Origin of the sequence: Pseudomonas sp. BF-B-26, assembly GCF_019956495.1 — a bacterium.
Lineage (GTDB): Bacteria > Pseudomonadota > Gammaproteobacteria > Pseudomonadales > Pseudomonadaceae > Aquipseudomonas.
The window spans coordinates 1-48,804 of the sequence record NZ_JAHBDP010000086.1 but is presented as its reverse complement, the minus strand read 5'-3'; the positions used below and the strand labels follow the sequence as shown (position 1 = coordinate 48,804).

The 48,804-nt window shown below is 58.0% G+C and carries 53 protein-coding genes and 2 pseudogenes; 26 read left to right on the top strand and 29 right to left on the bottom strand.

The features are described from left to right. Positions 1-2: 2 nt before the first annotated feature. Positions 3-482 carry a GNAT family N-acetyltransferase gene (locus tag KGB03_RS19375; protein ID WP_223528323.1) on the bottom strand — a complete coding sequence of 160 codons (480 nt, stop codon included), beginning with the start codon at positions 480-482 and terminating at the stop codon, positions 3-5. Positions 483-893: 411 nt separating this feature from the next. Between KGB03_RS19375 and KGB03_RS19370 the strand changes: the two genes are divergently transcribed. The 4 genes from KGB03_RS19370 to KGB03_RS19355 all read left to right on the top strand — a co-directional run bounded on the left by KGB03_RS19370 (position 894) and on the right by KGB03_RS19355 (position 4,422). After that, positions 894-1,835 carry a fatty acid desaturase gene (locus KGB03_RS19370; RefSeq protein ID WP_223528320.1) on the top strand — a complete coding sequence of 314 codons (942 nt, stop codon included), beginning with the start codon at positions 894-896 and terminating at the stop codon, positions 1,833-1,835. A 105-nt stretch (positions 1,836-1,940) separates the two neighbouring features. After that, positions 1,941-2,732: a phosphate/phosphite/phosphonate ABC transporter substrate-binding protein gene (locus KGB03_RS19365; protein ID WP_223528316.1), complete on the top strand. Its 792-nt coding sequence runs from the start codon at positions 1,941-1,943 to the stop codon at positions 2,730-2,732. A 137-nt stretch (positions 2,733-2,869) separates the two neighbouring features. Next, positions 2,870-3,412 carry a sigma-70 family RNA polymerase sigma factor gene (locus KGB03_RS19360; RefSeq protein ID WP_218538801.1) on the top strand — a complete coding sequence of 181 codons (543 nt, stop codon included), beginning with the start codon at positions 2,870-2,872 and terminating at the stop codon, positions 3,410-3,412. Further along, positions 3,409-4,422, top strand: a complete 1,014-nt coding sequence (locus KGB03_RS19355; protein WP_223528313.1) for an ABC transporter substrate-binding protein — start codon at positions 3,409-3,411, stop codon at positions 4,420-4,422. Before KGB03_RS19360 ends, KGB03_RS19355 begins: the two co-directional genes overlap by 4 nt. A 142-nt stretch (positions 4,423-4,564) precedes the next feature. On the opposite strand, the gene gstA is transcribed toward KGB03_RS19355, so the two are convergent. Next, a complete protein-coding gene (gstA, locus tag KGB03_RS19350; protein WP_223528310.1) occupies positions 4,565-5,167 on the bottom strand; it encodes a glutathione transferase GstA in 603 nt (200 codons plus the stop codon). Positions 5,168-5,266: 99 nt separating this feature from the next. On the opposite strand from gstA, the gene KGB03_RS19345 reads away from it, so the two are divergent. The 3 genes and pseudogenes from KGB03_RS19345 (at position 5,267) to KGB03_RS31395 (ending at position 7,872) form a co-directional block, all read left to right on the top strand. Next, entirely contained in the window at positions 5,267-6,139 is an 873-nt protein-coding gene (locus tag KGB03_RS19345; protein WP_223528307.1) for a LysR family transcriptional regulator, read from the top strand. Between the two features lie 413 nt (positions 6,140-6,552). Continuing rightward, positions 6,553-7,329, top strand: a pseudogene (locus KGB03_RS31400) (PAS domain-containing protein); the annotation flags it as partial. Positions 7,330-7,332: 3 nt separating this feature from the next. Further along, the gene (locus KGB03_RS31395) at positions 7,333-7,872 is read left to right on the top strand and encodes a methyl-accepting chemotaxis protein (protein WP_375154739.1); all 540 of its coding nucleotides are present in this window, start codon (positions 7,333-7,335) and stop codon (positions 7,870-7,872) included. Between the two features lie 60 nt (positions 7,873-7,932). On the opposite strand, the gene KGB03_RS19335 is transcribed toward KGB03_RS31395, so the two are convergent. From KGB03_RS19335 to KGB03_RS19320, 4 genes are all read right to left on the bottom strand, one after another. Next, positions 7,933-8,430 carry a hypothetical protein gene (locus KGB03_RS19335; protein ID WP_218538796.1) on the bottom strand — a complete coding sequence of 166 codons (498 nt, stop codon included), beginning with the start codon at positions 8,428-8,430 and terminating at the stop codon, positions 7,933-7,935. 343 nt (positions 8,431-8,773) lie between these two features. Continuing rightward, the gene (locus KGB03_RS19330) at positions 8,774-9,190 is read right to left on the bottom strand and encodes a hypothetical protein (protein WP_223528301.1); all 417 of its coding nucleotides are present in this window, start codon (positions 9,188-9,190) and stop codon (positions 8,774-8,776) included. A 310-nt stretch (positions 9,191-9,500) separates the two neighbouring features. Beyond that, positions 9,501-10,133 carry a glutathione S-transferase family protein gene (locus tag KGB03_RS19325; protein ID WP_218538794.1) on the bottom strand — a complete coding sequence of 211 codons (633 nt, stop codon included), beginning with the start codon at positions 10,131-10,133 and terminating at the stop codon, positions 9,501-9,503. Positions 10,134-10,307: 174 nt separating this feature from the next. Beyond that, positions 10,308-11,339 carry a LacI family DNA-binding transcriptional regulator gene (locus KGB03_RS19320; protein ID WP_008151140.1) on the bottom strand — a complete coding sequence of 344 codons (1,032 nt, stop codon included), beginning with the start codon at positions 11,337-11,339 and terminating at the stop codon, positions 10,308-10,310. A gap of 213 nt (positions 11,340-11,552) precedes the next feature. On the opposite strand from KGB03_RS19320, the gene KGB03_RS19315 reads away from it, so the two are divergent. Further along, a complete protein-coding gene (locus KGB03_RS19315; RefSeq protein WP_192411101.1) occupies positions 11,553-12,086 on the top strand; it encodes a gluconokinase in 534 nt (177 codons plus the stop codon). Between the two features lie 82 nt (positions 12,087-12,168). Further along, the gene (locus KGB03_RS19310) at positions 12,169-13,521 is read left to right on the top strand and encodes a GntP family permease (protein ID WP_046056184.1); all 1,353 of its coding nucleotides are present in this window, start codon (positions 12,169-12,171) and stop codon (positions 13,519-13,521) included. A gap of 162 nt (positions 13,522-13,683) precedes the next feature. Here KGB03_RS19310 and alaC read toward each other — a convergent pair whose 3' ends face one another. Then, positions 13,684-14,895, bottom strand: a complete 1,212-nt coding sequence (gene alaC / locus KGB03_RS19305) for an alanine transaminase (protein WP_008151144.1) — start codon at positions 14,893-14,895, stop codon at positions 13,684-13,686. A 139-nt stretch (positions 14,896-15,034) separates the two neighbouring features. Between alaC and KGB03_RS19300 the strand changes: the two genes are divergently transcribed. The 5 genes from KGB03_RS19300 to KGB03_RS19280 all read left to right on the top strand — a co-directional run bounded on the left by KGB03_RS19300 (position 15,035) and on the right by KGB03_RS19280 (position 17,754). After that, positions 15,035-15,697: a LysE family translocator gene (locus KGB03_RS19300; protein ID WP_111451494.1), complete on the top strand. Its 663-nt coding sequence runs from the start codon at positions 15,035-15,037 to the stop codon at positions 15,695-15,697. Positions 15,698-15,764: 67 nt separating this feature from the next. Beyond that, the gene (locus KGB03_RS19295) at positions 15,765-16,250 is read left to right on the top strand and encodes a GyrI-like domain-containing protein (protein WP_223528298.1); all 486 of its coding nucleotides are present in this window, start codon (positions 15,765-15,767) and stop codon (positions 16,248-16,250) included. A gap of 314 nt (positions 16,251-16,564) precedes the next feature. After that, positions 16,565-17,074, top strand: coding sequence for a GNAT family N-acetyltransferase (locus KGB03_RS19290; protein ID WP_223528296.1), 510 nt, complete (start codon positions 16,565-16,567; stop codon positions 17,072-17,074). A gap of 79 nt (positions 17,075-17,153) precedes the next feature. Continuing rightward, on the top strand, positions 17,154-17,420 hold the full coding sequence (locus KGB03_RS19285; RefSeq protein WP_111451497.1) for a type II toxin-antitoxin system Phd/YefM family antitoxin: 267 nt from the start codon (positions 17,154-17,156) through the stop codon (positions 17,418-17,420). Further along, positions 17,413-17,754, top strand: coding sequence for a type II toxin-antitoxin system RelE/ParE family toxin (locus KGB03_RS19280; RefSeq protein ID WP_223528293.1), 342 nt, complete (start codon positions 17,413-17,415; stop codon positions 17,752-17,754). Before KGB03_RS19285 ends, KGB03_RS19280 begins: the two co-directional genes overlap by 8 nt. Before the next feature lie 96 nt (positions 17,755-17,850). On the opposite strand, the gene KGB03_RS19275 is transcribed toward KGB03_RS19280, so the two are convergent. Beyond that, positions 17,851-18,336, bottom strand: a complete 486-nt coding sequence (locus tag KGB03_RS19275) for a GNAT family N-acetyltransferase (RefSeq protein WP_223528289.1) — start codon at positions 18,334-18,336, stop codon at positions 17,851-17,853. A 141-nt stretch (positions 18,337-18,477) separates the two neighbouring features. On the opposite strand from KGB03_RS19275, the gene KGB03_RS19270 reads away from it, so the two are divergent. The 3 genes from KGB03_RS19270 (at position 18,478) to KGB03_RS19260 (ending at position 20,569) form a co-directional block, all read left to right on the top strand. After that, positions 18,478-18,903: a YybH family protein gene (locus KGB03_RS19270; RefSeq protein ID WP_008151160.1), complete on the top strand. Its 426-nt coding sequence runs from the start codon at positions 18,478-18,480 to the stop codon at positions 18,901-18,903. A gap of 80 nt (positions 18,904-18,983) precedes the next feature. After that, positions 18,984-19,334: a YciI family protein gene (locus KGB03_RS19265; RefSeq protein WP_008151161.1), complete on the top strand. Its 351-nt coding sequence runs from the start codon at positions 18,984-18,986 to the stop codon at positions 19,332-19,334. Further along, positions 19,334-20,569, top strand: coding sequence for an RNA polymerase sigma factor (locus KGB03_RS19260; RefSeq protein WP_223528286.1), 1,236 nt, complete (start codon positions 19,334-19,336; stop codon positions 20,567-20,569). The genes KGB03_RS19265 and KGB03_RS19260 overlap by 1 nt, the downstream gene beginning before the upstream one ends. A 93-nt stretch (positions 20,570-20,662) precedes the next feature. Here the strand turns inward: KGB03_RS19260 and KGB03_RS19255 are convergent, their stop codons facing one another. Beyond that, positions 20,663-21,517 carry a LysR family transcriptional regulator gene (locus KGB03_RS19255; protein ID WP_223528284.1) on the bottom strand — a complete coding sequence of 285 codons (855 nt, stop codon included), beginning with the start codon at positions 21,515-21,517 and terminating at the stop codon, positions 20,663-20,665. A gap of 90 nt (positions 21,518-21,607) precedes the next feature. Here KGB03_RS19255 and KGB03_RS19250 point away from each other — a divergent pair, with 90 nt between their 5' ends. Both KGB03_RS19250 and KGB03_RS19245 read left to right on the top strand, forming a co-directional pair. After that, positions 21,608-22,045, top strand: a complete 438-nt coding sequence (locus KGB03_RS19250; RefSeq protein WP_223528282.1) for a multidrug/biocide efflux PACE transporter — start codon at positions 21,608-21,610, stop codon at positions 22,043-22,045. An 88-nt stretch (positions 22,046-22,133) separates the two neighbouring features. Continuing rightward, positions 22,134-22,244: pseudogene (locus tag KGB03_RS19245) on the top strand (LysR family transcriptional regulator); the annotation flags it as partial. An 85-nt stretch (positions 22,245-22,329) separates the two neighbouring features. Here KGB03_RS19245 and KGB03_RS19240 read toward each other — a convergent pair. From KGB03_RS19240 to KGB03_RS19210, 7 genes are all read right to left on the bottom strand, one after another. Then, positions 22,330-23,052: a TylF/MycF/NovP-related O-methyltransferase gene (locus tag KGB03_RS19240; protein WP_007898747.1), complete on the bottom strand. Its 723-nt coding sequence runs from the start codon at positions 23,050-23,052 to the stop codon at positions 22,330-22,332. After that, positions 23,049-23,915 (bottom strand): hypothetical protein, encoded by an 867-nt coding sequence (locus tag KGB03_RS19235; RefSeq protein ID WP_218538786.1) that lies wholly within the window; start codon positions 23,913-23,915, stop codon positions 23,049-23,051. The genes KGB03_RS19240 and KGB03_RS19235 overlap by 4 nt, the downstream gene beginning before the upstream one ends. A 183-nt stretch (positions 23,916-24,098) precedes the next feature. Beyond that, positions 24,099-25,712, bottom strand: a complete 1,614-nt coding sequence (locus KGB03_RS19230) for an inorganic phosphate transporter (protein ID WP_223528280.1) — start codon at positions 25,710-25,712, stop codon at positions 24,099-24,101. Positions 25,713-25,957: 245 nt separating this feature from the next. Beyond that, positions 25,958-26,980 carry a transporter gene (locus tag KGB03_RS19225; RefSeq protein WP_223528278.1) on the bottom strand — a complete coding sequence of 341 codons (1,023 nt, stop codon included), beginning with the start codon at positions 26,978-26,980 and terminating at the stop codon, positions 25,958-25,960. Positions 26,981-27,150: 170 nt separating this feature from the next. Next, positions 27,151-28,329 (bottom strand): GAF domain-containing sensor histidine kinase, encoded by a 1,179-nt coding sequence (locus KGB03_RS19220; RefSeq protein ID WP_223528276.1) that lies wholly within the window; start codon positions 28,327-28,329, stop codon positions 27,151-27,153. A gap of 134 nt (positions 28,330-28,463) precedes the next feature. Further along, positions 28,464-28,769 (bottom strand): PepSY domain-containing protein, encoded by a 306-nt coding sequence (locus KGB03_RS19215; RefSeq protein WP_223528274.1) that lies wholly within the window; start codon positions 28,767-28,769, stop codon positions 28,464-28,466. Between the two features lie 109 nt (positions 28,770-28,878). Next, positions 28,879-30,006: a glycerophosphodiester phosphodiesterase gene (locus KGB03_RS19210; RefSeq protein ID WP_223528272.1), complete on the bottom strand. Its 1,128-nt coding sequence runs from the start codon at positions 30,004-30,006 to the stop codon at positions 28,879-28,881. A gap of 234 nt (positions 30,007-30,240) precedes the next feature. On the opposite strand from KGB03_RS19210, the gene KGB03_RS19205 reads away from it, so the two are divergent. Further along, positions 30,241-30,567, top strand: coding sequence for a DUF2025 family protein (locus KGB03_RS19205; protein WP_223528270.1), 327 nt, complete (start codon positions 30,241-30,243; stop codon positions 30,565-30,567). A 126-nt stretch (positions 30,568-30,693) separates the two neighbouring features. On the opposite strand, the gene KGB03_RS19200 is transcribed toward KGB03_RS19205, so the two are convergent. After that, positions 30,694-31,017: an antibiotic biosynthesis monooxygenase family protein gene (locus KGB03_RS19200; RefSeq protein ID WP_223528267.1), complete on the bottom strand. Its 324-nt coding sequence runs from the start codon at positions 31,015-31,017 to the stop codon at positions 30,694-30,696. Beyond that, entirely contained in the window at positions 31,014-31,721 is a 708-nt protein-coding gene (locus tag KGB03_RS19195) for a CTP synthase (RefSeq protein WP_223528264.1), read from the bottom strand. The genes KGB03_RS19200 and KGB03_RS19195 overlap by 4 nt, the downstream gene beginning before the upstream one ends. Positions 31,722-31,736: 15 nt before the next feature. Here KGB03_RS19195 and KGB03_RS19190 point away from each other — a divergent pair, with 15 nt between their 5' ends. Then, positions 31,737-32,678, top strand: coding sequence for a LysR family transcriptional regulator (locus KGB03_RS19190; protein ID WP_223528261.1), 942 nt, complete (start codon positions 31,737-31,739; stop codon positions 32,676-32,678). A gap of 7 nt (positions 32,679-32,685) precedes the next feature. On the opposite strand, the gene KGB03_RS19185 is transcribed toward KGB03_RS19190, so the two are convergent. Together KGB03_RS19185 and KGB03_RS19180 are read right to left on the bottom strand one after the other, a co-directional pair. Further along, positions 32,686-33,228, bottom strand: a complete 543-nt coding sequence (locus KGB03_RS19185; RefSeq protein WP_111451514.1) for a DUF1003 domain-containing protein — start codon at positions 33,226-33,228, stop codon at positions 32,686-32,688. A gap of 140 nt (positions 33,229-33,368) precedes the next feature. Next, positions 33,369-33,977, bottom strand: a complete 609-nt coding sequence (locus KGB03_RS19180; protein ID WP_223528259.1) for a TetR/AcrR family transcriptional regulator — start codon at positions 33,975-33,977, stop codon at positions 33,369-33,371. Between the two features lie 215 nt (positions 33,978-34,192). Between KGB03_RS19180 and KGB03_RS19175 the strand changes: the two genes are divergently transcribed. Continuing rightward, positions 34,193-35,251, top strand: a complete 1,059-nt coding sequence (locus KGB03_RS19175; RefSeq protein ID WP_223528257.1) for an MBL fold metallo-hydrolase — start codon at positions 34,193-34,195, stop codon at positions 35,249-35,251. A 48-nt stretch (positions 35,252-35,299) separates the two neighbouring features. On the opposite strand, the gene KGB03_RS19170 is transcribed toward KGB03_RS19175, so the two are convergent. Both KGB03_RS19170 and KGB03_RS19165 read right to left on the bottom strand, forming a co-directional pair. Beyond that, on the bottom strand, positions 35,300-35,617 hold the full coding sequence (locus KGB03_RS19170; RefSeq protein ID WP_223528255.1) for a helix-turn-helix transcriptional regulator: 318 nt from the start codon (positions 35,615-35,617) through the stop codon (positions 35,300-35,302). A 93-nt stretch (positions 35,618-35,710) separates the two neighbouring features. Then, positions 35,711-36,478: an AraC family transcriptional regulator gene (locus KGB03_RS19165; protein ID WP_223528252.1), complete on the bottom strand. Its 768-nt coding sequence runs from the start codon at positions 36,476-36,478 to the stop codon at positions 35,711-35,713. Positions 36,479-36,749: 271 nt separating this feature from the next. On the opposite strand from KGB03_RS19165, the gene KGB03_RS19160 reads away from it, so the two are divergent. Further along, the gene (locus KGB03_RS19160; RefSeq protein WP_223528250.1) at positions 36,750-37,568 is read left to right on the top strand and encodes a sulfite exporter TauE/SafE family protein; all 819 of its coding nucleotides are present in this window, start codon (positions 36,750-36,752) and stop codon (positions 37,566-37,568) included. A gap of 101 nt (positions 37,569-37,669) precedes the next feature. Next, complete coding sequence (locus KGB03_RS19155) at positions 37,670-38,851, top strand: hypothetical protein (protein ID WP_223528248.1); 1,182 nt, start codon at positions 37,670-37,672, stop codon at positions 38,849-38,851. A gap of 240 nt (positions 38,852-39,091) precedes the next feature. Here the strand turns inward: KGB03_RS19155 and KGB03_RS19150 are convergent, their stop codons facing one another. The 3 genes from KGB03_RS19150 to KGB03_RS19140 form a co-directional block, all read right to left on the bottom strand. After that, the gene (locus KGB03_RS19150; RefSeq protein ID WP_192411117.1) at positions 39,092-40,045 is read right to left on the bottom strand and encodes a sensor domain-containing diguanylate cyclase; all 954 of its coding nucleotides are present in this window, start codon (positions 40,043-40,045) and stop codon (positions 39,092-39,094) included. Between the two features lie 3 nt (positions 40,046-40,048). After that, positions 40,049-41,047 carry a response regulator gene (locus tag KGB03_RS19145; protein WP_223528245.1) on the bottom strand — a complete coding sequence of 333 codons (999 nt, stop codon included), beginning with the start codon at positions 41,045-41,047 and terminating at the stop codon, positions 40,049-40,051. A 129-nt stretch (positions 41,048-41,176) separates the two neighbouring features. Beyond that, complete coding sequence (locus KGB03_RS19140) at positions 41,177-42,166, bottom strand: hypothetical protein (protein WP_223528242.1); 990 nt, start codon at positions 42,164-42,166, stop codon at positions 41,177-41,179. Between the two features lie 148 nt (positions 42,167-42,314). On the opposite strand from KGB03_RS19140, the gene arsA reads away from it, so the two are divergent. Together arsA and KGB03_RS19130 are read left to right on the top strand one after the other, a co-directional pair. After that, positions 42,315-44,072 carry an arsenical pump-driving ATPase gene (gene arsA / locus KGB03_RS19135; RefSeq protein ID WP_223528239.1) on the top strand — a complete coding sequence of 586 codons (1,758 nt, stop codon included), beginning with the start codon at positions 42,315-42,317 and terminating at the stop codon, positions 44,070-44,072. Further along, positions 44,069-44,641, top strand: a complete 573-nt coding sequence (locus tag KGB03_RS19130) for an aspartate carbamoyltransferase (RefSeq protein WP_223528326.1) — start codon at positions 44,069-44,071, stop codon at positions 44,639-44,641. Before arsA ends, KGB03_RS19130 begins: the two co-directional genes overlap by 4 nt. Before the next feature lie 131 nt (positions 44,642-44,772). Here the strand turns inward: KGB03_RS19130 and KGB03_RS19125 are convergent, their stop codons facing one another. The 4 genes from KGB03_RS19125 to KGB03_RS19110 all read right to left on the bottom strand — a co-directional run bounded on the left by KGB03_RS19125 (position 44,773) and on the right by KGB03_RS19110 (position 48,629). Continuing rightward, a complete protein-coding gene (locus KGB03_RS19125) occupies positions 44,773-45,486 on the bottom strand; it encodes an HNH endonuclease (protein WP_223528236.1) in 714 nt (237 codons plus the stop codon). Positions 45,487-45,596: 110 nt separating this feature from the next. After that, on the bottom strand, positions 45,597-46,130 hold the full coding sequence (locus KGB03_RS19120) for a Bro-N domain-containing protein (protein ID WP_223528234.1): 534 nt from the start codon (positions 46,128-46,130) through the stop codon (positions 45,597-45,599). A 415-nt stretch (positions 46,131-46,545) separates the two neighbouring features. Continuing rightward, positions 46,546-47,796: a ribonucleotide-diphosphate reductase subunit beta gene (locus KGB03_RS19115; protein ID WP_008034875.1), complete on the bottom strand. Its 1,251-nt coding sequence runs from the start codon at positions 47,794-47,796 to the stop codon at positions 46,546-46,548. Between the two features lie 518 nt (positions 47,797-48,314). After that, the gene (locus KGB03_RS19110; protein WP_223528230.1) at positions 48,315-48,629 is read right to left on the bottom strand and encodes a hypothetical protein; all 315 of its coding nucleotides are present in this window, start codon (positions 48,627-48,629) and stop codon (positions 48,315-48,317) included. Positions 48,630-48,804 lie beyond the last annotated feature (175 nt).

The window sequence follows — 48,804 nt, the reverse complement described above, 5'->3', positions numbered from 1 at the left end:
TGTCAGTCAATATTGATGTCGACTGACACGCCGCCTTCGCGAGCAAGCCCGCTCCCACAAGTCGAACTCTCCAACGGTTTTAGGCCCATGGCGATCATCGGTTTGCTGCGCGCATAACGGCTCAAGCGTTCGGCCATGGAGTAGGGCAGTGGCGGGTCGAAGGTAAAACCGCGACGTTCATAAAACCCGCGCAAGTCCGGATGACAAAACAGCCACACCGGGCCTTCAAGCTCCTTGAGCGCCTCGGCGATCAACGCTGCAGCGATGCCCTGTTCACGACAGGCCGGATCGACAAACAAACCCGTCAGCCAATGCCCGTCCGCCACCGGTCGCAAACACAGTGCGCCAATGATCTCCTCGCGCCTGGCCACCCAGAGTTGAGCGTCGCGGACGGCTTTCATCGACGATTGATGAGCGCGATAAAACTTGTTCATCAAGGGCCACAAAGGCTCGGCGAGCAAGGTGTACTGGGTGTTGGGCATGATCTTCGACTGTCGGTGCGCAAAGCGGGTGATTATAAAAGAACGCGCGCGTAGCGATAGGTGTATACCTGATCTCACATCCCGTATGAGTGGAGTAAGTATCATGGCCAAAGGCATGGATTCAAAAAAAGCGGCAAAGAAAAAACCGGCAAAAACCGCCGATGAAAAGCGCGCGGACAAGAAGGCCAAGAAGGTGGATGTGTTCGGTCATTGATCCCGCATTGATTGATCGTTCCCACGCTCTGCGTGGGAATGCGGCCCGTGACGCTCCGCGTCACTGGACGCAGAGCGTCCCTAGAGGCATTCCCTCGCAGAGCGCGGGAACGATCGTCATACGATCCTTGAAATAATCTGCAAGATTTTCCTGCGTCATTGCACAGAAGGGGACTGGTCCCCGATCTGAGCAACGCCATGCCCCATTATTTCGATACCGCCCACCGTGAAGAAATCGAAACCCTGCGCCAACGCCTGACCGCTCGCACCGAGTGGCCGACCTGGTTGCTGCTGATCGGCGTGTACGTCGGCTGGTTCAGCATCGTGCTTGCCAGTGGCTGGTTGGGCCTGTGGTGGAGCACTGTGCTGTTGATTCCATTGGTGGTGCTCTGGTTGTCGGTGCAGCACGAATTGCTTCACGGTCACCCCACCCGCTGGACATCGCTGAACAAGATCCTCGGCTACGCGCCGTTCGCCGTCTGGTATCCCTACACCCTGTATCGCGACAGCCATTTGCTGCATCACTGCGACGAAGACCTGACCCTTCCGGGGCACGATCCGGAAAGCCGTTACCTGAGCGCGGAGCAATGGCAGGGCAGTTCACTGTTTGAACAGCGTCTGCACTGGCTGAACAAAACCGTGCTCGGACGCTTCGCCCTCGGTGCACCGCTGGCCTTGCTGGCGCTGGCCAGGGAAGAACTGCAACGTCTAAAAGCAGGTGAGCGACAGGCCTGGCTGATGTGGTTGAGCCACGGCACGTTGACCCTGCTGATGTTGCTGTTTATCGCCCGTTACAGCGTGCTGCCGGTGTGGCATTACCTATTGCTGATCAGCGTGCCGGCGCTATCGATTGCGATGCTTCGCTCCTACTATGAACACCGTCCCCACGCCGAGCCCGAGCAAAGGACGGTCATCAATGAAGCGGCCTGGCCGTGGCGCTGGCTGTTCCTCAACCTCAATCTGCATTTGGTGCATCACGACTTGCCCGGTCTGCCCTGGTATGACTTGCCCCGCGCCTACCGCGCGCGTCGCGAGCAATGGCTGGCGCGTAGCGGCGGGTTTCTGGTGCAGGGTTATGGGCAGTTGTGGTGGGAGAATGGAGTGAAAGCCATCGATAGCCCGCAACATCCGTTTCACTGATTTCATGATCGACCCCCCCTGTGTGCGAGCCCTGTGGCGAGGGGATAAATCCCCTCGCCACAGGGCTCGCTCCCACAGTGAAAACTTGTCACCTGGAAGATTTCGATGACTGAACACCTCGCCGAATTACTGATGTACATCGCCCCCGAACCAATCCGCGAGGCCAACGAGCGCTGGCTGACGCGCATGCTCGAGCGACTGGGTGCCACCCGCCGCAACGCCGAGGGCCTTTCGCTGATGGACCTCTGGCTGTCCCCGCACCTTCTGCTGACCCAAACCTGCGGCTACCCGCTGATGACCGCGTTGCGCGGTCGGGTCCGGGTCGTTGGTCGTCCTCGCTATGAGCTGCCGGACGCTAACGGCGGCAATCATTGCAGCCTGTTGCTGAGTCGCGCCGATGATCCACGGCGCAGCCTGCCGGCCTTTCGCGACAGTCGTGGGGTGATCAATGGCGAAGACTCCAACAGCGGCATGAACCTGCTGCGTCATCGATTGGCGCCGCTGCATCAAGAGGGGCAGTTCTTCGCCAGTGTCGGTATCAGCGGCAGCCACCGCGAAAGCCTGCGCGGGTTGCGTGAAGGGACCGCGGACCTGGCGGCCATCGACAGCGTCACCTTCGACTATCTGGCGCGGTACGCCGAAGACGAAGTGGCCGGCCTGCGGGTCATTGCGCGAAGTGCGTTCAGTCCGACCTTGCCGTATATCACCGCCGCGACCGTCACCGATGAACAGGCCGAGGCGTTGCTGCAGGTGATGAACACGACGTTGCAGGAATTGCCCGAAGTCAGGGAAATCCTCGGTCTGCAAGAGGTATTGCCGGCCAGCGAAAGCGACTATCAGATTGTGCTCGACTATCAGCAAGAGGCTGAGGCGTTGGGGTATGGGCGATTGCGGTAGGCTGAGTTCTTTTGATGTTTAATTCCATAACGGAATATAAAAATGCTTTTTAAATATTATTAATGAATAAAGCTCCTTGCTAGGATCGCGTCACCGGATCACCGGACATTCAGCGACCCCTAACCCTTGGAGCCTCTATGTCCGGCACCGACCTTTCCCATCGCAACGACGTGGGCGGAGTGTTCCGCGCGCATTACCCCTGGCTGTGCGCACGGTTGCGACGGCATCTGGGCGCCAGTTCCAGCGTCGAAGACATTGCTGCCGAAACTTTTTTACAGCTGCTCGAATCGCCTGGGCTGACCCCGATCCGCGAGCCTCGTGCCTTACTCACCACCATTGCCCAGCGGTTGATCTATCAGCTCTGGCGCCGCCGTGAGCAGGAACGCCAACACCTCGATCAGTTGCGACACCTCGATCAGCAACAAGCGATTTCGCCCGAAGAACGGCTGCAATTGACCCAGGCCTTGCATGGCCTCGACCGTACGCTGGAGCGCTTGCCGGGCAAGGTTCGCGCAACGTTCCTGTTGTCGCGAATCGACGGTCTGACCTACCCGCAAATCGCCGCCGAACTGGGCATTTCCCAGCGCTCGGTCAGCGTTTACATGACTCGCACTCAAGCCCTGTGCGCCCGGCACAGCGCCAACCAATCCTTGAATTCCCTGACCCGGAGGTCCGCATGAGATCGATCAAAACCCTGCTCGGCAGTTCGCTGCTGGCCCTGAGCCTTGTGGCAACCCACGTTCCCGCTGCGGAGAAAACCGCGCCGATCCACTTCGGCGACATCACCTGGGAAAGCGGCAGCCTGATCACCGAAATCCTGCGATTGATTATCGAGAAAGGTTACGGCTACCCGACCGATACCTTGCCGGGCAGCACCGTCAGTCTCGAAGCGGCGTTGGCCAGGAACGATATTCAAGTGATCGGCGAAGAGTGGGCCGGGCGCAGTCCGGCGTGGGTCAAAGCCGCCTCGGAAGGCAAAGTGTTTGGCCTGGGCGACACGGTCAAAGGCGCCACCGAAGGCTGGTGGGTGCCGGAATACGTGATCAAGGGCGACCCCGAACGCGGCATCAAACCCCTGGCCCCGGAGCTGAAATCCGTGGCCGACCTGGCGCGCTACAAGGACGTGTTCCGCGACCCGGAAGACCCTAGCCGTGGACGCTTCCTCAATAGCCCGACCGGCTGGACCTCGGAGATCGTCAACAGTCAGAAACTCAAGGCCTATGACCTGACCGGCAGCTTCGTCAACTTCCGCACGGGTTCTGGCGCTGCGCTGGATGCCGAGGTGGCTTCGTCGATCCGTCGAGGCAAACCGGTGCTGTTCTACTACTGGTCGCCGACGCCGCTGTTGGGCCGTTTCAAACTGGTGAAGCTCGACGAGCCGGCCTTCGACGCCGACGCCTGGAAGACCCTGGCCGACGCCAACAACCCGAATCCAAAAGGCACGCGGTCGATGCCGGCAAGCCTGGCGATCGGCGTGTCCGCGCCGTTCAAGGCGCAGTACCCGGACCTGGTGGCGTTCTTCGAAAAGGTCGACCTGCCGATCGATCTGCTGAACCACACGCTCGGCCAGATGAGCGAAAAGCGCCTGCAACCGCGTCAGGTGGCCGAAGCGTTTTTGCGTGATCAGCCGCAGATCTGGAAGGGCTGGGTGCCGGGGGAGGTGGCGACCAAGGTGAGTGGGAGTTTGTAGTTTTTTCTGATGCTTCAACGGTGTTTGTCAGATAGCTTTCGCGAGCAAGCCCGCTCCCACAGGGGATCTCTGGTGTTCACAAAATCTGTGTTCACTGGAGATCCCCTGTGGGAGCGGGCTTGCTCGCGAAGGGTCTTGCGCCTTACTCCGACTCAGCGGCCAATGCAGTCTTCACGGCTGGCCGCTGATCAACCCGCGCCTGAAACCGCACCAACGCCGGCCACTGATTCAAATCAATCCCAAACACCGACGTCCAGCGCAACACCGTAAACAAATACGCGTCGGCAACGCTGAACCCGTCAGCCATCAAATAATCCTGGCGCTCCAGCGTCTGGCTCAACACAACAAAACGCTTGAACAGTTTCTCCTTGATCAGCGCTTTCACCTCATCCGGGAACTGCGAACTGAACAGCCAGCCCAGCCCGCCATGAATCTCTGTCGAAACGAAATTCAGCCATTCCTGCAACCGTACCCGCTCGAACGTTCCGCTCACGGGTACCAGGTTCGCTTCGGGTCGCAGTTCTGCCAGGTATTGCAGGATTGCCGGGCCTTCGGTCAGCACTTGGCCATCGTCCAGTTGCAATGCCGCGACGTAACCCTTGGGGTTGATGGAGAGGAAGTCCTCGCCGTTAGCGGTTCGCTTGGTGGTGTTGTCGACGCGGATCAATTCGAACGGCAGATCGAGTTCGCGCAGCACGATATGCGGCGCCAGCGAGCAGGCGTGGGGGGCGTAATACAACTTCATCGGCAGGGCTCTGGCTGGGGATTTGCGCCAGTGTCATAGTGCGCGGCACCCTCGGTAAAATTAATCTTTCAGAAAACCACCATAAGGAAAGCTACTGCCATGATGAATCTGATGCATTGGCGAATGGTGGTGGCAGTGGCTGACACGGGCAACATTACCCGGGCTGCCGAGCGGATCGGCATGACCCAGTCCGGTGCCAGCCAGGCCTTGGCGTTGATTGAAGAAACCCTGGGCGTTCAGTTGTTCAGTCGGGAGAATCGCCAGACCTTGCCGACGGCAATCGGCTTGTCTGTGATCGAACACGCGAGAACCATGCTCGATGCCCTGGAGAACATCCGCAGCAGCGTCGATGCCACCAAAGACATCCAGCGCGGGACGATTCGCCTGGCCAGTTTCCCCATGGTGTTGGCGACTTTCCTGCCGCCGTTGTTGCGTCAGTTCAATCGGCTTTATCCCGGTATTCAGGTGGTCGCGCTGGAGGTCAGCGACGATGAAGTGGAAACGCTGCTCGGTGCCGGGCTGGTGGATGTTGGCGTGGTGTTGAACCCGGCGCCTGAGCGCAATGCCGGTCGCCTGGGACGCGATGCCTGGATGGCGGTGGTGCCTGGCGGCCATCCCTTGGCTCGCCGTTCGAATGAAGAAGGCGTCTCCCTGGCGGAGTTGGTGGAGCAACCTTTTGTACTGGCCACGGGCGGTTGTTCGACCAACGCTCGCAGCCTGGCGGAGGATGCCGGACTGCAGCTGCGCGACGTTCGGGTCGAGGTCCGTGAATGGAGCAGTGCGTTCACCCTGGTGCGGGAAAACATCGGCGTGACGCTGGTGCCGGAGATGACACTGCCGAGCCAACTTCAGGGGCTGCGCGTGGTGCCGGTCAAACCGCGTATCGATCGCGAATTTGCCTTGGTGGCCGCTGCGAACAAGCCACCCTCGGCGGCGGTGCAGGCGTTGATGGGCATGCTCGCTGAGAAATGACGCATACCGATGCTGAACCGATTTTGTCCTCAATAGTGGCCGACTAGTGGCCTTGCGTACCGGCCTCGCCTGTCTATGCTGACTCGTAACTAACTATGTCGACCGCTATGTGAAGGCCGTCATACACGTGAAAAGTGTGCGCAACCCAAGGCACCGACGCTGAACAACACGGAGCTGTCCGGTCAATGGAATGTCTTATCAGAACGTTAGGGCTGGTCCGATTCCGGGCTATCAAGAGAAGGATGTCTTGATAAGAGCGTTGCTGCATGGACTCTCCGATTAAACATCATTGATCACCTGACCCAGTCCTTCCTGTGGAGGGATGCGTGTGCCTGTTCCTTGGAATGTAGTGGTGGAGCTGTTGAAAGACCAAAGAACTTTCATCAAACAAAAGACCGCGCTGAAGGTGATCTATGTTTAACCGACATCACAAATCTGACTTGCTGGAAATCGAACGATTCAGTTGCGCGCTGGCCGAGGCTAACGCGAAGTTGGCCGCGGTCAGTCGCTCGATGGCAATGATTGAGTTCACCCCCGAAGGCATCGTGCTCGATGCCAACGACAACTTTTGCAGTGTCATGGGTTACAGCGCCGAAGAAGTGCGCGGCAAGCATCATCGGATCTTTTGCGAAGAAGCGTTCTATCGCAGCGAAGCCTACGCCAAGTTGTGGCGTGACCTGGCCCGTGGCGAGCCGGTGAGCGGGACCTTTTTACGCTTGGACAGGAACGGCAAGGAGATCTGGCTTGAAGCCAGCTATATGCCGGTGTTCGGCGCTGATCGTCAGGTTCGCAGTGTGATCAAAGTCGCCACTGATATCTCGGCCAGGGTCTACAAGGAGCACGAAGACGAGAGCATGCTCGCGGCGATCGGTCGCTCCATGGCGGTAATCGAATTCACCCCGGATGGCAAGGTCATCACGGCCAACGACAACTTCTTGAAGACGATGCATTACTCGCTCAACGAAGTGGTGGGCCAACATCACAGCCTGTTTTGTCATCGTGCCGAAGCCGAATCCCAGGCCTACAAAGCGTTTTGGGCCTCGCTCAATCGCGGCGAATATCACTCGCACCGTTTCGAGCGCAAAGACAAGCACGGTCATACGGTTTTCCTGGAAGCTTCCTACAACCCGCTGTTCGACACCAAGGGCCGGTTGTACAAAGTGGTCAAGTTCGCCAGCGACATCACCGCTCAGGTGACCACCCTGCAAACGGCCGCGGAGTCGGCCCACAGCACCTCGGTTCAAAACGATGCTTGTGCGCAGAAGGGGTCGCATGTGGTGCAGCAAACGGTGCAGACCATCCAGGACATTTCCAAAGACTTGAATGAAGCGGCGCTGAGCATTGATGCCGTGAGTAAACAGTCCGACATCATCGGCACCATCGTTCAGACCATTCGCGGCATTGCCGATCAGACCAACCTGCTGGCGCTCAACGCCGCGATCGAAGCGGCCCGGGCCGGGGAGCACGGGCGCGGGTTCGCGGTCGTCGCCGATGAAGTTCGCAGCCTGGCGGCACGAACGAGCCAGGCAACGGTGGAGATCGTTGAAGTGGTGCGCAAGAACCACGATTTGTCATTGAGTGCGGTGTCGAGCATGCAGTCCAGTTTGAGTCGAACCGGGCTTGGGGTGGAACTGGCGAACGAGGCGGGAGCGGTGATTATGGAGATTCAACAAGGGTCGCGGCATGTGGTGGATGCGATCAGTCAGTTCAATTCGACGTTGCAGATTAGCTGACTATCCGCGAAATTTGCCCCTCGGGAAGCTCACGCTTTAGAGGGGCAGTCTAAAGGCGAATCAAATAGCTGTAATTTCGAATTTCCCTTCTACAATATTCAAAGTTTCATAGGCGCCCCCGCTTGGGTTGCCAGTAACCGTGAGGCTAAATGTGCCGCTGCAATTGCCGTTGTCGACATTAATAGTCAATTCTCCCTCATCGACATTGAAACCATGTCGGGAATAAGTGAAGCGAGTATTGCTATTGGTCAGGGGGATCGGATAAGTACCATTTCCGCGCGCAGGGATGATGCTGAAATCAAAATAGCGGCCGTTATCGATGGTGTCGCCGATGTGAATGAGACTGATCGTTTTCGGAAAGAGCGAGCCGTAACTAATTTGAAAGCGCGAGCCATCAAAGGCTGGCGCCACTTCGTTACCATCCTTCGTGAATTTTGCAGTGCAGGTTCCGCGAAAATTTTGTAGTGACTGAGTTGACATCGCAGTCGCTGATTCGGATTGACTGGTTGCGTTGTCATCCAGTGAAAGTGTGGTCGTAGCGGGTTTATTTATAGACATGTCAGCCTCCATTCTCTTGTTCGTTAGTGCGAGCAAATGATTGCCGCAACACGCTCATGATTTACCCCTATCTAACGACTGTCTACTGTCACAATTGACAGGTAAGAGACGTGAGTCAGGTAAAGCCGATGAGCGGTCCTCGAGCCCAAAAAGAAAAGGGTCCCACGAGGGGACCTTTTGGGGAGGTATCGATCGTGTTAAAGCGAAACGAAAAACTTATCGACCACTCAGTTCAACTCCACCGTGCAGATAAGTTAGCGTTGGCCTGAACGGATTGCCCCTTATAATTAAAGGGGCAATTTTTATCACTTGAAACGTTCATGTTTTACAAGTGGCGCCTGACCTATTCGGTGAGTGAGAAACTGCCTTCTATCTCCGCACTTTTCTGTGGGTCATGACTGCTTACAGCGATGAATTGATACGTGCCCCTCACAAATTTTTTTTCAAGGTCCACTTCAATCAAGGTGATATTTCCCGACTGTTCTTGCCCGATCCAGGAACTATCAGGGTCTCGAGGGTTGTAAAAACCTCCGACTCTTCTACCGTTGTCGAATGGATATGAGCCAGGTTTGATTTCGCCATCATATATACCTAACTGGACTCCCCAGCCTACAGGGAAGTCATCTCGGGCGAACCCGCCAACTATGAGTTCATATTCTTTAACGCTGAAAACGATTTGCTTGGCTGGAAGGCTCAGCGGTTCGCCGCCATTTTCCCTGATTGTTGCACTGAACAGCCCGACGGCTTTTTTATTACTCATGGGTCATCTCCTTTGCCACATTACAAACAGAGCCGCGGTGAACTATCGACGCGGAGGAGACACATGATTTTCCACTCGGATAATGCTGTCTACTGACAGAAGTGACAGTCAGGCTCTTTGCGGAAGAAGAATTGGACCAGCGGTCATACTGCTGAAAACAGAAATACATCCAATTGAAAGGATGTTTTTCAGTTTTCAGGATGGTTAAAGCGAAGCAAAAAACGTGTTGATCATTTGGACTGTTGCCTTTTACGCGGCTGCTGTTTCTGCTCTCGGCCCAGTTGCCGCAGCCGAGAAAATGCGGGGCCGCTCAAGGCAGTCCATTGCAGCCATATTTGAGGAATCCCGGGCGTTGTGCCAACCGTTGGAAATACTCGTCGATGGCCGGGTAGTCGGGGCGCTCCATCGGTGTCATCAGCCAGCGGTTGATCGACAGCCCGATGACGATGTCTGCCAGCGTGAAGTGCGGTCCGGCGACATACGCTTTGGTGGCCGCGAGCTGATGCTCGATGATGCCCATTTTCTGATTCCAGCCGTGTACACCGGCGGCAATGTGATGCGGGTCCTGGAACTCCGGATCTTTGCGTACCAATGCCGTGAACGCATAGCTCCAGGAGGCATTGAGTTCAGTCGCTTGCCAATCCATCCACTGTTCAACCCGAGCGCGGGCCGCCGGTTCGTGGGGTAGCAGATCGGTGTTGTGGTGTTTGCCGGCCAGATAGCGGCAGATGGTGTTGGACTCCCACAGCACGCCGGCCTCATCGATGATCACGGGCACCAGTGCGTTGGGGTTGAGCCTGAGAAACTCCGGCGTGTGGGTTGACGCATAACCGCCGCCCCAGTCTTCACGTTCGTAGGCAATACCCAATTCCTCACAGGTCCACAGGACTTTTCTGACGTTGATGGACGAGGCTTTGCCCAGAATCTTCAGTGCATGTTCCATTGAGCTACTCCGTTAGCGATTCGACGCTTCAGGAATCTAACAGGTATTCAGCGTTTTCAAACCGGATCCGACAGCGCCGAAGTTGGCGAAGTTGGAACACTATCAAGGTTAGTTGAAAACCCACGGCATGGGCGATGCGCCGTTCTGACGCTCTGCGTGGGAGCGATCACAGCGTCAGGTACTCTCGCGCACCTTCAACTCAAACCCCATGTCCTGCACCGGTTTGGCCACGGTGTTGCCAGCCATTAACGTCAACATCTGCTCCGCCGCGCGGCGGCCGATGGCTTCTCGCGGGGTGCTGATGCTGCTCAGGCGCGGGACCATGTGGGCCGAGGCCGGCAGGTCGTTGAAGCCGAGGATCGCTACTTGTTCGGGGATCTTGATCCCGCAGCGCATGGCTTCGAGCAGTGCGCCCTGGGCCAGGTCGTCGTTACCGAAGAAGATCGCATCGACATCGGGATGAGTGGCGAGCAGTTGCAGGAACAGTTCGCCACCAAGGCCGACGGAGGAAGAGCGAGGTGTCAGCACTTCCAGGTCCGGGTCATACAAACCGGCCTTTTGCAGGGCTTTGCGGAAACCTTCGCCGCGCAGCAACGTGCGTTGATCCAGTTGCGCACCAATGTAGGCCAGACGCTTACGACCCCGTGACAGCAAATGCCCGGCCGCGGTCTCGCCAGCCGCGAGTTGCGAAAAGCCCACGCAATTGAGCCCGGCGGCGCTGTCCAGTTCCATCATGTACACGCACGGAATGTTGCTGGCCTCGATCATCCGGCGCGAACTTTCGGTGCGGTCGAAACCGGTCAGCAGCAAACCGCGAGGCTGATACGCCATGTAGTTGCGCAGCAGGTTTTCTTCTTCATCACGTGAGTAATGGAAGTTCCCGATCAGTACTTCGAAGCCCTTTGGTCGCAAAACCTGATGAATGGCTTCCAGCGTGTCGATGAACAGCAGGTTGGACAATGAAGGCACCAAAACCACGACGGAATGGCTCTGGGCCGAGGCCAGGGCGCGGGCGGCGGGGTTGACCACGTAGTTCAGGTCGAGGGCGGCTTTCTGCACCTTTTCCACCAGTTCGGTGGCCACCGTGCTGACCCCGCGCAGGGCGCGAGAGGCGGTGATCGGGCTGACACCGGCCAGGCGTGCGACTTCGTTCAAAGTGGGGCGGCCAGTGGTGCGCGTATTTTTATCGTTTTTAGGGGAGATCATCGGACGGCTTGCCAAACAAAATTCGAGGCACTAAGGTAGCGCTGTCTCGACGCAGCTGCAAATGCGTGAGCGGGGTTTGCCTGATCCCCGTTTTTTGGCGTTGGGAACGAACATGCTGCAACCCACAAAAATGACAAGAAGGCGTCGGCAACTTCTGCTTTTTCTGGTGTCATAACTGGCAAAGGTAGCGCTGTCTGCGCGCTGAGGTGTTACATGAATCATCCCATCACCGCCCTGGTCATCATGGGCGTTGCCGGTTGCGGCAAGACTTGCGTCAGCGAGGCCTTGTGCCAACTCAGCGGCGCGACCGCCATTGAAGGCGACACTTTCCACCCTGCCGCCAATATCGAAAAGATGAGCGCGGGAATCCCCCTGAACGACGAAGACCGTGCCGGCTGGCTCGACAGCCTGTGCGATGAATTGCGCCGCATCGACGCCAAGGGCGAACGCCCGGTGCTGACCTGCTCGGCCCTCAAACACATTTACCGCGAACGTCTGCGCAGTGCCTTGCCGGGCCTGGGCTTTGTGTTCCTTGAACTGACCCCTGAAGTGGCCGCCGATCGTGTCTCCCATCGGCCGGGCCATTTCATGCCTTCGACGTTGATCGACAGCCAGTTCGCCACCCTTGAATCGCCCGTTGGTGAGCCCTTGACCCTGGCTCTGGACGCGTCGAAGCACAGCGTCGAGCAATTGGCGAAGCAAGCTCATGACTGGTGGCAGGCTCATGGCCTGAAACACGCCGTATGAGTTTTGCCAGAAGAGATAGCGCTGTCCTGTTGGCTTGCGAATTACCCGCTTTAATAACAACAACAACCAGGAGACACCCCTAATGTTTGGCATGTCCCACGAGACGTTCCTGCTGCTCGATGCAGTGGTCACGGTGATCGGGCTTATCGTCCTGATCACCAAGTTCAAGCTTCATCCGTTCATTGCCCTGATCATCGCCGCCGCCTTTCTCGGGCTGACCTCCGGCATGCCGATCGGCACCATCATCAAGGCGTTCCAGGACGGCTTCGGTGGGGTGCTCGGTTTCGTCGGGATCATCCTTGCGCTGGGCACCATGCTCGGCAAAATGATGGCCGAGTCGGGCGGGGCGGATCAGATTGCCCAGACCCTGATTCGCGCGTTCGGCAAGGACAAGGTGCAGTGGGCGATGATGTTCGCGGCCTTCCTGGTCGGCATTCCGCTGTTCTTCGAAATCGGTTTCGTACTGCTGATCCCGCTGGTATTCATCGTGGCCCGGCGTACCGGCGTGTCGATCATCAAGATCGGTATCCCGCTGCTGGCCGGTCTGTCCGCCGTGCACGGTCTGGTTCCGCCGCACCCGGGTCCGTTGCTGGCCATCGGCGTGTTCGGTGCCGACATTGGTAAAACCATTCTCTACGGCCTGATCGTTGCGTTGCCGACGGCTATCATCGCCGGCCCGATCTACGGCACGTTCATTGCCAAGTACATTCCAGGTCATCCTAACCAGGAACTGGTCGATCAACTGGCGCGCGAGCCAGAGGCGGCTGAGCTGCCGAGCTTCAGCATCACCTTGATCACCGTGCTGTTGCCGGTGTTCCTGATGTTGCTCAAGACCTTTGCTGATGTGGTGCTGCCGGACGGCAATTTCTTCCGCACCTTCATGGACCTGATCGGTCACCCGATTTCGGCGCTGCTGCTGGCGTTGCTGCTGTCGCTGTACACCTTCGGCCACCGTCAGGGCATGGGCTCGAACAAGATCCTCAAGTTGCTCGACGCAAGCCTTGCGCCGACCGCCGCGATCATTCTGATCATCGGTGCCGGTGGTGGCTTCAAGCAGATGCTGGTGACCAGCGGTGTGGGTGACGTGATCGGCCACATGGCGGTGAACGCGCAGATCTCGCCGATCCTGCTGGCCTGGCTGGTAGCCGCGGTGATTCGTATCGCGACCGGTTCGGCAACCGTGGCGACCATTACCGGCGCCGGCATCGTGGTGCCGGTGGTGGGGATGATTCCGGGTGTGAACCGTGAGCTGCTGGTACTGGCGACCGGTGCCGGTTCGTTGATCCTGTCGCACGTGAATGACGCGGGTTTCTGGCTGGTGAAGCAGTACTTCAACATGACCGTGGCGGAAACCTTCAAGACCTGGACCGCGATGGAAACCATCCTGTCCGTGGTGGGTCTGGGCTTCATCTTGCTGTTGTCGTTGTTCGTATAAGTAGCACTGCAAAGCACAGGTGGTGACACAGCTCTTGTGATCACCACGAAACAAATGTGGGAGCGAGCCTGCTCGCGATGACTGACTAACATTCAACCTCTTCGTTGAATGTTAAGCCCTCATCGCGAGCAGGCTCGCTCCCACAGTGTTATGTGCAGGGCATCAAGATTTACTAATCAGCCCATCCGCCCGGAACATCCCGCGAATTCCGCGTATGGCCTGACGAATCCGGTCCTGGTTTTCGATCAGCGCGAAGCGCACATGATCATCGCCATACTCACCAAACCCTACGCCCGGCGAGACGCAAACCTTGGCCTCGGCCAGCAGTTTCTTGGCGAACTCCAGCGAGCCCAAATGCGCATACGCCTCGGGAATCTTCGCCCAGACGTACATCGACGCTTTCGGATTCTCGACCATCCAGCCCAGTTCATGCAGGCCTTTGACCAGCACGTTGCGACGCTGCCGATACTGCTCGGCGATGTCTTTGACACACTGCTGATCACCTTCCAGCGCCGCAATCGCCGCGACTTGCAGCGGGGTAAACGTGCCGTAGTCGTGATAACTCTTGATCCGCGCCAGGGCGTTGACCAGTTCGGCGTTGCCGACCATGAAACCGATGCGCCAACCCGCCATGTTGTAGCTCTTGGACAGGGTGAAAAACTCCACCGCGATGTCCTTGGCGCCTGGCACTTGCATGATCGACGGGGCTTTCCAGCCGTCGTAGACGATGTCGGCGTAAGCCAGGTCGTGCACCACCAAAACGTCGTACTGCTTGGCGAGGGCGATCACCCGCTCGAAGAAATCCAGCTCCACGCACTGGGCGGTGGGATTCGACGGGAAGCCGAGGATCATCATTTTCGGTTTCGGGATCGAGCCGCGAATGGCGCTTTCCAGTTCGGCGAAGAAGTCCACGCCCGGAATCAACGGCACCGAACGCACCTGAGCGCCGGCAATCACCGCGCCGTAGATGTGAATCGGGTAGCTCGGGTTCGGCACCAGAACGGTATCGCCCTGGTCGAGGGTGGCCAGCATCAAATGCGCCAGGCCTTCCTTGGAACCGATGGTGACGATGGCTTCGCTTTCCGGGTCGATGTCGACCTCGTAGCGATCCTTGTACCAATTGGAAATCGCCCGGCGCAGACGCGGAATACCCTTGGACGTCGAATAACCGTGGGTGTCTTCGCGCTGGGCGACGGTCACCAGTTTTTCGACGATGTGCGGCGGAGTAGGGCCATCAGGGTTGCCCATGCTGAAGTCGATGATGTCTTCGCCACGACGACGGGCGGCCATCTTCAGCTCGGCAGTGATGTTGAATACGTAAGGGGGGAGTCGATCTATGCGCGCAAAGCGGCGCGGCGAACCTGGGTTAGCCATTGTTGCCTCGGATAACGTGAGCGCCCGGAACCGTCCGAGCGACGCTGGTCACTGCGGTGACCTGTGGCGGAATGTAAGGGGTGATGTGGCAAACTGTCCAGCGACTATGTAAACAAATTTGTCCGAAGGAAATCGGTTGATGGAATTTACCAGTGGCTTCTTGCTGAGCCTTTCGCTGTGCCTGGACATCGGCGTGGCCAACATCGCGATGATCACGCTGGCAATGCAGCGTGGCTATTTTCAAGGCTTCGCGCTGGGGTTGGGGACATGCGTCGGCGACCTGATCTACGCTGTGCTGGCCTTGGCCGGGATGACCGTTTTGCTGCAATACGAAAGCGTGCGCTGGGTGCTGTGGATCGGCGGTTCGGCGCTGTTGTTGTACTTCGCGGCGAAGATGATCTATTCGGCGATTCACCATGAGGCGGTACTGGCGCAGGCCGAAGACGTGGGACAGAACTCCCATCGGCGCGAGTTTTTCCGCGGGATCTTCCTCGCCATGTCGTCGCCCAGCGCCATTCTCTGGTTCGCGGCGGTGGGCGGCACATTGATCGCTCGTTCCGGCGGCGGTGGCGCCCTCAGCTCGGCGCTGTTTCTTGGCGGGTTTCTGTGCGCCGGGGTGCTCTGGTGCGTGGCTTTGTGTTTCGCCGCGAGTCACGGCGGCAAGTTGCTGGGCGACAAATTGCTGCGTTATTCCTATATGGCATCGGCAGCGATCTTCTGCTATTTCGCGGTCTACGTGATCCTATCGGGGTATAACGAGTTCGTTGGTGCAGGTGCTGTCGAACCGTTGAATGCACTGTAATTGGGCGAATTCGGTTTGGGTTCTATACTCCCAGCCGAACCCACTTTTTTGTTCCAGGAGTTGAGCCATGGATGAGCAAACAGGCGTCGAAACGGCCACGCCACGCTTCGAGCACGGGCACTTCCTGCTCATTGCCGGGCTTGGCGGCCGATTTACCCAGGAAACCTCCAAGAAAATCCCCGAACTCTGGGAGAAATTCATCCCCGAGATTGGCAAAATCCCTGGTCAAAAAAGCGAAGTGACCTACGGAATTTGCTGCAATCCGGATGGCAAGGGCGGCTTCGAATACATTGCCGGCGTTGAAATCAGCAAGCTCGACGACCTGCCGGATAAATACCGTTGGGTTGAGGTCCAGCCTCAGCACTATGCGGTGTTCGAACACAAAGGCCCTCTCGATCAGTTGCCCCAGACCTTCCAGTACATCTGGAAAACCTGGCTGCCGCAGTCCGGTTATCAGGCGGCGGACGCGCCGGAATTCGAACGCTACAGCGAAGACTTCAACCCGAAGCTCAACACCGGTGTGCTGGAAATCTGGCTGCCGCTCAAGCCTTGATTACCGCGGGGGGCGGACTCGGCGTCCGCCGCCCTCTCGTTACTTGCCTTGCTTCATCCGTCGCGCCCGCAACAGGTCAATCGTCAGCGTGATAAAGCCAAACGAGCTGATGCCCAACAGCATAAGAAGTCCGATCTGAACGCTGCTCATGGTGTGTTCCCCTTATTGATGGCCAGAGACAGGACACATCAATAATCCGCACTGACAAGCAATGACAGCGCCTATACGCAGGCTTTACGGCGCCTGCGGTGATCGATATGAACACCTTATTAATTTATGATCCCCAGCCTTCCTCTCGCTGATTTCGAGCTGCCATGAACACCGTCATCCGCCACGTCACACCTGCTGATCTGGACCGCTGCTACGCCATCGAAACCATTGCCTACGAAGGCGACGAAGCCGCCACCCGCGAAAAAATCGCCACGCGCATTGCCACCTGGCCCGAAGGTTTTATCGTGGCCGAAGTCGACGGCGTTGTAGCCGGTTTCATCAATTCCGGTGCGGCGTTTCAAGTCGAGATGTCGGACGAGGCGTTCAAGGAACTGATCGGCCACGACCCGGCTGGCCCGCACGTAGTCATCATGTCGGTGGTGGTGCACCCGGATTATCAGGGGCGGGGGCTGGCGAAGCGGTTGATGGGCGAATTCATCCAGCGGATGCGCACGCTGGGCAAGACCCACATCCATCTGATGTGCAAGGAGCGGCACATTCCGCTGTATGCCGGGTTTGGCTTTGCCTACATCAAGCCTTCAGCGTCTGACCATGGCGGGATGGCGTGGCATGAGATGGTGTTGGAGTTGGGACAAGAGCAAATGAGTTCTTGAGATAAGTTTTTTAATGGCCTAAATTCAGACCTTGTTGCGGCGACCATCCTGTTCGGATGGTGAGCAGAGGAAATGAATGATGCGAGTTGAAACAATCAGTTTTGTTAAAAAGAATGCGGCAGCGCTGGATCTTTCCGAGCCGATGCTCGTCACTCAGAATGGCGTTCCGGCTTATGTGATCGAATCCTACGAGGAGCGTAAGCGGCGAGATGAGGCCATCGCGCTGATCAAACTTCTTTCGTTTTCTTCTCGCGACAAAGAGCAGGGTAAGCTGATTTCTGGCGACACTTTGCTGGCCAGACTGGCGCAGCGGCGCCAATCGCAGCAAGACGATAACGATGCCTGAGGCCTTTAGAGTAGAGTTTGCGACCGCTGCGGAGCATGGCGTTATTTCGCTGGAGCACTGTCTCACGCAGCAATGCGGTCAAAAAAAAGCCGCAGAGCAGGTTGATCAACTGGTGATGCAGATCGTTACGGCTCTGAGCAATCAGGCCCATATTTACGGTGTTTGTCAGGAAGCAGCATCGCTTGGGGTCACTCATTTTCGTGAGTACTTACCCATGGGACAGCGGGTTTTGTATGAGGTGTTCCCGAGCGAAAACCTTGTAGTGGTCGCTTTGGTTATTGGCCAACGTCAAAGTATCGAGAAGCAGTTGCTCGACTACTGTCTTCTCCTTTAACCGCTAGTCAAATCTCAAAAGGGTTGCCGCAAGGCAACCCTTTTTCGTGTTCGTTCAAGAGCATCCCGTTCTTCAATGCTGTTGAGCATAACCACCTCAGAAAAACAGGCCCATGCGCCGTTCGTAACCGATCCGGCCCCTGTAGGCTTCGCCGCTGTCGACCCAGCCGAATTTTGCATAAAGCGCGATGGCCGATGCGTTATCCGCATCCACCGACAACTCCAGCCCTTTTATTTCCGGAAACGCCTGACGCGCCACGTCGGGCAGGGCTTGCAGACAGGCCTTGCCATAGCCTTTGCCCTGAGCCCGATGATCGACTTGCAGTGCGTGAAGGGTGGCGCTGTGTTCATTGGCCCACGCCGGCAATACGGGCGGGCGCTTGAGCAGCAGAAAGGCCACGGGAACATCCTCGGCCAGTAGCGCGAATCCTTTGACGCCGGGGCCGGGTTTGGACAGCAGGGTGTGCAACGCACCGTAAATGTCGCCGGAGAACCTGATTTGTTCTTTGTGAACTTCAATGGCCTCGACCTGCTGGCGCTGGAGCGCGTTCAGGCTGTCGTAAGGCACGAGTCGGGCTGTCACTGGAGTGTCCTTTTTCCAACATAAATGTGTTTCGGATTCTAACGAGTTTGTGTCCATGGATTATTTTTATTTGGACTGTCGATTTGGCTTTTCGCCAGACGACTAAGGGTGTCTTCACAACAAAAACCACGGAGAACCACCATGAACGCTACCCACGAAATCCAGACCCTGATCGACACCTATCGTCAGGCGGTCATCGCCAAGGATGTCGAGAAACTCATGCCCCTGTATGCCGAGGACATCGTCTCCTACGACGCGGTCAAGGCCCTGCAGTTTCGGGGCAAGGCCGCCTACCGCGCGCATTGGCAGGAATGCATGGAAATGTGCCAGGGCGCGCACAAGTTCGACTTCGACCATATGAACATCGTGGCGGACGAGCACATCGCCTTCGCCCATTGGCTGGCCCATTGCGGCGGCACCAACGAGAAGGGCGAAACCCAGGCCTGCTGGATGCGCGTGACCGCCTGCTATCGGCGCGACGATGGGCAATGGCGCATCGTCCACGAACACTGGTCGGCCCCGTTCGACATGATGAGCGGCACGGTGCTGTTCAACCTGGAACCCTGAGCGCCGTGCTGATTCGTCGGGAATGTCGCGAAAGCGTCAATCTGCAGCCATAGTTGATCCGTTCGATTCAGGAGAGCCCCATGAAGTATTTATGCCTGGTCTACAGCAACGAGCACGAGTTGCACTCGCTGCCCGAAAGCCCGAATGACGCTGAATGCATGGCTTACGCCGAGGCGATCCAGGGCAGCGGCCGAATGGTCGCCGCTGAGGCGCTGGAATCGGTGCAGACCGCGACCACGGTGCGGATGCGCAACGGGAAAATGTCGATCACCGACGGCCCGTTCGCCGAAACCAAGGAGCAATTGGCCGGCTTCTACCTGATCGATGCCAAGGACCTCAATGAAGCCATCCAGGTCGCCGGCAACATCCCGGCGGCCCGGGTTGGCTGTGTCGAGGTGCGTCCCGTTCGTCAGTTGAACCCCGGCGCCTGATGTCGGCTGAGTCGGTACGAGCGCGGGTCGAGCAGGTTTACCGCGAAGACTCACGGCGGATTCTGGCGACCCTGATCCGTTTGCTCGGCGATTTCGATCTTGCCGAAGAAGCCTTGCACGAGGCGTTTTTCGTCGCGGTCGAGCGCTGGCAGCGTGACGGTGTGCCGGACAATCCGCGTACCTGGCTCGTGTCCACCGGGCGTTTCAAGGCCATTGATGTGTTGCGTCGGCGCGCACGCTTCATCGCGTCGCAACCGATGCTGATCGCTCAACTGGAGGCGCTGGAGCAGGCCGACTGGAGTGACGAAGACGTGGAAGACGATCGCTTGCGCCTGATCTTCACCTGTTGTCACCCGGCACTCGCGGCGGACGCCCAGGTGCCGTTGACGCTGCGCGAAGTCTGCGACCTGACCACGGAAGAAATCGCCCGGGCTTTTCTGTCGGCGCCAGCGACCATCGCCCAGCGCATCGTGCGCGCCAAGGCGAAAATCCGTGACGCAAAAATTCCGTATCAAGTGCCGACCCTGGCGGAATTGCCCGAGCGCCTGGACAGTGTGCTGCGGGTGATTTACCTGGTGTTCAACGAAGGCTATTCCGCGTCCATGGGCGCGGAACTGACCCGTGAGGATTTGACCCGCGAGGCGATTCGGCTCGCTCGTTTGTTGATGGAACTGCTGCCCGAACCCGAAGTGATGGGGCTGCTGGCGCTGATGCTGCTGCACGAGTCCCGACGCCTGGCCCGGACATCGGCGAGCGGGGAGTTGATTGTGCTGGATGAGCAGGACCGTTCGTTGTGGGACGCCGGGATGATTGCTGAAGGTTGCGCACTGGTGGAGCGTGCACTGACAACCCGGCGCTTCGGGCCTTACTGCCTGCAAGCGGCGATTGCGGCGTCGCATGCCGAAGCGCCCACGGCGGCGGAAACGGACTGGCTGGAAATTGTGGGTCTGTATGACGTGCTGTTGCGGGCGGCGCCTTCGCCAGTGATCGAATTGAACCGTGCGGCGGCGATCTCCAAACGGGATGGGCCGTTGGCGGGGCTGACGTTGATCGAAGGGATTCTGGCGCGGGGTGATTTGCTGGATTACCACTTGGCACACGCGGCGCGGGCGGAGTTTTGTCGGCAGTTGGGAAGGGTTGATGAGGCGCGGGCGGCTTATGAGCGGGCGTTGGAGTTGACGCAGCAAGTGCCGGAACGACGGTTTATTGAGGCCCGGTTGCGGGAGCTGAAGTGATGTGATCTTGCGGGCCTCTTCGCGAGCAAGCCCGCTCCCACAGGTTTAGCGCAAATCCTGTGGGAGCGGGCTTGCTCGCGAATGGCTGCACCACTATTCCAGCATCTTGCCGAGTAACCAACTCCCCGCCGGCCCTGGCGGATGCAGCCGCGACCACAGTGCATCGACGAACACCGGTTTCGGCCAGCCGCGCACGTCCAGTTCCTGCAACGTCCCTGGCCCAAATCGCTCCACCAGCCACCGGGGCAACGGCGCCCAACCGAATCCGCCCTGAGCCATTTCCAGCAGCATCAGATAACTCGGCGCCGACCAGACGCGCCCCTTCGCACGGCTTTCATACGGATTGACGATCGTCGCCAGACGCAGCTCCCGGTGTTGTTGCAACATGTCCTGATCAATGTGGCTCAGCGCCGCCAGCGGATGCTCGCGGGACACGAACAGGGCAATCTCGGTCCGTTCTTCCATGGTCGAACTGACCAGGTCCGGCGGGTAACTGTCTTGTTTTTCAGCGAAGGCCACCTGTGCCCGACCCCGTTGCACCAAGGCCATCAGGTCGTCGCACTCGGCGATCAGGCATTCAAGTTCCAGGTCTGGATAACGCTGCTCGAAGGCGCTGAGCGCCGCTTCGAATCGGTCGGACTGATACGTGTCGGAAATCGCCACGGTCAGCTTCGGCTCGACGCCTTGGGACAGTTGGCTGGCGGTCATCTCCAGTCGGCTGGTGGCGGCCAGAATGTCCTCGGCCCGTTGCAGCATCACGTGCCCGGCCGGGGTCAGGCTCGGTTTGCGGCTGCTGCGGTCGAACAGCGTCAGGTTCAAGTCGATTTCAAGGCTGGCCACGGCGGCGCTGATGGTCGACTGACTGCGGCCCAGTTTGCGCGCCGCGGCGGAAAACGAGCCTTGAGTCGCGGCCTGAACGAAGGCCTGCAACACTTCTTGAGAGGCCATGAACTATCGCCTTGATCGATGGTTATTGGTTATGAAGTATCGGTGTGAAGAAGGATCATGGCAATCACAGTCACTCAGAGGAGTCTGGCCATGAGCGCCAACAAATCCATCACTGAACGTATTTTCCAGGCCATTGGTTTCGAATTGTTGGCCATCCTGATCTGTACCCCGTTGCTGGCATGGATCATGGACAAACCCATATTGGAAATGGGCGCCGTCACCATGGTTATCGCGGCTTTGGCGCTGGCCTGGAACGTGGTGTTCAATGGCCTGTTCGACCGGGTGCTCAAGCGTTTCGCCATTGCGCACAACGCCTGGGTTCGCGTAGTGCACGCGCTGTTGTTCGAAGGCGGACTGGTCGCCCTTGGCGTGCCGTTGATTGCCTGGTGGCTGAAGGTCAGCCTATGGCAAGCGTTCCTGCTGGATATCGGCGTGCTGCTGTTTTTCCTGCCGTACACCTACGTCTACCACTGGGTGTATGACGTGGTGCGCGAGCGGTTTGTCATGCGTCAGTCTTACGAAGCTTGAAAGCAAAAGATCTTGATGGCGTTTACAAAAACATCCCACCCGATGCTTCCACGCGTTGCCCGTTGATCCACTGACTGCCCGGCGCCCCAATGCGCCATCCATGGAGGTATCGCTGCTCTACGCCCCGCAACGGCATTTGCCGTTGCGGGTGAGAACGTTCATGGATTGGCTCGGGCAAGTGATCCAGTCCACCACTTGAAAAATAATACATAACCTGTGGGAGCGGGCTGTGGCTCAACCATAGAATCTCCCACAGGGTTTTGTGTCAGTTTCCATGTTGATGGTTAAACGTGGAAGTAGCCTACGCAGCTGTCAAACGGCAAACGCTTGAGCTCGATCTTGTTCAGGTCGAGTACTTCGCGCAGGGCCTTGGTTTCGCCCGGGAAGTTGCGGTAAGCGACTTCGTCGAGCACCACGATCGCGCCTTTTGGCATGTATGGCAGGAAGGTTTCCAGGGCGACTTTGGTCGACTCGTACAGGTCGGTGTCGAGGATCAGCATGGCCACGACCAGGTCCGGACGGGTCTGGACCCACTCAGGCACGGTCTTGACGATGTCGCCTTTGACCAGCTCGCATCGCGGGATGCGGTTGACCGGGCGCAGCAGGTCGTTGGCGTCGATCATGTCCTGAATCAGCGACTGATCGGTGTCGGAGAACATGGTCTCGTTGACGTCGGCCGGGTCTTCTTTTTTGTCGATGCTCTGGAAACCTTCGAAGGTGTCGAAGCCAATGATCGAACGGTTGATTGCGTACGGCTCGAGAATCATCGACAGGTGCATGTAGAGCATCAGCGAATTGCCCTTGTACACGCCGCACTCGATGATCGCGCCCGGTATTTCGGCGACTTTCTTGAACAGCTCCATGCGCGACAGCGCAGCGGTCACGCCGATGCGGTTGGCGAAGACGAACGGCGCGTCGGCCACGTACTCGGCATCGACACGTTTCAGAACGTTGGCACGGGTTTCGTTGTACTGGGCCTCGGCAGGCGTGATGCGACGCTTGGTCATTGCTGGATTCCTTGGAAATTCGAAAAGTCGTGGGCGTGGAAATAGTCTTTGAAACCGGCGCCGACGTCAGGGCAGGCGCTGTCGACGTTGATCGCGCCACGCTTGTGCTTGAGGTCGTCGAGGTGCATCAGGCGGAAATCCACGCTGAAGCGGGTTTGATCTGTGTGGTTGGCGACCGTGCCGTGCAGGTGCGAGCCGGAGAAAATCAGCATCTCGCCGGTGTTGCCGGCGATGCGCACTTCAGACGCGGTGTTGATCGCTTCCAGTGGCACCGGGTGCACGCGGACTTCCTCTTTGAGGTTGTCCTTGGCCTTGTGCCGCTGGTTGTTGATCCAGTCGTTGAGGCTCCATTCGCTGGAGGTGTTCTTCACTGGCACGTCGAAGTAGCCGGCGTTGATCATCATGGTCTGGTCGGGGCTGATGGTGTGCACCGGCATCCAGGTGTTGATCTGGCAATCGACACTGCCGTACCACGTGTCGCGATGCGGTTTGTAGGCATAGCTGACACCGGCGTGCAGGTAGTCATAGTTTGGAACCACGCGAATACGCGGCACGTCGAAAATGTATTCGCGCGGGTCGACACCGATCTCGTCGATAAACGACAGGATCAGGTCCTTGGCGCGCTGGCTATTGGTGAACTGGCCCTTGAGGCGCGTCACCAGTACCACGAACTCTTCCACCGGCATCAGCGTGTGCAGGGCCTGGTGGTTGGTCTCGCCGTCGAAGGCGGCGGTGATGCTTTCCTGGGCGAACGCACACAGCTCTTTGGCGGCGCGCAGCTGAGTGTTCAGGAAGATGTCGCCGGCGTAGATGGCTTCTTTGAAGTCAGCTTTCTGCTGAAGCTGATTGATATACAGATTCACGTTTCCACTCCTGAATACATCGAGTCTCTTAAGAGTCGGCCACACGTTAGCAAACTGAAGTGCAATCCGGCGGGTGGTGGATCAATAAAAACGCAAACCCCTGAATTTGCGACGAAATACGTTTTCCGGACAAAAAAAATCCCGGCTCAGGAACGAGCCGGGACAGCTAAAACATTGATCAGATCAGAACAATTGGGTGAACAGCCAATACAAACTGCCCGACAACAGAATCGCCGCCGGCAAGGTCAGCACCCAGGCCATCAGCAGGTTGCGGATGGTCTTCATCTGCAAGCCGCCGCCGTTGGCGACCATGGTCCCGGCCACCCCCGAAGACAGCACGTGAGTGGTCGACACTGGCAGGCCGAACATGTCCGCCGCGCCGATGGTCAGCATCGCGACGGTTTCCGCCGAGGCGCCTTGCGCATACGTCAGGTGGGTCTTGCCGATCTTCTCGCCAACCGTCACCACGATACGTTTCCAGCCGACCATGGTGCCCAGCCCCAGAGCGATGGCCACCGCGATTTTCACCCACAGCGGAATGAACCGCGTGGCGTTGTCGATCTGCTGCTTGAACAGTTGCAGCTTGCCGTTGGTGTCGGCGTCGAAGTTGCCGACCTTGTTCTTGTCCATCAGGCGAATGGTTTCGCTGGTCAGGTACATGTCGTTACGCACGTTGCCCATGGCCTCGGCCGGGACCTTTGCGAGCGAGCCGTAGCCTTTCACTTCGTTCCCGATAGTGCCGGTCAACGCGGCGAGGGCGGGGATCAGTTGTGGTGAGGCTTCCTTGCTGCGCATGTAGTCGGACAGCACCGCGCGAGGATCGGCAGGCGCTGGCAGCGGCGCACTTTTGACCAGCGCTTGCTGGGTGACTTCGGCCACGACGGCAAACTGCAGCGCCTGGTCCGCCGGCATGGTGCGGTTCAGCGCGTAAGCCATCGGCAGCGTGCCGACCAGAATCAGCATGATCAGGCCCATGCCTTTCTGGCCATCGTTGGAACCGTGGGCGAAGGACACGCCGGTGCACGTCAGGATCAACATGCCGCGAATCCACCACGGTGGCGGAGTGTCGCCCTTCGGTGCTTTATACAGCGCACGATTCTTGACGAACGCCCGCAAGGCCAACAGCAACAGCGCGGCAAACGCGAAGCCGATCAGCGGCGACAGCAACAGCGCATAACCGACTTTGGTTGCCTGCGCCCAGTCCACACCGCTGGTGCCGTCGCGGCCGTGCATCAGGGCATTGGCCACGCCGACGCCGATGATCGAGCCGATCAGGGTGTGCGACGAAGACGCCGGCAAGCCCAGCCACCAGGTGCCGAGGTTCCACAGGATCGCGGCGATCAACAGGGCGAAGATCATCGCGAAACCGGCGGAGGAACCGACTTGCAGAATCAGCTCCACCGGCAGCAGGGCGATGATGCCGAACGCCACCGCGCCGCTGGACAGCAGCACCCCGAGGAAGTTGAAGAACCCGGACCAGGCCACCGCGAAATTAGGCGGCAAGGAGTTGGTGTAAATCACCGTGGCCACGGCGTTGGCGGTGTCGTGGAAACCGTTGACGAATTCAAAGCCGAGGGCAATCAGCAGCGCCACGCCCAACAGCAGAAACGGCGTCCAGGTGGTCACCACGGTGCCGAGTTCGTTCATGTCGTGCATCAGGCTGTAGGCGGTGAACAACAGCCCGCTGCCCAGCACCGTGAAGAAAATCACGATGGTCAGCAAGCCGGGCTTTTTATCGAGTTGCGGTTTGGCGCTACTGGCGGGCGCCTGGGCGGCGGTGAAGGAAGGAGTCGCCATGACGGACAATCCTGAGAAGAGAAGGAATGTCGCCCATGATCGTTGCTGAGTGTTACAAAGAGGCTGCGCTGGGTCAGTGTTTGGGGCTATTTGTGTATCCGTTGATCTGATCAGTTTCGGACTTGGGTGGTGACTGTGCTGCCGTCTTCGCGAGCAAGCCCGCTCCCACAGGTGTACGCAGATTTTGTGCCCGGCAGCGATCTAGTGTGGGAGCGGGCTTGCTCGCGAAGGGATGTAAGTCGCAGTCAATAATCCTGGCGCTTACGAAACGCCCAACGCCCGGCGATCACGGTAAACGTCGCGACCAACGCCACCAGAATCCAAAACCCTTCCGGGTCGCCGGAAAGCGGCACGCCACCGACGTTCATGCCGAAGAACCCGGCGATGATGTTGATCGGCAATGCCAGCACCGTGACCACGGTCAGGGTGAACAGCGTGCGGTTGCTCTGCTCGTTGAGGTTGGCGGCGATTTCTTCCTGCAACAACTTGATCCGTTCGCCCAGCGCCGTGAGGTCGTTGATGATCAGCGCGAACTCCTCGGTGGACTTGCGCAGCTCCTTGACGTCTTCCTTTTGCAACCACTGTGGCGGGCGATTGAGCAGGCGCAGCAACGAGCCCGGTTCCAGCGCCAACAAACGTTGCAGGCGCACCAGCACCCGTCGGTTGGCACCCAGCTCAGCCCGGTTGGTCGACAGCCGCGAAGACAGCAACTCATCTTCGATCTGATCGACACTGAGGCTGGTCTTGCGCACGATCTGGGTCAGCACTTCACCCTGATCGCGCAGCAGATGCACCAGCAATTCCAGCGGCGAGCGAAAGCACTCACCGGCCTTCACCGACGAGCGCAGCTTGTCCACCGAGTGCAGCGGTTGCAGGCGTGCGCTGACGATCAGCCGACTGCGGGCGCAGACCCACAGCGTCGAAACATCTGAAGAAACCATGCTGCTGAGATTGAACACCACGTCGTTGACCACCGCCAGCAACGCTGAATCCACATGCTCGATACGCGTCGAACGCGAACCTTCATGCAGCGCTTCGAAAAACTCGTCGGGCAATTGCAGATGGCTTTTCATCCAGCGCTCGCATGCGGCGTGGGTCAGGTTGAGGTGCAGCCAGAGAAATTCGTCGTTGTCGCCGGGTTGTTGCAGGCACTGCAAGGCCTTGGCCGAATCGAGCTCGCGGCCGCGCTCGCCGGGGCGAAAACTGAAACCGTACAGCAGACCGAACAGGTCCGTGTCGCGATGACTTTGGTCGATGCTGTGGTTCATGGGATCTCACTGTGAGGAGGCGCCTGTTGCGGGTTTCACAGGTTCACTTGAGCCGCATCATCGCAAGGATTTTTGACGGTTTTGTGACGGTTGTCCGCGACGGCGGCGTTGTTGCAGGCGTTGCAGGATGAGGGGGGCGGTACTTCCGGGTCCTTGGTCAGTACGAGCGCTTAACTCCGTGTTGGAAGACTGAAGGTAAACGTCGTGCCCTGTTGCGCGGTCGAGACCACATCCAGTTTTCCACCATGGGACTGCGCAATCTGACTGGCAATGTACAACCCCAACCCGAGGCCGGTCCGCGGTGTTCCGCTGGCCGGTCGCGAGTAGGGCCGGAACAGATGGGGCAGCGCATCCTCGGCAATCAGCCCCTGATTTTTCACGCTCAGCACGAACTGTCCTTCATTGATTTGCGCGCTGATATCGATCGGGCCGTCGGGATCGCCATGAGCAACCGCGTTCGCCACCAGATTGGAGAGTAACTGCGCGACCCGCTCGCGATCGCAATGAACGCTGTGCAGGTCGCCGATGGACAATTGAATGGTGCGGTCGGGATGGATGTTCTGAACCTCTGAAATCACATGCCGCAAGGCATCTTCAAGATCCGGGCACGGCTCGATGTTCACGGGAATGCCATGGCCCAAAGCGCCGCGAGCGAAATCCAGAACGTCATCGACCAGTTTGGTCGCACGACGGGCGCTGGTGAGGATGTTCCGGGCCCGCTGCAGATTTGCCGCATCGGGTAGTTTGCGCAGGAGCATTTCGGCGCCGGCGCGGATGGCGAACAAAGGGTTGCGTAGATCATGCCCGAGCACGGCGATGAACTGTTCGCGCAGTTCGGCGGTTTCCCGTTCCTGCTTCAGCGCGGCTTCGGTCTTTTGCAGGTTTTCTTCGGCTTCGATCTGCAACGCCAGCATTCGAGCGAAGGATTCCATGGTGCTCTGGATCGTGCTGGATTTGAGCGGCGCAGGGTTGGGGTCAAGGGCGCAGATGGTGCCGAAAAAGCGTCCGTCGGTGCGGAAAATCGGCACGGCGATGTAGCTTTCGAACTGATAGAGGCGAGGGGTGTGGTGATCGCGGTAAAGCGGGTCTTCACTGGCCTTGTCGATGACCACCGAATGATGTGCCTGGCGAATTTCATGGCACAGGGTCGTGGCAAGATCCAGCTCACCGCCGACCTGCGTGCCGAAATTCAGTTGGTCGAGCACCGCACACGCCGTCCACGAGTCTTCGGTGACCCGGGCCACGGCGACGAAGCGCAGGCCCGTCAGTTCACGGATCACTTGAAGAATCGCCGGCACCGAACTGATCCGACCGATCGTGGCGATGTCTGCTGCCGCTGCTTGCCCCATTTCAAACTATCCCTGCATGAAAAGTGTGTTGGGATTCTAGCGGGCTGACGCCGTGTTGGCGCGGCTTGATTGCCTGATTTTGACGTGCAAAAAAGCCGCGCGATCCGAAGATCGTGCGGCTTGGTGTTTGTGCATCAGGTGTCTTGTTTGTTGCTCAGTACTTTGCCGGTGGTGGCATCGAAATCCACGTCAAATTCTTTGCCATCGGCGGTGCGCAGTTCGACTTCGTACTCGTAGCCATTGAAATGGTTGTCCAGATCCGTGTCGGTGATGATCGCACCGGGATGCAACTTCAGCGCCGCCTGGTTCATTTCTTCCAATGGCTTGATCTTGCCGCTTTTGACCAGCTCAGGGATCTGGTCGACGCGCACATCAGCCTGGGCCAGGCCAGCGGTGAGCGTCAGGGCTGCGGCAGTGAACAGGGCAGTCAGGGTTTTCATGCAGTTCTTTCCTTGGGTGATCCGTTTAAGTGGGATCAGGTTATCCGGCGCAACTTAATCCACCCTTAATTCCCCGAACGCGACTGGGTGAAGATCATTCACATGTTCATCAGTAACCGTTGTTCTGCAGCAACTGAGCAACACTGGCCGCCGCCGGGCGTTTGTAGAACTTGAGCAGCTCGCTGGCGCGGTTGGTGAAGATGCCGTCGACGCCGGCGTCCATGACTTTCTGGTAATCCACGTCATCGTCGATGGTGTAGACGTGCACCAACAAGCCCTGATCGTGGGTGTACTGGTTCATCCACGGTTGCACCAGGTCCGAGTAACTCTGATCGCCACCCTTGGTCAGCGCCGCAGATGGGCCGGTGCCGATCGCGCCCTGGGCTTTGGCGTACTCGACCCATTGCTGGAATTCGGCTTTGTCTTTCGGTTGTTGTTTGGCGTAGTAAGTGGCTTTGTCCTTGTCGCCGGACTCGGCAAACGTGACCTTGGATTTTGGCTCGATACTGCCTTCACCGACCCACAGCAGGAGAATTTTCGGCACTTTCGGCATTTCCTTCTCAAGCAGTTCGAGGCTGCTCTTCTCGAAGGTTTGCAGCACGACTTTACCTTTGCCCTGGCCAACCGCCAGATCGCTCTTCGCCAGTTTCGAACCCGCCGGGCTCAACCAGCCGCGATCCTGGAGTTTTTCCTTGAGATCGCGCTCGATCCCGGGAAACTGCTTCGGCTCTTTGGTTTCGATGTACAGACCGGGCTTGTGCAGCGGATTGCCTTGGGCAATGTCGATGATTTCGTCCAGGGTCAGGATTTTCAGACCGACGTACGAAGGACGCGCGCGATCCGGGTAGGCCGCGTTGAACCAGCTGCCGGCATCGAGGGTTTTCAGCTCGGCAATGGTGAACTCGTTGGCCGGGCTGTCCTTGCGCTCAGGGAATTTACTGGCGACGTCGGTGGTGCGTTGCAGGTTGTTGTCGTGCAGGGCGAACAGCACGCCATCCTTGCTGCGTTGCACGTCCAGTTCCAGGTAGTCGGCGCCCAGATCGCGGGCCAGTTTGTAGGCGGCGGCGGTGGATTCCGGGGCATCGAAGGACGCGCCACGGTGAGCGATCACGGCCGGATGCGGGATGCCCGCGCGGGTGGCCAATGCGGTGGGGCTTGGCTCACTGGCAGCCTGTGTCTGGCCGAGGCCCAGCATCAGACTCAGCAACAGGGCGCTCTTGGTGAAGGTAACAGGCATGGTCGAGGTCCTTTCGCAGATTTTCAAAGACGTATCTTTTAACAACTGAGCGCCGCTTGCGCTATCGCCGGACCGACATAAACGTATTTAAAGCAGATTATTTCAACGCTTTTGTGCGCTTCTTTGCAGTACTCTTGGCCCCGGCAGTTACCCCGGCAGAGGGAACGCCCATTCGTTTGCCCTGCGTGTAAACCATCGATCACCGGTCCTTTGCGACCTTCTGTGAGGTTTATCATGCGCATCACTTCCGAGCTCATCTGCCAGGCCGCCGACCAACTCAAAGGCTTCGTCGGCCTCAATCGCAAGACCGGCCAGTACATTGTTCGATTCAGCGAAGACGCCTTCGGCATGGACGTGGCTGACGACGGCATTATTCCCACCAGCGAATTCGTCTGGGCCCCAGGTTCCGCGCAGGCCATGACGCTCAAGCGTGAGTTGATTCAGTTGTTGCTGGATCAGAACATCGATGACCGGATCAACATCACCGAGCCGTTGCGGGTGTACATGAATCGGCGGGAAGTGCCGGAGATTTCGGCGGTTCGCAGTTTGGTGCGCAGCTGAGTTTTGCGGTGAATGTGCGGGCCCTATCGCGAGCAGGCTCACTCCCACATTAGTTATGTGTCGATCACAAGACCCATGTGGGAGTGAGCCTGCTCGCGATGGCGGCCGTAAGAACACCTCAACCACTCACTTGTTGAACACATAAGCCCGCTCAACCTTGCACACCCGCGTATGGCAAGACGAATACCAGGTCGACCGCCCGCGCTCGCGAATCTCACTGTGCTCGGGATGATGTTTCCACGCCAGAATCGCCGCTTCGCTGGCCCAGTAGGACACCGTAATCCCGAGCCCGTCTTCACCCCGAGCCGATTCCACCCCCAGGAAACCGGGTTGCTCACGGGCCAGTTCGACCATGCGCTTGGCGGCCTGCTCGTAACCGTGATCACCGTCGGTGCGCAGGGAGGTAAAAATCACCGCGTAGTATGGCGCTGGCGCAGTGTTGGCGATCATGACTTCTGCCCCTTGCAGGCTGCGATCAACGCACGGACCAGCGGCGGCAGCTTGCCCTTGAGTGCTGCGCGTTCAGGTTGGAACAGCGTTGCGACGAAGAACGGATGCCCTTTGAGTTCCACCGCTCGTAAGTCACCTGAAGCATCGTGGCCAACAGCGCACAACTGTTGGCTCAACAACTCACGTTCGAACGCTGGATTAACGCCGTAGCGACAGCGATAGCCTTCGACAATCTCCGCGCTTTCGTACGCCTCGGCGATCAACGAGCCTTCAACCAGATGAATGCTGTCGACGGCTTCCACCAGCGAACAGGTCAGTGGCGTGAGCAGCGCTCGCGTTGCCTCGGGTGATGTCTCGCCATGTTCAGCATCATCCCAGCCCAGAACATTTCGGGCGTATTCGAGTACGGCGTGTTGAAAACCGCCGCAGGTACCCAGGAACGGCCGTTGCTGTTCACGGGCAAAACGAATCGCCCGCAACGCACCGTCCCTATCGCGGTAAGGGCTGGCAGGCACGCACCAGAAACCGTCGAAATCAGCCAATGGCGCATCGGCGCTGATGCGGTCGGTGGCCAACCACTGGAACTGCACGTCGGTATTCGCCTGTTCAGCGGCCATGCCGAGGGCGACGGGAATGGCCTGGTGAGCGGTGACGTGCGGGTCGTAATCGCCGATCAGAGCAATGCAAATTGGGCGGGTTTCCATGAGTGCGCTCCACGCTTGTTGATTCCTGGCACCCACTATAGATTGGCGTTCACGCACTCAATATTGGCGTTATCCCAATTGATCAATGCACCGATGCACTATCGACTGGATTACCCCGACCTGTCCCTGATCCTCGCGCTGGTGCGCGGCGGCTCTCTGGCCCGGGCGTCTACGCTGTTGAAGGTCGACGTCTCGACCGTATTTCGCGCCGTGCGCCGACTGGAAGCCGCGCTGGGCCAGCAACTGTTCGAAAAAAGCCGCGCCGGCTACTTGCCCACCACCTTGGCGCAAACCCTGGCCGAGCAGGCTGAGCGGGCCGAACAGGCACTGGAAGCAGCGCGCATTGGCGTGGAGCAGGGCGGTGAAGTCATCAGCGGCACGGTGCGCCTGACCTGCACCGATTCGGTCTTGCAAGGCTTGCTGCTGCCAGCGTTGGCGAAGTTCATGCCCGGCTACCCGGCGCTGACCATCGAGTTGAGTACCTCCAACGACTTCGTCAACCTCAGCCGCCGGGATGCCGATATCGCCTTGCGCCTGACTCGAACGCCGCCCGAGCACTTGGTGGGGCGGCGATTGGCCCAGGTGTCCTATCGAGTCTGTGCCAGTGAGGCGTATCTGAAATCGGTCGATTCCGAAGACTTGGGGTCGCTGACCTGGATTGCCCCGGACGACTTCCTCCCCGATCACCCCACCGTTGTGTGGCGCCGTCAGCAGTTGCCCGGCGTTACACCGGGTTATCGCTGCAACAGCATGTTGTCGGTGACTGAACTGGTGCGGGCCGGGCTCGGTGTCGCGGCATTGCCGGACTTCCTCATCGGTGACGGGCTGCAGCCGTTGAGCGAGCCGTTACACGGTTACGACACGGCACTCTGGTTGCTGACCCGCCCGGACTGCCGCGCCTTGCGCTCGGTGGTGACGTTGTTCGATGAGTTGGGGCGGGCGCTTCGATTGCCTTGACCGAGCGCTAAACCTTCGGCTGATCCTTGTGCACGAAGTGCTGATGCATTTCCGAGGTCAGGCTTTCGATGCGTTCGGTGAGGGCCTTGGTCATTTCGGTGAGCCGGGTGTTTTGCTCCAGCAACTCCAGCAGTTGCGCAGTGTTCTGCGCCGCTTGTGCCTGGCGCTCACTGTTGGCCACGGCCAGTGCTTCGCGATGCAGCGCATCGGCTTCAGACTGGGCTTTGTCGCGTGCTGCCTGGCGGGTCTGGGCCAACAGGATCAGCGGCGCGGCATAAGCCGCTTGAAGGCTGAAGGCGAGGTTGAGCAGGATGAACGGGTAGAGATCGAAGTGGGCCACGCCGAACAGGTTGAGGCAAATCCATACCACCACGATCAGCGTCTGCGCCCCGAGAAAAGTTGGCGTGCCGAAGAACCGCGCAAAGGCCTCGGCGCGCAGGGCAAACTTGTCGTTGCCAAAGGTAGGCGCCAAGTGGGCGTGGGGGCGATGAAAGCGCAGGTGGTCAACTGGGGGGTGGGCGGGTTTAGTGTCGGAAGTCGTGGTGGTCATGGTGTTCTCTGCATGGCGCTGGGACTGAGGCTCACTATAGCCCCAGCGCCAGTTTCATTCTGAAACACATTGCGGTGTTTTATTCAGAGCGACCAGTGATTGGAAAAATCGGCAGACATTGTCATTTATTGCAGCTCGGTTCAGAGCTGATAACAGGCCAGAAACATGTCCAGTGCCGACTCCACAACAGTGGTCTGCATTTCGGCTGACAAGCTGGGCAGGCCCATGGAAATCTGTGGCCAGAACGCAAAGGATTTGAGCATTCCCTGAATCTGTTGTGCGGCGAATTCGGGGGCGACCGGTTTCAAACGGCCATCGGCCTGAGCGGCGCGGATCCACACGGTCAGGCCTTCTTCGCGCTCACCCATTCGGCACACCATATTCTGGGCGCGCTCGGGGGAATGGATGGTGGCGGCAATGGCCACTCGCGCCAGGTCGAGAAAATTGTCATCGCCCAGCATCTGCATTTTCGCCATCAGCATCCGGCGCATCTGGTCGCGCAGGGGCAGGTCAGGGTGGTAGGGCGTTTCCTGTTCAGCCGTCACCCGCGCCCATAATTGATTGAGGATTTCGGCGAACAACTCTTCCTTGCTGGGGAAATGGTTGTACACCGTGCGCTTCGACACGCCGGCGGTGGCAGCGATCTTGTCCATGCTGGTGATGTCGAAACCGTTGGCACGGAATTCGGCAATCGCCGCCTGAATGATGGCTTCGCGTTTTCGGTCGGTGAGGCGCTGTGGAGCTGTCATAAGTACGCTTTTGGCAGGAAGAAGTGAGAACTACACTTGGCAGTTTACTTGTGATCAGCTTTGATGCAACCTTGAAACTACACTGTGCAGTGTAATGTTTTGTTAATCCTGCGCAGTGAACAATAGAATCTCCGGCTGATGCGTGCGTGCCTTGGCCATTTATCGTCCCGAGCGGAAAACTGCGAATCAAGTGGTTTTCCTGGAGTCATTCAGTCATGGCCACTTCAACTTCCCCTGCGGACAACGCCTCCACGCCTGAAGCTTCCCGTCAGGTAGAAGGGCTCTTTCGAAACCATGCGCTGGCAAAGCGCGAAGGCTTTCGCAAAACCCTGCGCATCATGTGGAACATGATCTTCCATAAACCGCGTAACACCCGCCCGACGGCGCCTGTCCCGGTACAAACCCTGACTCAAGCAGCGTTGATCGCCGCCCCCAACCACAGCGTTTACCGCCTCGGCCATTCCACCGTACTGCTGAAACTGCAGGACAAATTCTGGATCACCGACCCGGTCTTCGCCGAACGCGCCTCACCCGTGCAATGGGCCGGCCCCAAGCGCTTTCACCAGCCGCCGATCAGCCTCGAAGAACTGCCTCCGATTGAAGCGGTGATCCTGTCCCACGATCACTACGACCACCTCGACTATCAAGCCGTACTCAAACTGGCGGATAAGGCCAAGTACTTCCTCACGCCGTTGGGCGTGGGCGACACCCTGATCAAATGGGGCATCGACGCCAGCAAGGTCCGGCAACTGGACTGGTGGCAAGGCACTGAGGTCGACAGTATTCAGTTCATCGCCACACCTTCGCAGCACTTTTCCGGTCGCGGTCTGTTCGATGGCAACAGCACGCTGTGGGCCTCCTGGGTGATGATCAGCGGTGACACACGAATCTTCTTCAGCGGCGACAGCGGTTATTTCGACGGCTTCAAACGCATCGGCGAACAGTACGGCCCGTTCGACCTGACCCTCATGGAAACCGGTGCCTACAACGTTGAGTGGCCGCATGTGCACATGCAGCCGGAGCAAACCCTGCAAGCGCATATCGACCTCAAAGGCCGGTGGTTACTGCCGATTCATAACGGCACCTTCGATTTGTCGATGCACGCCTGGTACGAACCCTTTGACCGCATTCTGGCGTTGGCCTGGGAGCGGAGCGTGTCGATTACCACGCCGCAGATGGGGCAGGCGTTCAACGTGATGTATCCGCAGCGGGGTAGCACTTGGTGGTCGGAGTTGGAAAGTGTTGGCGATCAGGTGGAACCTCAGAACGCTTGATGATGTGAAACCGGGCTGCTTACCCTGCAAGCGGCCCGGGCCGGCACCTCACTCAACCATCGCATAATCCGCCCGCCCCACCGGATCAGGCGTTGTCCCTTTCACATTCATCCCTCTCCCCGGCGCAAACCCCGGGAAGAACACCAACCCCTCCGATTCAAACCGATAAGCCAACGCCAGCCGCGTAACATCCAGCACATCGCGTTCATCCTCAAATCGCTGAATAGCGTCCACCGAAACCCCGGATTCCCGAGACAGTTGCTCCACACTCCAACCCAGCATCGCTCGGGCTTGAACGCTATGCGCGGGGGTGAATTGGAAAAGGGCGATACGTTCCAGGGTGATTTTCATCGCAAGAGAGGCCATGGTGTTCTCCGGGCTCAAGAGTGCTGATTCAAAAAATACTGTGTTTTTGTACAGTTGTTTTGAGCCCGAATCAAACTCATTTTTTGATTGGTTCTATCTCGTCCCGTCCAGCCAGGTCGTTGGCGCTTGTCCCAGGATGCGACGGAACATCGTGGAGAACGCCGCCGGGCTGTCATAGCCAAAATCCAGGGCAATGCGCGTCACCGGTTCGCCCACCACCAACCGCGCCAGCGCCAGCACCACGCAAGCCCGCTGCCGCCATTGGCTGAAACTCAGACCCGTCTGTTGGCGGAACAGGCGATTGAAAGTCCGCAGGCTGATATGCAACTGATCGGCCCATTGCTGTGGTGACTGATGAGCGTTCGGTTGCTGGAGAAACATCTGACACAACCCAAGCAGCCGCGCATCCAGGGGCAGCGGAATGTGCAACGGCAAGTGAGCGCTATGGGCCAACTCATGCAGCAGCAAGTCGATCAGCGCACCATCGCGTCCGGCCTCGTCGTACTCCAGCGCAACCTCCACCGCCTCCATCAGCAAATGCCGCATCAACGGCGAAACACTGATCACCTGGCAGCGCTTGCCCAAATCAACCGTTCCCGGTTCGATGTACAAACTGCGAGTGCTCACCCCCAGCATCAACACCTCATGCGCCACCCCCGGCGGAATCCACACCGCCCGCTGCGGCGGCACCACCCAATTGCCGTCGTGCGTACTCACCTGCATCACCCCGGTGGCGCCGTACAACAACTGCGCTCGTCGATGGGTATGGCGCGGCAATAGCTGACCGTTGGGGTAATCCGTGCCGATGGCCACCACCGGTCGTGGCGTGTCGTCCAGCAGATCAATCGAAACATTGCGCATCAAGCGTCATCCAGCGGTTGGCGTAAACGCAAATATTATTGGCTGACTTGCTGAAGCAGGCCAAGCCCTAATACCCGTAAGTTAAGAGCAATCCTTGTGGGAGCGGGCTTGCTCGCGAAGACGGCGGCACAGCCAACATTGATGTCGCCTGACACACCGCTTTCGCGAGCAAGCCCGCTCCCACAAGGATTGCTCTTACTTAACTTACCGGCGATAGGCCAACCCCCCATCGCTCTATCGTCGGCCACTCTCAACCAACGGACGATGCGCGATGTTCTTCTACCTCTTGCTGGCACTCTTCGGCTGCATGACAGGCGTCACGGCCGTGCTGTTCGGCTTCGGCGGCGGTTTCGTCGTCGTGCCATTGCTGTACCGCATGCTCATGACCCGCCAAGGCACAGACGACCCCGTCAGCCAATCGGCGATGCACATTGCTGTGGCAACCTCGACCTGCGTGATGATCGTCAACGCAGCGATCGCCACCGGAAAACACCGCCGCGCCGGTAATCTCATTCGTCATTACCTGTGGCCGTTGGGCGGGTTCATCGGCGTGGGCGCGGTCGTCGGCGCCGTCGCGGCGATGTGGGCCAGTGGCGAGGTGATCCGCTATGCCTTCATCGCGTACCTGGGCGTGACCATCGCGGATTGCTTGTTGCGACGCGGCTTTCTTACAGCGTCCGACACCGCCATCCCACGGCGATTGGGAAGGGCAGAAGTGTCAGGCGGCGGTGTCGGAATCGGCACCATCGCCACGTTTCTCGGCGTAGGCGGCAGCGTTATGACCGTGCCGTTGTTGCGGCGTTGTGGGTTAAGCATGTCCCAGGCGACGTCCATGGCCAATCCACTGAGTTTGCCCGTGGCGCTGGCCGGGACGCTGACTTACATGGCCATGGCTGGGTTTACCGAGTTTGATCTTGGGCCGTGGTTTGTCGGTTATGTGGATGTGCTGGCGTTTGCGGTGTTGACGGTGGGGTCGCTGGTGGGGATTCGGTTGGCTACGCCGTGGATTGGGCGGACTCCGGATCGAATGCATGCGCGGGTGTATGTTGGTTTGCTGGTTTTGGTAATGATCAGCCTGTGCCTGAGTTGAGTGCTGGCGACGTAGCTTTTCATCGATTCTCGGACGATGCTTCGCCATAATCCGTCGCTCTTTTGCGCGAGTAGGCGCTCGTTTCATTCAAGGATGATGTGATGTTCAAAGGACTGTTTCGTCTGACCGGTGTTGTCGTGCTGGTGTGCTCAGCGGTTTCTACTGCGCTGGGCGCCGACGGTGGCAAACAGGTTTACTCCGGAACGTTAGGCAATTCACCGATTGTGTTGGAGGTGAACACCGATAACGCCAAGGACGTGAGCGGGCGCTACTTCTACCAGAAGTACCGCAAGGACTTAATGCTCAGAGGCGAAAAGGACGGTGAGGCGCTGAGATTTGATGAGGGCAACGACCGCGATAACGAGGGTAAACCGCGCCCGAACATTCGTCTTCAGCCCACATCCAACGGCTTATCCGGGGAATGGACCAGCCCCCAAGGCAAAGTCCTGAAGATAGAACTGCTGCGAGCCAAACTACCACCGGTTCCAGTTGGTACTTTGCCTTATCTCGCTACGCTCCATGACGTGTCGTCTTATGAATACCTGCGCCTGCAAGGTATGAAACTCAAACAAGGCAAGACCGAAACCTTCATGGGCTACACGCTGCAATGGTGGAGCGAACCGCAATCCGGGATGTCGTTGTTTGAAGTGATTTCGGGTTACACCGCCGAAGAACTTCAGCGCATCAATCAACAATTAATGGGGCGTTTGTGGCAGCAAGTCGTCAGCTTTCACGACTGCCTCACCCAGCCCGGGATGTACGTCTACAGCCAAACGGCCGATCCGTTATGGATGTCACCCTCGGTGATCAGCGTGAACATCAAGGCTGAGTCCAACTGTGGCGGGTCTTATTCGGATGAGAGGGACATGCCGTTCAATCTTGATACCAAGACCGGCAAGACCCTGGCGCTGGAGGATGTGCTTTGGATCGGACAAGGCGAGCCGCAGTACTACGAACTAAACCAGCTCGACGACAAGGCGTCCAATGATGCTTATCTCGCCTATTCCGAATACCGCACCAAAGAATTGGCACCGTGGCTGGTAGGTCAATTGCGTACGCTCTATCCCGTGGAAGTCACCACCACGACTGACCGTAACGATGGCTGCGTCTACGGTGAAGAACAATCGTGGATCTTCCCCTCCTGGTACTTCACCGACCAAGGCATCAAATTGCTGCCTTCCTTTGCTCACAACCAAGCAATGTGTCGAAACGTGGAATGGAGCACCCTGCCGTACAACCTGATCAAACAACACCCCGGCCACGTAGCATTGAAGTTGCCTTGACACTGAATTATTTATCCGCCAACCCCGGCGCTTCACGAACCAGCAGCTCAGTATTTTGCGAAGCAGTCCTGAAACCTGCAAATGCGGTGTGTCTGACACAACAGGGTCGCCGATTTTAGGGCCGCTGTGCGCCCCAGCCGGGGCAAGCCCCCTCGCCACAAATGCCCACCAGACGGGAAAATTTCCGCTAACTGACTGGTATTGGAGGAATGGGCGCTTTCGCAGAGTTGAGGATGCTATCTACTCATACACCGTCACCCGATTGCGCCCGGCCTTCTTCGACGCAAACAGCGCGTGGTCCGCCCAGGCGATCAGGTCGGCGTAATTGGTCGAGGGCTGGCTCAGGTCGGCCACCCCCAGGCTGATGGTGAAACGGATGCTCTGGTCGTTGTGCAGCACTTCCAGCCCTTCGACTGCCTCACGCAGACGCTCGGCGAAAACCTGTGCACCGGTCTTGTCGGTGTCCGAAAGCACCACGCCGAACTCTTCACCGCCATAACGCCCAGCCACATCGGTTTCGCGCACATGTTCGCGGATCAGCCTGGAGACTTCCTCGATGACCTTGTCGCCCGCCTGGTGACCATAGGTGTCGTTGACCCGCTTGAAGTGATCGATATCCAGCATCACCAGGCTGGTGGCATTGCCATAACGCTGGTGCCGGGCATAGGCGACTTTCAGGCTTTCTTCCCAATGGCCGCGGTTGTACAGACCCGTCAGCCGATCGGTGCTGGAGAGTTGCTGCAATTGCGCATTTGCGGCCAGCAGCTGATGCCGGTTGGTGGCGACGTCGGTGACGTCATAGATCACCAGACAGATATGGTTGATTTTGCCGTCGGTGGAGCGCAGCGGTAACAGCGTGGTGTTCTGGTACATGAACTCTTCCTGGCCGGTGATCGGCTGATAGTTCTTGAACCGCACCAGATACGGGCGCTGCTCCCAAACAGTGAACGCTGGCGTACCAAGGGTAGCGACGCTTTCCACCTTGCGGCTAAACCATTGGCGGTCGATTTCAGGAAACAGACTGAAGAAACTCTGATTGTGGGAATCCTTGGGCTGCACCCCAGAGCGGTTCTCCATGAAGGTGTTCCAGACCTGCACGTGGTAGTCGCGGTCGAGCACCACCACACCGACGTCGATGCTCTGGACGATCGCCAGCAACCAGTGAAACTCGTTCAGATCGATAGGCTCGTTCATGGCTCAGTTCATCAAGTAGGCGAGTTTGTGGGTTAACCGCTCGATGGAGTCTTCCGTGAACAGCAACAATAGGTCGAAACGAATATCGTGCCCTTCCAGGCTGTAGCTGATTTCCACCGCCAGGGTCTTTTTCCAGCGCTTGTGATTGACCCGGATCAGCTCATCGATGGCCGCGTGCTGGCCGAGGATCTGCGGATGGCCTTGAGAAAACACCACATCGATCTGTTCGGCAATGCTGCTCAGGCAAGCACCGATCAGAACGCTGGAGAGGTCCAGCAGCATTTCCAGGTCCGAATAATCGCTGCTCTGACGCTGCATCAACTGCGCGATGTCGGCGATTTCCGAGTCGTGAAACATCAGCAGGGCTTCGCCGGCGATGCCACTGCCGATGAACCCCTGGCAGATGGCCGTGAGTTGCTGGCTGCTACTGGCATCGGTCAGGGCCATGTGCAATTCGCCGACTTCGAGGATGTTCACGTTCGGGACCGGCAACTGCACAAAAACTCCCAACACCTGGGCTATCAGGGCGGCCGCCCCGCCCATGGCAACGTTGACCGTTTCGCGAAACGCATCGTGAAAACTGATGACCGTGTTCGCTGCCGGACGACTCCCCTGCGACGCCTGGCCGGGTTCCGTCAGTAGCCCCAGCTGACTGAGTGTCTGGCGCAGCTCGTGTTCGTCGAAAGGCTTTTTCAGGAACGCCAGCGCGCCCAGCTCACGCACGCGGCGCACTGCTTCTTCCTGAATGTCACCAGAGATCACGATGACTTGCGCCTTCAATCCTTCGGTGCGCAAGGCGCTCAACACCTGATAACCATCCATCTCCGGCATGGTCAGGTCGAGCAGCACCACCAGCCCTAACCCCCGGCGTATGGCCTCCATTGCCTCGCGACCATTACCTGCCTCGGTAACCGAAACCGGCCAGTCCGCCGGCAGCGCCCGTAACACCTGCTTGCGGGCCATGTTGGAGTCGTCACAGACCAGTAGGGGAATCACTGACACAAGATAGGGCACTCATCGGCGTTGGACATCAGGGAAAGCACTACGGCCCATCATGCCCCATAAGCTTACAAAGACCACTTTATAAACAGGGTTTCATTCAGAATGACGTCCAGCAGGGTGAGCCAATGACTATTGACTCGCCAACCCTGGCGCCTCACGAATAATAAAGTGATCCAGGTTCTCAATATTCGCGCTGAACACCCCGAACGTCTGCTCGGGGTTTTTCTTGCTCGGCACCATCTTCAACTCCGGCGTCACGCCATAAAAGAAGCAATACAATTCTTTCCCGCTCTCACTGGCGTGCTTGATCTCTTCCAGAAACGCTTTGCGCTTGCGGTAGTTGTCGATCAGCTTTTTGCTCAAGTAAACGTTGACTGAATAAGGCTTCTTCTTCGCCTCGTCCGCTTGCTTGAACCAGACCTTCTGTTCGAAATCGATGCGAAAGCTCTGGGTGTAATCCTTGATCTCCTTGATCTTGCCCCAGTAAATCAGCCCCTTGTTGTCCTGCAGATACTCGATCTTCTTGAAGAACGACCCATAAGGCGCCGTGTGCTCACCAATCTTCAGCGGCATGCGCTTGAGCAGCTCCTTGTCCTCGAAGTTCGACACAAAACACTCCACCGGGTGGGCGAAGACACTGGTCTTGTCCGGTGCTGATTCGCGGCTTGGGTGTTCGACATCACTGGCCGCTGAAGGCGGTTTCGGATCATCCCGCATCACATCAGCCGCCACCGCCGGGCTCGATGGCTTACGCACATACTCACGTCGCGTCAGCAACAACTCCGACGGGAAATGCTCCTCGCGACTGTCATCCGTTTCCGCACCGTCCGCGTCCACACCTGACGTCGACGCCTTGAGACTGACATAAGGACAATCCGCGACATGGCGGGTGCTGGGCGTGTTCTTGAAGTGCGGGGTGCGAACGTAGTTCACGTTTTTGGCGTTGAACGTCGTCAACACATTCGCCGCATCGAACGCCAAACGACAAGCATCGTTGGGGCATTGGAAGTGTTCTTTGGCGGAGTCGAAATCCATGGTTTCGTCGAAATTGAGATCGCGCACGTCATAGATCGACAGCTTGTCGTCGAGGCTGAGGCAGTAGGCGAGGTCGAATTTCATGGCGGGCTCGGGTCCTTGAGTGGGGAAGGGTATTAATAGCGGGAGGTGGGGCGGGTTGCACTGAATGTTTTTCAGATAAAGTTGGCGCTGCTGAGCATCGGTCTAAACTCTGAGCCTCAATTGTGCTCCGTAGCGAGGCTAACGTGCCATGCAGTCCACCATCAAACTGCTCGATCAGCCCACCCAATATATGTTCTTCACTGGCAAGGGCGGGGTTGGCAAAACGTCGGTTTCCACTGCGGTATCAATCGCCTTGGCTGATGCAGGCAAGAAGGTGCTGCTGGTTAGCACAGACGCGGCCTCTAACCTTGATGAGATGCTCGGTGTCGAGCTGAGCAATCAGCCTGTAGCGGTGCCGAACGTGCCTGGAATGTTCGTGCTCAACATCGACCCCGGGACCGCTGCCATCGACTACCGGGCCCGGGTGGTGGAGCAAATGGGCGCCCAGGCCAGCGATCAAGATATTGCTCTGGTGCGTGAGCAACTCTCGGGAGCATGCACGACCGAAATCGCTACGTTCGATGAGTTCTCCCACCTCCTGTCACAGGGGGGCGCGGCCTATGATCATGTCGTGTTCGATACCGCGCCCACGGGACACACGCTCAGGCTGTTGAGCCTGCCCAAAGCGTGGAGCGGATTTTTGGAAGGCAATGATCGTGGTGCGTCATGCCTGGGGCCGCACTCGGGGTTGAAAATGCAGGAGCAGCTTTTCAATCAGGCGTTGGCGGCGCTCAACAATCCAGCCCTGACCACCGTCGTGCTAGTGGCTCGTCCTGACAAAGGCGCACTGGGCGAGGCCGCGCGTTCCTCCGACGAGCTCCGTGAGTTGGGTCTGGAAAACCAGCGTTTAGTGGTGAACGCTGTGTTCAAACGCAGCGACTTGAATGACCCGATCGCAGCCGCCATCGAAGCGATCGGCCAGCAGGCGCTCGACGAGATGCCCGCGTCGCTGCGCCAGCTTTCAGCCGACTACATTTCGCTCAAGGCTGTAGATTCCGTTGGCTTGCCCGCGCTCCGCAGTCTGCTTTCCCTGGAACTTGCCAGGCCAACAACGGCTGCAACACAAACGCGCTCACCTCTGGAACACCACACCCTCTCGGAACTGGTTGCCGAGCTTGCGAATGACGAACGCGGGTTGATCATGGTCATGGGCAAAGGGGGAGTAGGCAAAACCACCATTGCCGCCGCCATCGCCCTGGGCCTGGTGCAGCACGGCAAGTCCGTGCACCTGAGCACCACGGACCCTGCGGCGCATCTGGCGGTGACCCTCAACGCCGATGTGCAAGGGCTCGACGTTGGCCGCATCGACCCCAAGGTCGAGACCCAAAAATACGTGGACAAGATCGTCGCCTCCCGCGCGCCAACCCTGACGGACGATGAAATAGCCTTGCTCATCGAGGATCTACGATCCCCCTGCACCGAAGAGGTCGCGGTCTTCCACGCGTTCTCCCGCGTGGTTGCTCAAGCCAGAACGTCGTTCGTGGTGCTCGATACCGCCCCCACGGGTCATTCACTGCTACTGATGGATGCCACAGGCGCCTATCACCGCCAGATGGTTCGGGAATTCAAAGGCGACTCGGACCACATCGTCACGCCTTTGATGCGCCTGCAAGATGCGCACTACACCAAAATCATCCTGGTGACGCTGCCGGAAGCCACACCGGTGTCTCAGGCGGCAGCACTGCAGGATGACTTGCGCAGGGCCAAAATCGAACCGTTTGCCTGGGTGGTCAATAAGTCTCTATTGGCCACAGACACCGATGACCCGCTGCTGCGAGCGCGCCTGGACAGTGAGCGCAAGCAGATGGCGCGGGTTGCAGACCAAACCAGCCACGATGTCATCGTGGTGCCCTGGACGGCGGAGCCACCTGTTGGTGTCGCAGCGCTGAAGCGCCTGTTGGATTGACGCGCCAGCGTCGGCTCACCCCCTTCCAACATCGGAGAAAGACCGTGCTAAAAGCCGCCATCGCCTCAATCGTTCTCTCGGCGCTTGCTGCAAACCTTCACGCTCAGACCATGGATCATTCGAACGACGCGCAACGGCAAGCCGAGGTTGCAGGTCGCGGCAAGGATGTCATGCCGTTCAGCCTCGCAGCGACGACCCATGTCTTCACCAAGACCGCTGAAGGCGGCATTCAGCAAGTGGTCGTCAAAAAGCCTGCGGATGCTGCCCAAGTGCAGTGGGTTCGCCAGCACCTTCAAGATATCCGCGAGCGGTTTCTCAAGGGCGACTTCTCAGGCCCGGCGCACATCCATGGCCAAGACATGCCTGGCCTGGCAGACCTGAAAGCTGCCAAGCCTGGGCAAATGGCGATCACCTACAAAGACATCGAAGGTGGCGCCGAATTGGCCTTCAAGACCTCGGATCCAGCCTTGATAGCGGCGCTTCACCAGTGGTTTGATGCCCAGCTTTCCGACCATGGCAAGGACGCGATGGAAGGAGACGCACATCATAGCGAGATGATGAACAAGTGAACGAGGGGCCATGGGCGGCGATCGGCTTAGGCTGGGTAAAAACGTTGTAGAGCAGGTTTGATAGTCAGAACCAGAACAAAAATCGCTCGCCGTCTTCGTGCGCATGTGCCGATGAAGTTCTACAGGCCCAATCACTCAAACTTCAACCGTTCCACCTTCTGAAACAGTGAGGCAGTGAACTCATCCCGGTCACCGGAATGGTGACAACGTCGATGACAGTTCGGACACAGCGCCACGGCATTGCTTGGCCGATCCGAACCGTCCTGTGCCAAATGCTTAACGTGGTGGACCTCAAGAAACGGCCTGCCATCCTTTTCAAACGGAGCAGGCTCGCCACAGCCTTCGCATCTACCGTTAGCCTGTTGGCGAACCCAAGCTCTCACCTCAGGATCGCGAACATACGACTTTCCGCTGGACTGAGTCTGTTCTGGTCTCTCAATCCCTTTCGGCACGTCTTTAATCGGTTGTTTTTCAAGTTTGGCAGAACGCTGTTCCAGCGTTGCCTCGTCCGCTGTCGGGACAAAATCCTCAGAGGTCAACGTATTTGGAGCGTTGAGCGCTTCTCGAATGCTTCGCGCAACGTTCGCGCCGACATTCTTGGCGGGTTTGTAACCCTTGATAGGCTCTCGACCCAACTCGGCCATGATCGTAGAAATGTTCTGCATCCGAAACTCTACTGAGCTCTTAGTGCGGCCGGCTAAGAGACCTTCGCGTAGTACACGATTTTCATGGGCCTTATTGAACGCCTGACCGTTCTGCTCACGTGACCACATGCTGAGATAAGAATCGACCGCAGCCTGAATCTCCGCGTCACTCCAATCGCTGTTGCTCTTTTCCGTGTCCATAAAATCGCCGAGGGCTGAAAACCCTCGGACGATACTAAGTGGCCATTACGGCTGTCTACGAAAATTCCTACAGAAAATCCCGACGCTTCGTTCAGTCGGTCCTACAAAGGCTAACCAACCGAATGCGTTGAAGACTGAAGAGCCTCCAAAACCTTCCGCCACCAAGGCTTAACCACCGGCACCCGCCGCCGTGTGCGATTCAGCAACAGATAAGGCATATCTCGAAGCCGAATCCAGCCTTCATCCTGCCAATGCAACAGACTCAACGACATCTCCGGCCAATCCAACAAACTCAACATCGGTCGATCCGCATTCTTTGACTGCCCCGCATCGCGCAAAGCTGGCACTACTTGATGAGTTAGCCATTCACGCAACAACCGATTCCCCGGTGCGTAGTGATAAACCAACAAGGCATACACTCCGGACTCGCTGAGCATCAGCCGCTTCTCCGGTTGGCCGTGGTAATCAATCAACAACGTATGCCGCTGATCCTCGTCCAGTTTGCTGACCACTCGATCGTTCAGGTGGAAACCCATCAAACGACCCAGATCGCGGGCGCAGAACCATGGCTGGTTTTCTAGTAGGAGGGCATGGAGGGTAAGGTTGTGGCGAGTGAAGACTGTTACAGAGAAGGGATCAGTCATGACTGATCTCCAGAATGGCGAGAGTGCGGGGTAGATCGTGTTCAGGCATATCCATTACCTCTACGTGTAGATTTAGGAGGGCCTGACCCCAACGTAGAGTGGACTTGAAAAATCCCAACGAGCAAAGCCTTCGCACATCCGAACGACAAACCACCAAAGGGTGAGTTGCGTGTCTGTGTGATTGACCAAGCTTCTACGTTGGGCGTTTCTTAGGCACCTGCAATGGAGCTTAGAGGTGCTTTGACAGAGCATCAATGCGGACGGAGCTGTAAGTGTTGTAGGAGTTTTAGCGTCGTAGCGTAGGGAAGGAAAAAAGTTTTTCATTCCCCAATAAAAAGCCCCGATCAGATCGGGGCTCTTGCTTTTCGATTTTTCGATTCAGAGTGCAATCGTCAAATCGCGGCGAGCTCTGGAATCAATCCCAGCTCAACGCCCCACCAGTCTGATACTCAATAACCCGAGTCTCAAAGAAGTTCTTCTCTTTCTTCAAGTCCATAATCTCGCTCATCCAAGGGAACGGGTTAGTCGTCCCTGGATACTCTTCTTTCAACCCAATCTGCGACAAACGACGATTCGCGATGAACTTCAGGTAGTCCTCCATCATCGCCGCGTTCATGCCCAACACGCCGCGAGGCATGGTGTCACGCGCGTATTCGATTTCCAGCTGAGTGCCTTGCAGAATCATCTGCGAAGCTTCTTCCTTCATTTCGGCATCCCACAAGTGTGGGTTTTCGATTTTGATCTGGTTGATCACGTCGATGCCGAAGTTCAGGTGCATGGATTCGTCGCGCAGGATGTATTGGAACTGCTCGGCGACGCCGGTCATTTTGTTGCGGCGGCCCATGGAGAGGATCTGGGTGAAGCCGCAGTAGAAGAAGATGCCTTCCAGAACGCAGTAGTAGGCGATCAGGTTGCGCAGCAGCTCTTTGTCGGTTTCGACGGTGCCGGTTTCGAACTTCGGATCGGAGATCGAGCGGGTGTATTTGAGGCCCCAGGTGGCTTTTTTCGCGACCGATGGGATCTCGTGGTACATGTTGAAGATCTCGCCTTCATCCATGGCCAACGATTCGATGCAGTACTGGTAGGCGTGGGTGTGGATCGCCTCTTCGAAGGCCTGGCGCAGGATGTACTGGCGGCATTCCGGGTTGGTGATCAGGCGGTACACGGCCAGGACCAGGTTGTTGGCAACCAGGGAGTCGGCGGTGGAGAAGAAGCCGAGGTTGCGCATGACGATGCGGCGCTCGTCGTCGGTCAGGCCTTCCGGGTCTTTCCAGAGGGCGATGTCGGCGGTCATGTTGACTTCTTGCGGCATCCAGTGGTTTGCGCAGCCGTCCAGGTACTTCTGCCAGGCCCAGTCGTACTTGAATGGTACGAGTTGGTTGAGGTCGGCGCGGCAGTTGATCATGCGCTTTTCGTCGACGGCCACACGGGCGGAGGCGCCTTCGAGTTCGGCGAGGCCTTCGGCGATGTCGAGGTTGTCCAGGGCAGCTTTTGCTCGGGCGATTGCGGCGGAGTCGGACGCGGTGACAGCGCGGGCTTCTTGAGCCGCGACGCCACCAGCGGTGTCGAGGCGGTCCATGTTGGCTTCAGTTGCGTGCCCGGCGTTGGCGCCTTTTACAACGGTTTCGCCGCTGTCTTCTTTGTCGAATTCGTCCCAGCTCAGCATGACGTGTCGTCTCCTGCGTGAGGGCCAGATGCCCGTGTGAAAACTGATAGGTTGGTTTTTCACACGGCCGTACTGGCCGCGTTGGATAGCGTTTTTTGCAGCGGTACACGCAGGCAAATAAACATAAATTTGTACGGGGTTCCGAGAGCCTCTGACGGGCGCAGAAATCGGTGAAGACTTCGGCGTGGGCTTCAGACTGGCTGTTATCCCTGTAAGGGAATATTGCAGGCCCGTTTAAGGCGGCATTATAGGGAAATTTTTGCTGCCGTGGTGGGGCGAATCCGCGCATGCAGCGGTCGAGAAGGAGGGTTTTTCGGTCGGAGCGAGGGTTTATAGGGCTTTGGCTGGATGTCGGGCGTGAAGATTTTTTTTCATAAATTTTGGCTAGCCATTTTTTTGTTCAAAAAACAGCCAAAAAACGGCGTTTTTCACTACATGTTGTGTTTTGAGTCACTTTTCGATGCCCCCAGACACAACTAAGCCCGACCGAAGTCGGGCTGTGAAGTCGCACTCAATGGTCAGCTGAGGCGGGCTGCACCCACGTGGTCGGAACCATCAGCTGCCACCTTGGCTGCACCGGTGTGATCGAAGCCGTCAGCAGCGACTTTGGCGGCGCCAGTGTGATCAAAACCGTCAGCAGCGAGTTTGGCAGCGCCCGTGTGATCGGAGCCATCGGAAGCGAAAGACGCCGAGCCGGTATGGTCGTAACCATCAGAAGCGACAGCCGCTTGTGTGGTGTAAGTAGCCGAGCCAGTGCGGTCGTAGCCGTCAGCGGCGAAGGTGTTAGCGGCCAGGACGGAAAGGGTCAGGGCGAGGATCAGTTTGGTTTTCATGGTAGTGGCTCCAGGTTCGTTGGCGTTTTGTGCCTTGGGTATGGAATTCATGCTACGCCAGTTAATTTGATTAAAAAGCGCAAATAAACGCTTAAATCAATCGTATATATCGATATGTAAGGTTCGGCGCTTCATCTGCCTTAATAGCGGGCGGGTGGGTCGAACCTTGGGAAGG

Coding starts and splice junctions, on each gene's coding strand:
- KGB03_RS19155 (WP_223528248.1), top strand. CDS start 37,670: ATGTTCAAAGGACTGTTTCGTCTGACCGGTGTTGTCGTGCTGGTGTGC.
- KGB03_RS19315 (WP_192411101.1), top strand. CDS start 11,553: ATGAATCATCCCATCACCGCCCTGGTCATCATGGGCGTTGCCGGTTGC.
- KGB03_RS19140 (WP_223528242.1), bottom strand. CDS start 42,166: ATGAAATTCGACCTCGCCTACTGCCTCAGCCTCGACGACAAGCTGTCG.
- KGB03_RS19180 (WP_223528259.1), bottom strand. CDS start 33,977: ATGACAGCTCCACAGCGCCTCACCGACCGAAAACGCGAAGCCATCATT.
- KGB03_RS19150 (WP_192411117.1), bottom strand. CDS start 40,045: ATGAACGAGCCTATCGATCTGAACGAGTTTCACTGGTTGCTGGCGATC.
- KGB03_RS19370 (WP_223528320.1), top strand. CDS start 894: ATGCCCCATTATTTCGATACCGCCCACCGTGAAGAAATCGAAACCCTG.
- KGB03_RS19215 (WP_223528274.1), bottom strand. CDS start 28,769: ATGAAAACCCTGACTGCCCTGTTCACTGCCGCAGCCCTGACGCTCACC.
- arsA (WP_223528239.1), top strand. CDS start 42,315: ATGCAGTCCACCATCAAACTGCTCGATCAGCCCACCCAATATATGTTC.
- KGB03_RS19330 (WP_223528301.1), bottom strand. CDS start 9,190: ATGAGTAATAAAAAAGCCGTCGGGCTGTTCAGTGCAACAATCAGGGAA.
- KGB03_RS19175 (WP_223528257.1), top strand. CDS start 34,193: ATGGCCACTTCAACTTCCCCTGCGGACAACGCCTCCACGCCTGAAGCT.
- KGB03_RS19345 (WP_223528307.1), top strand. CDS start 5,267: ATGATGAATCTGATGCATTGGCGAATGGTGGTGGCAGTGGCTGACACG.
- KGB03_RS19125 (WP_223528236.1), bottom strand. CDS start 45,486: ATGGACACGGAAAAGAGCAACAGCGATTGGAGTGACGCGGAGATTCAG.
- KGB03_RS19210 (WP_223528272.1), bottom strand. CDS start 30,006: ATGCCTGTTACCTTCACCAAGAGCGCCCTGTTGCTGAGTCTGATGCTG.
- KGB03_RS19290 (WP_223528296.1), top strand. CDS start 16,565: ATGAACACCGTCATCCGCCACGTCACACCTGCTGATCTGGACCGCTGC.
- KGB03_RS19260 (WP_223528286.1), top strand. CDS start 19,334: ATGTCGGCTGAGTCGGTACGAGCGCGGGTCGAGCAGGTTTACCGCGAA.
- KGB03_RS19230 (WP_223528280.1), bottom strand. CDS start 25,712: ATGGCGACTCCTTCCTTCACCGCCGCCCAGGCGCCCGCCAGTAGCGCC.
- KGB03_RS19300 (WP_111451494.1), top strand. CDS start 15,035: ATGGAATTTACCAGTGGCTTCTTGCTGAGCCTTTCGCTGTGCCTGGAC.
- KGB03_RS19365 (WP_223528316.1), top strand. CDS start 1,941: ATGACTGAACACCTCGCCGAATTACTGATGTACATCGCCCCCGAACCA.
- KGB03_RS19265 (WP_008151161.1), top strand. CDS start 18,984: ATGAAGTATTTATGCCTGGTCTACAGCAACGAGCACGAGTTGCACTCG.
- KGB03_RS19325 (WP_218538794.1), bottom strand. CDS start 10,133: ATGGAACATGCACTGAAGATTCTGGGCAAAGCCTCGTCCATCAACGTC.
- KGB03_RS19120 (WP_223528234.1), bottom strand. CDS start 46,130: ATGACTGATCCCTTCTCTGTAACAGTCTTCACTCGCCACAACCTTACC.
- KGB03_RS19200 (WP_223528267.1), bottom strand. CDS start 31,017: ATGATCGCCAACACTGCGCCAGCGCCATACTACGCGGTGATTTTTACC.
- gstA (WP_223528310.1), bottom strand. CDS start 5,167: ATGAAGTTGTATTACGCCCCCCACGCCTGCTCGCTGGCGCCGCATATC.
- KGB03_RS19310 (WP_046056184.1), top strand. CDS start 12,169: ATGTTTGGCATGTCCCACGAGACGTTCCTGCTGCTCGATGCAGTGGTC.
- KGB03_RS19195 (WP_223528264.1), bottom strand. CDS start 31,721: ATGGAAACCCGCCCAATTTGCATTGCTCTGATCGGCGATTACGACCCG.
- KGB03_RS19170 (WP_223528255.1), bottom strand. CDS start 35,617: ATGGCCTCTCTTGCGATGAAAATCACCCTGGAACGTATCGCCCTTTTC.
- KGB03_RS19255 (WP_223528284.1), bottom strand. CDS start 21,517: ATGGCCTCTCAAGAAGTGTTGCAGGCCTTCGTTCAGGCCGCGACTCAA.
- KGB03_RS19270 (WP_008151160.1), top strand. CDS start 18,478: ATGAACGCTACCCACGAAATCCAGACCCTGATCGACACCTATCGTCAG.
- KGB03_RS19360 (WP_218538801.1), top strand. CDS start 2,870: ATGTCCGGCACCGACCTTTCCCATCGCAACGACGTGGGCGGAGTGTTC.
- KGB03_RS19285 (WP_111451497.1), top strand. CDS start 17,154: ATGCGAGTTGAAACAATCAGTTTTGTTAAAAAGAATGCGGCAGCGCTG.
- KGB03_RS19355 (WP_223528313.1), top strand. CDS start 3,409: ATGAGATCGATCAAAACCCTGCTCGGCAGTTCGCTGCTGGCCCTGAGC.
- KGB03_RS19115 (WP_008034875.1), bottom strand. CDS start 47,796: ATGCTGAGCTGGGACGAATTCGACAAAGAAGACAGCGGCGAAACCGTT.
- KGB03_RS19165 (WP_223528252.1), bottom strand. CDS start 36,478: ATGCGCAATGTTTCGATTGATCTGCTGGACGACACGCCACGACCGGTG.
- KGB03_RS19320 (WP_008151140.1), bottom strand. CDS start 11,339: ATGATCTCCCCTAAAAACGATAAAAATACGCGCACCACTGGCCGCCCC.
- KGB03_RS19250 (WP_223528282.1), top strand. CDS start 21,608: ATGAGCGCCAACAAATCCATCACTGAACGTATTTTCCAGGCCATTGGT.
- KGB03_RS19335 (WP_218538796.1), bottom strand. CDS start 8,430: ATGTCTATAAATAAACCCGCTACGACCACACTTTCACTGGATGACAAC.
- alaC (WP_008151144.1), bottom strand. CDS start 14,895: ATGGCTAACCCAGGTTCGCCGCGCCGCTTTGCGCGCATAGATCGACTC.
- KGB03_RS19160 (WP_223528250.1), top strand. CDS start 36,750: ATGTTCTTCTACCTCTTGCTGGCACTCTTCGGCTGCATGACAGGCGTC.
- KGB03_RS19110 (WP_223528230.1), bottom strand. CDS start 48,629: ATGAAAACCAAACTGATCCTCGCCCTGACCCTTTCCGTCCTGGCCGCT.
- KGB03_RS19225 (WP_223528278.1), bottom strand. CDS start 26,980: ATGAACCACAGCATCGACCAAAGTCATCGCGACACGGACCTGTTCGGT.
- KGB03_RS19185 (WP_111451514.1), bottom strand. CDS start 33,228: ATGACCACCACGACTTCCGACACTAAACCCGCCCACCCCCCAGTTGAC.
- KGB03_RS19205 (WP_223528270.1), top strand. CDS start 30,241: ATGCGCATCACTTCCGAGCTCATCTGCCAGGCCGCCGACCAACTCAAA.
- KGB03_RS19295 (WP_223528298.1), top strand. CDS start 15,765: ATGGATGAGCAAACAGGCGTCGAAACGGCCACGCCACGCTTCGAGCAC.
- KGB03_RS19280 (WP_223528293.1), top strand. CDS start 17,413: ATGCCTGAGGCCTTTAGAGTAGAGTTTGCGACCGCTGCGGAGCATGGC.
- KGB03_RS19375 (WP_223528323.1), bottom strand. CDS start 482: ATGCCCAACACCCAGTACACCTTGCTCGCCGAGCCTTTGTGGCCCTTG.
- KGB03_RS19240 (WP_007898747.1), bottom strand. CDS start 23,052: ATGACCAAGCGTCGCATCACGCCTGCCGAGGCCCAGTACAACGAAACC.
- KGB03_RS19220 (WP_223528276.1), bottom strand. CDS start 28,329: ATGGGGCAAGCAGCGGCAGCAGACATCGCCACGATCGGTCGGATCAGT.